50 protein-coding genes and 1 tRNA gene (1 of these 51 cut by a window edge) are annotated in these 56,712 nt (G+C 73.6%); 11 read left to right on the top strand and 40 right to left on the bottom strand.

What is annotated here, in order from left to right; genetic code table 11:
• Positions 1-33: 33 nt before the first annotated feature.
• The gene (locus tag KSE_RS24880; RefSeq protein WP_014138118.1) at positions 34-1,053 is read right to left on the bottom strand and encodes an MBL fold metallo-hydrolase; all 1,020 of its coding nucleotides are present in this window, start codon (positions 1,051-1,053) and stop codon (positions 34-36) included.
• Positions 1,054-1,241: 188 nt separating this feature from the next.
• Between KSE_RS24880 and KSE_RS24875 the strand changes: the two genes are divergently transcribed.
• Positions 1,242-1,760, top strand: coding sequence for a MarR family winged helix-turn-helix transcriptional regulator (locus KSE_RS24875; RefSeq protein WP_014138117.1), 519 nt, complete (start codon positions 1,242-1,244; stop codon positions 1,758-1,760).
• Between the two features lie 16 nt (positions 1,761-1,776).
• Here KSE_RS24875 and meaB read toward each other — a convergent pair whose 3' ends face one another.
• Positions 1,777-2,730, bottom strand: coding sequence for a methylmalonyl Co-A mutase-associated GTPase MeaB (gene meaB / locus KSE_RS24870; protein ID WP_014138116.1), 954 nt, complete (start codon positions 2,728-2,730; stop codon positions 1,777-1,779).
• Between the two features lie 90 nt (positions 2,731-2,820).
• A complete protein-coding gene (locus KSE_RS24865) occupies positions 2,821-4,011 on the bottom strand; it encodes an acetyl-CoA C-acetyltransferase (RefSeq protein WP_014138115.1) in 1,191 nt (396 codons plus the stop codon).
• A gap of 247 nt (positions 4,012-4,258) precedes the next feature.
• Here KSE_RS24865 and mce point away from each other — a divergent pair, with 247 nt between their 5' ends.
• The 3 genes from mce (at position 4,259) to KSE_RS24850 (ending at position 10,542) form a co-directional block, all read left to right on the top strand.
• Positions 4,259-4,693: a methylmalonyl-CoA epimerase gene (gene mce / locus KSE_RS24860; protein ID WP_033259707.1), complete on the top strand. Its 435-nt coding sequence runs from the start codon at positions 4,259-4,261 to the stop codon at positions 4,691-4,693.
• Positions 4,694-5,034: 341 nt separating this feature from the next.
• Positions 5,035-9,504 carry a hypothetical protein gene (locus KSE_RS24855; protein ID WP_014138113.1) on the top strand — a complete coding sequence of 1,490 codons (4,470 nt, stop codon included), beginning with the start codon at positions 5,035-5,037 and terminating at the stop codon, positions 9,502-9,504.
• Positions 9,505-9,612: 108 nt separating this feature from the next.
• Positions 9,613-10,542 carry a coiled-coil domain-containing protein gene (locus KSE_RS24850; RefSeq protein ID WP_014138112.1) on the top strand — a complete coding sequence of 310 codons (930 nt, stop codon included), beginning with the start codon at positions 9,613-9,615 and terminating at the stop codon, positions 10,540-10,542.
• A gap of 97 nt (positions 10,543-10,639) precedes the next feature.
• Here the strand turns inward: KSE_RS24850 and KSE_RS24845 are convergent, their stop codons facing one another.
• On the bottom strand, positions 10,640-11,431 hold the full coding sequence (locus KSE_RS24845) for an alpha/beta fold hydrolase (RefSeq protein WP_014138111.1): 792 nt from the start codon (positions 11,429-11,431) through the stop codon (positions 10,640-10,642).
• A 96-nt stretch (positions 11,432-11,527) separates the two neighbouring features.
• On the opposite strand from KSE_RS24845, the gene KSE_RS24840 reads away from it, so the two are divergent.
• Together KSE_RS24840 and KSE_RS24835 are read left to right on the top strand one after the other, a co-directional pair.
• On the top strand, positions 11,528-12,532 hold the full coding sequence (locus tag KSE_RS24840) for an ATP-binding cassette domain-containing protein (protein WP_033259711.1): 1,005 nt from the start codon (positions 11,528-11,530) through the stop codon (positions 12,530-12,532).
• 1 nt (position 12,533) lies between these two features.
• Positions 12,534-13,301 (top strand): ABC transporter permease subunit, encoded by a 768-nt coding sequence (locus KSE_RS24835; protein WP_014138109.1) that lies wholly within the window; start codon positions 12,534-12,536, stop codon positions 13,299-13,301.
• A gap of 7 nt (positions 13,302-13,308) precedes the next feature.
• Here the strand turns inward: KSE_RS24835 and KSE_RS24830 are convergent, their stop codons facing one another.
• Positions 13,309-13,623 (bottom strand): hypothetical protein, encoded by a 315-nt coding sequence (locus KSE_RS24830; RefSeq protein ID WP_014138108.1) that lies wholly within the window; start codon positions 13,621-13,623, stop codon positions 13,309-13,311.
• A 578-nt stretch (positions 13,624-14,201) separates the two neighbouring features.
• Here KSE_RS24830 and KSE_RS24825 point away from each other — a divergent pair.
• Positions 14,202-15,311, top strand: coding sequence for an LLM class flavin-dependent oxidoreductase (locus KSE_RS24825; RefSeq protein ID WP_033259724.1), 1,110 nt, complete (start codon positions 14,202-14,204; stop codon positions 15,309-15,311).
• A gap of 133 nt (positions 15,312-15,444) precedes the next feature.
• Here KSE_RS24825 and KSE_RS24820 read toward each other — a convergent pair whose 3' ends face one another.
• On the bottom strand, positions 15,445-15,837 hold the full coding sequence (locus KSE_RS24820) for an SCO5389 family protein (RefSeq protein ID WP_014138106.1): 393 nt from the start codon (positions 15,835-15,837) through the stop codon (positions 15,445-15,447).
• A 565-nt stretch (positions 15,838-16,402) separates the two neighbouring features.
• On the opposite strand from KSE_RS24820, the gene nucS reads away from it, so the two are divergent.
• Entirely contained in the window at positions 16,403-17,062 is a 660-nt protein-coding gene (gene nucS, locus KSE_RS24815; RefSeq protein WP_014138105.1) for an endonuclease NucS, read from the top strand.
• A 139-nt stretch (positions 17,063-17,201) separates the two neighbouring features.
• On the opposite strand, the gene KSE_RS24810 is transcribed toward nucS, so the two are convergent.
• The 4 genes from KSE_RS24810 to KSE_RS24795 all read right to left on the bottom strand — a co-directional run bounded on the left by KSE_RS24810 (position 17,202) and on the right by KSE_RS24795 (position 22,602).
• The gene (locus tag KSE_RS24810; RefSeq protein WP_014138104.1) at positions 17,202-19,667 is read right to left on the bottom strand and encodes a hypothetical protein; all 2,466 of its coding nucleotides are present in this window, start codon (positions 19,665-19,667) and stop codon (positions 17,202-17,204) included.
• Positions 19,668-19,946: 279 nt separating this feature from the next.
• Positions 19,947-20,282, bottom strand: coding sequence for an STAS domain-containing protein (locus KSE_RS24805; RefSeq protein ID WP_014138103.1), 336 nt, complete (start codon positions 20,280-20,282; stop codon positions 19,947-19,949).
• Between the two features lie 449 nt (positions 20,283-20,731).
• A complete protein-coding gene (locus KSE_RS24800) occupies positions 20,732-21,400 on the bottom strand; it encodes a response regulator (protein ID WP_014138102.1) in 669 nt (222 codons plus the stop codon).
• Positions 21,397-22,602, bottom strand: coding sequence for a sensor histidine kinase (locus KSE_RS24795; protein ID WP_014138101.1), 1,206 nt, complete (start codon positions 22,600-22,602; stop codon positions 21,397-21,399). The genes KSE_RS24800 and KSE_RS24795 overlap by 4 nt, the downstream gene beginning before the upstream one ends.
• A 132-nt stretch (positions 22,603-22,734) precedes the next feature.
• Here KSE_RS24795 and KSE_RS24790 point away from each other — a divergent pair, with 132 nt between their 5' ends.
• Complete coding sequence (locus KSE_RS24790; protein WP_014138100.1) at positions 22,735-23,265, top strand: hypothetical protein; 531 nt, start codon at positions 22,735-22,737, stop codon at positions 23,263-23,265.
• A 24-nt stretch (positions 23,266-23,289) separates the two neighbouring features.
• Here the strand turns inward: KSE_RS24790 and KSE_RS24785 are convergent, their stop codons facing one another.
• The 26 genes from KSE_RS24785 to KSE_RS24660 all read right to left on the bottom strand — a co-directional run bounded on the left by KSE_RS24785 (position 23,290) and on the right by KSE_RS24660 (position 51,031).
• Entirely contained in the window at positions 23,290-23,862 is a 573-nt protein-coding gene (locus KSE_RS24785) for a cob(I)yrinic acid a,c-diamide adenosyltransferase (protein ID WP_014138099.1), read from the bottom strand.
• Positions 23,863-23,907: 45 nt separating this feature from the next.
• Complete coding sequence (locus KSE_RS24780) at positions 23,908-24,408, bottom strand: DUF2550 domain-containing protein (protein ID WP_033259083.1); 501 nt, start codon at positions 24,406-24,408, stop codon at positions 23,908-23,910.
• A 128-nt stretch (positions 24,409-24,536) separates the two neighbouring features.
• Positions 24,537-24,920 carry a F0F1 ATP synthase subunit epsilon gene (locus KSE_RS24775; protein ID WP_014138097.1) on the bottom strand — a complete coding sequence of 128 codons (384 nt, stop codon included), beginning with the start codon at positions 24,918-24,920 and terminating at the stop codon, positions 24,537-24,539.
• 217 nt (positions 24,921-25,137) lie between these two features.
• On the bottom strand, positions 25,138-26,592 hold the full coding sequence (gene atpD / locus KSE_RS24770) for a F0F1 ATP synthase subunit beta (protein ID WP_014138096.1): 1,455 nt from the start codon (positions 26,590-26,592) through the stop codon (positions 25,138-25,140).
• A gap of 2 nt (positions 26,593-26,594) precedes the next feature.
• A complete protein-coding gene (locus KSE_RS24765; RefSeq protein ID WP_014138095.1) occupies positions 26,595-27,509 on the bottom strand; it encodes a F0F1 ATP synthase subunit gamma in 915 nt (304 codons plus the stop codon).
• A 33-nt stretch (positions 27,510-27,542) separates the two neighbouring features.
• Positions 27,543-29,117 (bottom strand): F0F1 ATP synthase subunit alpha, encoded by a 1,575-nt coding sequence (gene atpA, locus KSE_RS24760; protein ID WP_014138094.1) that lies wholly within the window; start codon positions 29,115-29,117, stop codon positions 27,543-27,545.
• 154 nt (positions 29,118-29,271) lie between these two features.
• On the bottom strand, positions 29,272-30,087 hold the full coding sequence (locus KSE_RS24755; protein ID WP_014138093.1) for a F0F1 ATP synthase subunit delta: 816 nt from the start codon (positions 30,085-30,087) through the stop codon (positions 29,272-29,274).
• Positions 30,084-30,641, bottom strand: coding sequence for a F0F1 ATP synthase subunit B (locus KSE_RS24750; RefSeq protein WP_014138092.1), 558 nt, complete (start codon positions 30,639-30,641; stop codon positions 30,084-30,086). Before KSE_RS24750 ends, KSE_RS24755 begins: the two co-directional genes overlap by 4 nt.
• Before the next feature lie 41 nt (positions 30,642-30,682).
• Positions 30,683-30,910, bottom strand: a complete 228-nt coding sequence (gene atpE / locus KSE_RS24745) for an ATP synthase F0 subunit C (RefSeq protein WP_014138091.1) — start codon at positions 30,908-30,910, stop codon at positions 30,683-30,685.
• Positions 30,911-30,991: 81 nt separating this feature from the next.
• Positions 30,992-31,804, bottom strand: a complete 813-nt coding sequence (atpB, locus tag KSE_RS24740; protein WP_014138090.1) for a F0F1 ATP synthase subunit A — start codon at positions 31,802-31,804, stop codon at positions 30,992-30,994.
• Between the two features lie 279 nt (positions 31,805-32,083).
• Complete coding sequence (locus tag KSE_RS24735) at positions 32,084-32,437, bottom strand: hypothetical protein (protein WP_231873222.1); 354 nt, start codon at positions 32,435-32,437, stop codon at positions 32,084-32,086.
• Positions 32,438-32,795: 358 nt separating this feature from the next.
• On the bottom strand, positions 32,796-34,103 hold the full coding sequence (locus KSE_RS24730; protein ID WP_014138088.1) for an MraY family glycosyltransferase: 1,308 nt from the start codon (positions 34,101-34,103) through the stop codon (positions 32,796-32,798).
• A gap of 162 nt (positions 34,104-34,265) precedes the next feature.
• On the bottom strand, positions 34,266-35,528 hold the full coding sequence (locus tag KSE_RS24725; protein ID WP_014138087.1) for a serine hydroxymethyltransferase: 1,263 nt from the start codon (positions 35,526-35,528) through the stop codon (positions 34,266-34,268).
• A gap of 165 nt (positions 35,529-35,693) precedes the next feature.
• Positions 35,694-36,371: an arsenate reductase/protein-tyrosine-phosphatase family protein gene (locus KSE_RS24720; RefSeq protein WP_014138086.1), complete on the bottom strand. Its 678-nt coding sequence runs from the start codon at positions 36,369-36,371 to the stop codon at positions 35,694-35,696.
• Positions 36,368-37,015 carry an L-threonylcarbamoyladenylate synthase gene (locus tag KSE_RS24715; protein WP_014138085.1) on the bottom strand — a complete coding sequence of 216 codons (648 nt, stop codon included), beginning with the start codon at positions 37,013-37,015 and terminating at the stop codon, positions 36,368-36,370. The genes KSE_RS24720 and KSE_RS24715 overlap by 4 nt, the downstream gene beginning before the upstream one ends.
• Before the next feature lie 146 nt (positions 37,016-37,161).
• Positions 37,162-38,028 (bottom strand): peptide chain release factor N(5)-glutamine methyltransferase, encoded by an 867-nt coding sequence (prmC, locus tag KSE_RS24710; RefSeq protein ID WP_014138084.1) that lies wholly within the window; start codon positions 38,026-38,028, stop codon positions 37,162-37,164.
• A gap of 18 nt (positions 38,029-38,046) precedes the next feature.
• Complete coding sequence (gene prfA / locus KSE_RS24705) at positions 38,047-39,123, bottom strand: peptide chain release factor 1 (protein WP_014138083.1); 1,077 nt, start codon at positions 39,121-39,123, stop codon at positions 38,047-38,049.
• Positions 39,124-39,246: 123 nt separating this feature from the next.
• Positions 39,247-39,471 carry a 50S ribosomal protein L31 gene (gene rpmE, locus KSE_RS24700; RefSeq protein WP_014138082.1) on the bottom strand — a complete coding sequence of 75 codons (225 nt, stop codon included), beginning with the start codon at positions 39,469-39,471 and terminating at the stop codon, positions 39,247-39,249.
• 124 nt (positions 39,472-39,595) lie between these two features.
• Positions 39,596-40,708, bottom strand: a complete 1,113-nt coding sequence (locus tag KSE_RS24695) for an LCP family protein (protein ID WP_014138081.1) — start codon at positions 40,706-40,708, stop codon at positions 39,596-39,598.
• Positions 40,709-40,879: 171 nt separating this feature from the next.
• The gene (gene rho / locus KSE_RS24690; RefSeq protein ID WP_014138080.1) at positions 40,880-42,976 is read right to left on the bottom strand and encodes a transcription termination factor Rho; all 2,097 of its coding nucleotides are present in this window, start codon (positions 42,974-42,976) and stop codon (positions 40,880-40,882) included.
• A gap of 510 nt (positions 42,977-43,486) precedes the next feature.
• Complete coding sequence (gene thrB / locus KSE_RS24685; RefSeq protein WP_014138079.1) at positions 43,487-44,404, bottom strand: homoserine kinase; 918 nt, start codon at positions 44,402-44,404, stop codon at positions 43,487-43,489.
• A gap of 297 nt (positions 44,405-44,701) precedes the next feature.
• Positions 44,702-45,799 carry a threonine synthase gene (thrC, locus tag KSE_RS24680; protein ID WP_014138078.1) on the bottom strand — a complete coding sequence of 366 codons (1,098 nt, stop codon included), beginning with the start codon at positions 45,797-45,799 and terminating at the stop codon, positions 44,702-44,704.
• 10 nt (positions 45,800-45,809) lie between these two features.
• Positions 45,810-47,102, bottom strand: coding sequence for a homoserine dehydrogenase (locus tag KSE_RS24675; protein ID WP_033259081.1), 1,293 nt, complete (start codon positions 47,100-47,102; stop codon positions 45,810-45,812).
• A 132-nt stretch (positions 47,103-47,234) separates the two neighbouring features.
• Positions 47,235-48,626 carry a diaminopimelate decarboxylase gene (gene lysA, locus KSE_RS24670; RefSeq protein WP_014138076.1) on the bottom strand — a complete coding sequence of 464 codons (1,392 nt, stop codon included), beginning with the start codon at positions 48,624-48,626 and terminating at the stop codon, positions 47,235-47,237.
• Between the two features lie 98 nt (positions 48,627-48,724).
• Positions 48,725-50,380, bottom strand: coding sequence for an arginine--tRNA ligase (argS, locus tag KSE_RS24665; RefSeq protein WP_014138075.1), 1,656 nt, complete (start codon positions 50,378-50,380; stop codon positions 48,725-48,727).
• Between the two features lie 117 nt (positions 50,381-50,497).
• Complete coding sequence (locus KSE_RS24660) at positions 50,498-51,031, bottom strand: response regulator (RefSeq protein WP_014138074.1); 534 nt, start codon at positions 51,029-51,031, stop codon at positions 50,498-50,500.
• Between the two features lie 183 nt (positions 51,032-51,214).
• Here KSE_RS24660 and KSE_RS24655 point away from each other — a divergent pair.
• A tRNA-Arg gene (locus KSE_RS24655) sits at positions 51,215-51,286 on the top strand.
• Positions 51,287-51,366: 80 nt separating this feature from the next.
• Here the strand turns inward: KSE_RS24655 and KSE_RS24650 are convergent.
• From KSE_RS24650 to KSE_RS24635, 4 genes are all read right to left on the bottom strand, one after another.
• Complete coding sequence (locus tag KSE_RS24650) at positions 51,367-52,119, bottom strand: hypothetical protein (RefSeq protein WP_014138073.1); 753 nt, start codon at positions 52,117-52,119, stop codon at positions 51,367-51,369.
• A gap of 81 nt (positions 52,120-52,200) precedes the next feature.
• Positions 52,201-53,151: a trypsin-like serine peptidase gene (locus KSE_RS38770; RefSeq protein ID WP_014138072.1), complete on the bottom strand. Its 951-nt coding sequence runs from the start codon at positions 53,149-53,151 to the stop codon at positions 52,201-52,203.
• 298 nt (positions 53,152-53,449) lie between these two features.
• The gene (locus KSE_RS24640; protein ID WP_014138071.1) at positions 53,450-55,162 is read right to left on the bottom strand and encodes a DUF885 domain-containing protein; all 1,713 of its coding nucleotides are present in this window, start codon (positions 55,160-55,162) and stop codon (positions 53,450-53,452) included.
• Between the two features lie 56 nt (positions 55,163-55,218).
• On the bottom strand, positions 55,219-55,881 hold the full coding sequence (locus KSE_RS24635) for a rhomboid-like protein (RefSeq protein ID WP_014138070.1): 663 nt from the start codon (positions 55,879-55,881) through the stop codon (positions 55,219-55,221).
• Positions 55,882-56,020: 139 nt separating this feature from the next.
• Between KSE_RS24635 and KSE_RS24630 the strand changes: the two genes are divergently transcribed.
• Positions 56,021-56,712 carry the 5' portion of a TetR/AcrR family transcriptional regulator gene (locus KSE_RS24630; RefSeq protein ID WP_014138069.1) on the top strand. It continues 67 nt past the right edge of the window, so only the first 692 of its 759 coding nucleotides appear in the window; it begins with the start codon at positions 56,021-56,023; its stop codon lies beyond the right edge, outside the window.

Here is a 56,712-nt window from a genome sequence, read left to right as displayed (position 1 = left end):
GGGCTGGGCCGTGGGCTCGGGCGGTGCCCTGGCTCAGGCGGTGGCGGTGGCGGTCGCGGCGGTGGCGGCCCGGTCGGCCGCGGCGCGGGTGCGCTGCCGGGCGAGGTGGGCCATCCGGCCGACGACCTCCAGCATGGCGGGCGGCTCGGTGCCGTCGAGGTGCCGGTACTCGGTGCCGATGGTGACCAGCAGCCGCTCGGGGAGGCCGAGTTCGGGGTAGCGGTTCTCGTCGATGACGGTGCGGGCGGCCTCGGCGGCGGTGGCGCCGGCGGCGTGCAGGGCGTGCGCCCGGTCGCGGACGTAGCGCAGGTAGCCGGCGTGGCCGCGCAGGTCGGCGCGGGTGAGCAGCGGGCCGTGGCCGGGGACGACGGTCTCGGCGCCGGTGTCGAGCAGCCGCTCGACGGCGTCGATGACGTTGCCGAGCGGGCCGGCCCAGTGCACGGGGTGGTCGCCGGGGCGTTCGGCGGTGGAGCCGAAGACGACGTCGCCGGTGAAGACGGTGGAGCGGGTGGGCAGGTGGACGATCAGGTCGCCGCTGGTGTGGGCCGGCGGGAGGCTGCTGACCTGCACCGGGATGTCGCCGACGCGCAGTTCGAGTTCGCCGGTGAAGACGGTGTCGGGGACGACCGGCGGGGTGCCGGACCAGTCGAAGCAGCCGAAGTGCTCGTGCAGGTAGGCGCCGGTGTCCTCGCCGCGGTCGAGGCCGTCCAGCAGGGCCTGCTGCTGGGCGGGGGTGGGCTCGTAGGCGATGTGGTGCAGCGCCTCGCGGGTGGTGATCAGTTCGGCGTCGGGCAGGACGCCGGCGCCCCACATGTGGTCGCCGTTGGCGTGGGTGACGACGATCCGGCCGACCTCGGTGCCGGGGGCGAGGACGGCCCGGGTGCGGGCCAGGAACTCGCCGGCCAGGGTGCGGTCGTACGGGGTGTCGATCCAGAGCGCGGCGCCGTCGGCGGCGACCAGTCCGCAGTTGGCCAGGCCCCAACCCCGTTGCTGCGGCTGCCACGCGTATACACCGTCGGCTATCGAATGGAAGTTCGCGCTCCGCGTCGTCATGGGCGCGATTATGCCCAACGCTGTGTCACCGCTCGGCTCCGGCCCACGAATTGGACATGCCAGGCCGAAAAGGGCCGTCCGGGAGGGCGGTGGTGCGGGGACGGAGCGCCCGGCCGTTCCGGGCGGCGGTCCCGGGCGGGAGCGGTGAATTCGTACAACATTGAACAACTTCGGCTATACTCGTCGGCATGGACAACTCTGCGACCGAAGCGCCGGCGGTCCCCCCGTCCCGGACCGGGGAGGCGGACACGCCCTGGCTCGACGCCCGCGAGCAGCGGTTCTGGCGCGCCCACCTGGAGGTCGGCAAGCTGCTCGACCACCAGCTGAGCCGGGAGCTCCAGGCCCACGGCCTCGCGCTCAACGACTACGAGATCCTGGTCGTCCTCTCCGAGTCGCCCGAGCGCCGGATGCGGATGACCGACCTGGCCACCGCCACCCTGCAGTCCAAGAGCCGGCTCTCGCACCAGATCACCCGGATGGAGACGGCCGGCCTGGTGCTCCGCCAGGAGTGCCCGGGCGACCGCCGCGGCCTGTACGCGCACCTGACCGAGCACGGCTGGGAGACCCTGCGGAAGGTCGCCCCGGACCACGTCCGCAGCGTCCGCGAGCACTTCGTCGACCGGCTCACCGACGAGCAGCTGGACGCGCTGTACGCGGCCCTGGCCCCGATCGCCGAGCACCTGCGCGGGCTCCGCGGCCGGGGCTAGGTCCTGTCCGGTCGGCTCACGAGGTCAGCTCGGCCACCAGCCGGTCCGCCGCCGCGTACGGGTCGAGTTCGCCCGCGGCGACCCGGCCGGCCAGGGCGTCCAGGTGCCGGTCGCCGCGCAGGTCGCCGATCCGGGCGCGCAGCGCGGCCAGGGTGATCGCCTCGACCTCCTGGGCGGCGCGGCGGCGGCGGCGGGCCGCGAGTTCGCCGGTCTCGGCCAGCCAGGCGCGGTGCTTCTCCAGGGAGTCGACGAGTTCGTCGAGGCCCTCGCCGCGGGCGGCGACGGTCTTGACGATCGGCGGCCGCCAGTCGCCGGCCTGCCGGGACTCGCCCAGGCCGAGCATGTGGTTGAGCTCGCGGGCGGTGGCGTCCGCGCCGTCCCGGTCGGCCTTGTTGACCACGAACACGTCGCCGATCTCCAGGATGCCCGCCTTGGCGGCCTGGATGCCGTCGCCCATGCCGGGGGCCAGCAGCACCACCGAGGTGTCGGCCTGCGCGGCGATCTCCACCTCGGACTGCCCGACGCCGACGGTCTCCACCAGGATCACGTCGCAGCCGGCCCCGTCCAGCACCCGCAGCGCCTGCGGGGCGGCCCAGGCCAGGCCGCCGAGGTGGCCGCGGGTGGCCATCGAGCGGATGAACACCTCCGGGTCGGTGGCGTGCTCCTGCATCCGCACCCGGTCGCCGAGCAGCGCGCCGCCGGAGAACGGCGAGGACGGGTCGACGGCCAGCACCCCGACCCGCCTGCCCTGCCTGCGGTAGGCGCTGACCAGCGCCGAGGTGGAGGTCGACTTGCCGACCCCGGGCGAGCCGGTCAGGCCCACCGTGTAGGCCCGCCCGCTGTACGGGGCGAGCGCCGCCATCACCTCGCGCAGCTCGGGCGCGGCGTTCTCCACCAGGGTGATCAGCCGGGCCACCGCCCGGGGACGGCCCTGCCGGGCCTGCTCGACCAGCGTCGCCACATCGGCCATCGGGTTCTGCTCCTCGCTGCGCAACGGCGGAAAGACGGACGCCCCGCGGGCCGCTCGCGCGGCGCCGCGGGGCCGGGGGGACGGGCCGGCTCAGCCCTGGGCGGGCACCTTGACGATCAGCGCGTCGCCCTGGCCGCCGCCGCCGCACAGCGCGGCCGCGCCGGTGCCGCCGCCGCGGCGCTGGAGCTCCAGCGCCAGGTGCAGCACCACGCGGGCGCCGGACATGCCGATCGGGTGGCCGAGCGCGATCGCGCCGCCGTTGACGTTGACGATGTCGGCGCTGACGCCGAGGTCCTTCGTCGACTGGTGGGCGACGGCGGCGAACGCCTCGTTGATCTCGATCAGGTCGAGGTCGCCGACCTCCAGGCCCTCCTTGCCGAGGGCGTGCCTGATCGCGTTGGACGGCTGCGACTGGAGCGAGTTGTCCGGGCCCGCCACGTTGCCGTGCGCGCCGATCTCGGCGAGCCAGCTCAGGCCCAGCTCCTCGGCCTTGGCCTTGCTCATCACCACGACGGCGGCGGCGCCGTCGGAGATCTGCGAGGAGGTGCCGGCGGTGATCGTGCCGTCCTTGGTGAACGCGGGGCGCAGCTTGGCCAGGCCCTCGGCGGTGGTGTCGGCCCGGATGCCCTCGTCCTGGGAGAACAGGACGGGCTCGCCCCTGCGCTGCGGGATCGGCACCGGGACGATCTCGGCCTCGAACACGCCGTCGGCCTGGGCCTTGGCGGCACGCTGGTGCGAGGCGGCGGCGATGGCGTCCTGCACCTCGCGGGTGATGCCGAGCCGGGCGTTGTGCTTCTCGGTGGACTCGCCCATCGGGATGTTCTCGTAGGCGTCGGTGAGGCCGTCGTGCGCCATCGCGTCGAGCATGCCGATCGCGCCGTACTTGAAGCCCTCGCGGGACTTCGGCAGCAGGTGCGGGGCGTTGGTCATCGACTCCTGGCCGCCGGCCACCACCACGTCGAACTCGCCGGCCCGGATCAGCTGGTCGGCCAGCGCGATCGCGTCCAGCCCGGAGAGGCAGACCTTGTTGATGCTGAGCGCCGGGACGCTCAGCGGGATGCCCGCCTTGACCGCCGCCTGCCGGGCCGGCATCTGGCCCGCGCCGGCCTGCAGCACCTGGCCCATGATCACGTACTGGACCTGCTCGCCGGTGATGCCGGCCCGCTCCAGCGCCGCCTTGATCGCGAAGCCGCCGAGGTCGGCTCCGGAGAAGTCCTTGAGCGAGCCGAGCAGCCGCCCCATCGGGGTGCGGGCACCTGCGACGATCACAGAAGTAGTCATGGACGAGCCCCTTCGCGCGTCGGACCAGAGGGTGGGGAGATGCGGTCAATGTACTGATCGGTCACCTCTGCGTCACCGCCCGGCAGGTGTGATCAGCGCTACTGGCACTGACCAGTGAACACCGTGCCGGGGCGGGGAAGGAAACGTGTGAGCAGGCTCGCAGCGCGGCCCGCTGGCGTCCGGCCGCGGGAATGCGCTGCACTGGGTGCCGCCCCATGTCCGCCCCGCCCACCGGAGGACCGCCACCGTGCTGACCCGCATCGACCACATCGGCATCGCCTGCTTCGACCTGGACAGGACGGTCGAGTTCTACCGGTCCACCTACGGCTTCGAGGTGTTCCACAGCGAGGTGAACGAGGAGCAGGGCGTCCGCGAGGCGATGCTGAAGATCAACGACACCGGGGACGGCGGCGCCTCCTACCTGCAGCTGCTGGAGCCGACCCGGGAGGACTCGACGGTCGCCAAGTGGCTGGCGAAGAACGGCGAGGGGGTGCACCACATCGCCTTCGGCACGGCCGACGTGGACGGGGACGCGGCCGCGATCGCGGGCAAGGGCGTGCGGGTGCTGTACGACGAGCCGCGGCGCGGGTCGATGGGCTCCCGGATCACCTTCCTGCACCCCAAGGACTGCGGCGGCGTGCTGACCGAGCTGGTCACCAGCGCGGAGCCCGGCGAGCACTGATCCGTTCCGGTACGGAGCGGGTACGGGAGGCCGCCGGCCGGTAACGAACCGGCCGGTAACTTCCGAAAAGCACCTCGCCCCCATTCCCCCCGTCGCGGCTCCCACTACAATGCCCAGGTGCGCTGGTACCACCGGTCCGCGCACCGCAGGGGAGTCCACGACGCGGGCACGGCCGGACGGTCGCCGTTCGGATCTGTCACCATTCTCCAGAGGCAACAGTTCGCTCAGGAGTCCACTCGGACGGCGGAGCGATTGCAAGGACCACCCGGTCCGACCGCGCGTCCGCGCGGCCGGAGCGGAACCGGTCGAGGACGCGACCAGGAGATGGATGGGACCGCGGAGTGCGGGGCTACGACCGCTACGAGGTTGAGGATCACCTCTCCAAGTTCGAGGCCGAGCTGGAGAAGGCCCGCAAGGAGCGGGACAAGACCATCGAGCACGCCGACGACCTCGCCTACCAGGTGGAGGTGCTCCGGGCCAAGCTGCACGAAGCCCGTCGGCAGCTCGCCCAGCCGCGTGCCTTCGACTCCGTCTCGGGCCAGGCCGAACAGCTCCTGCGCAACGCCGAGCTGCAGGCCGAGGCGCTGCGCGCGGACGCCGAACGGGCGGTCCGCGAGTCGCAGGCCGCCACCCAGCGGATGATGGCCGAGGCCGCCGAGCGCACCGCCCAGCTGGAGGCCGAGTTCAACGCCCGGCGCCACCGGCTGGAGGAGGAGCTCGCCGAGTTCCGGGCCGCCGCCGAACGCCACGTCAACGAGAACGTCAACTGGGCGGAGCAGACCCGCGCCGGCACCGAGCAGGAGGCCCAGCGCCTGCTCCAGGAGGCCCGGGCCGAGGCCGAGCGGATGATGGCCGCCGTCCGCGCCGAGGCCGTCGCCCTCGCCGACCAGGCCCGCGCCCAGACCGCCGCCGACGTCGACGCCGCCCGCGGCGAGGCCCAGGCCCAGGCCGAGGCCGCCCTGCTGCGCGCCCAGACCGACGCCGAACGACTGCTCCGGGCCGCCTCCGAGCAGGCCCAGCAGACCGGCGCCCAGGCCGAGGAGCAGCGCGCCGCCACCCTCGGCGCCGCCCAGCAGCAGCTCGCCGACGCGCACTCCGCCGCCGAGCACAAGCTGGCCGCCGCCGAAGCCGAGATCACCGCCCTCAAGCGGCAGGCCCTCGCCGACCAGGAGCGCGCCGAAGCCGCCCTGGCCGGCGCCCACGCCGAGATAGAGCGGCTGCGCGCCGAGGCGCTGGCCGAGACCGAACGGGCCCGCGCCGAGGCCGCCCGGATGCGCGAGGAGGCCACCGCCGCCGCCCAGCGCCTCCAGGCCGAGGCCACCAGCGAGGCCGAGCGGAAGGTCGCCGACGGCGCCGCCGCCAGCGAGCAGCGCTCCGCCACCGCCCGCGCCGAGATCGCCAAGATGGTGGCCGCCGCCACCCGCGAGGCCGAGCTGATCCGCTCCGCCGCCGCCACCGTCCAGGCCGAGGCGGACGCCGCCAAGGCCGCCGCCCGCGAGGAGAGCGAGCGCCTGCGCGGCTCCGCCGAGGCGGTCGCGGGCGAACTGCGCGCCGAGGCCGAGGCCGAGATCGCCGCCCTGCGGGCCGCCGCCGAGGGCGAGACCGCCGCGCTGCGCGAAGCCGCCGCCGCCGAGGCCGAGCGGCTGCGCGCCGAGGCCGAGGAGGCCGGCCGGGCCGAGGGCGCGAAGGACGCCGCGCTGCGGCTGGCCCGCGCCGCCAAGCAGGCCGAGGAGGTGCTCGCCCGGGCCGGCGCCGACGCCGAGTCCACCCGGGGCGAGGCCGCCGCCGAGGCCGAACGGCTGGTCGAGCACGCCAGGTCCGAGGCCGGCACGCTGCTGGAGCAGGCCCGCGAGGCCGTCGAGCAGGCGCAGAACGCCGCCATGGAGGACGCCGCCTCGATCCGCGAGCAGCTGGAGCGGATGCAGGCCGAGGCCGCCCAGGCCCGCGAGCAGGCCGAGGAGCAGCGCGCCGCCGCCGAGGCCGAGGCCGAACGGGTCCGGGCCGAGGCCCGCCGACAGGCCGCGGTGCAGATCGAGGAGTCCGCGAAGCAGGCCGAGGAGCTGCTGACCACCGCCAAGTCCGACGCGGACGCGCTGCGCTCCGGCGCCGGCGAGGAGGTCGAGCGGCTGCGTGCCGAGACCCGCGAGCAGGCCGCCGCCGTCCAGGGCCGGGCCGAGCAGACCCTGGCCCGGGCCCGGGCCGAGGGCGAGAAGATCACCGGCGCCGCCGAGCGGGCCCGCGCCGAACTGCTCGCCGCCGCCGAGGCCGACGCCGAGGAGACCCGGGCCGCCGCCGAGCGGCACGGCGCCGAACTGCGCGAGCAGGCCGCCGCCGCGGCCGCCACCGTCCGCGCCGAGGCGGACGCCGCCGCCGAGGCGCTGCGGGCCGACACCGCCCAGTGGGCCGAGCGGCACCGCGCCGAGGCCGAGGAAGCCGGACGGGCCGTCCGGGCCGACGCCGAGGAGGCCGCCCGCGCGGTCGCCCAACGGGCCGAGTCCGCCGCCGAGGCGCTGCGCGAGGAGGCCGCCGCCGCCCGCGAGGCCGCCCGCGCCGACCTGGAGCGCGACCAGGCCCGCACCGCCGAGCAGTTGGCCGAGGCCACCGCGATCCGGGCCGCCGCCGACGGCGAGGCCGAGCAGGTCCGCGAGGCCGCCGCCGCCGACGCCGCGCGGACCCGCGAGAGCGCCGACACCGACGCGGCCGAGCTGCGTGCCGAGGCCGAACGGGCCTTGGCCGCCGCCCGCGCGGACGCCGAGGCGCTGGGCGCCGACTCCGCCGCCGACCGGGCCGAGGCGGCCCGGCTGCGCGAGGAGGCCGACGCGTACGACCGCGAACTGCGGGCCACCGCCGAACGCGAGAGCGCCGAACTGCGCGAGCGCACCGAGCGCGAGAGCGCCGAACTGCGGGAGGCCGCGGAGGCGTACGACCGCGAGCTGCGGTCCGTCGCCGAGCGGGAGACCGCCGAACTGCAGTCCGTCGCCGAACGCGAGAGCGCCGAACTGCGTGCGGCCGCCGAGGCGTACGACAGCGAGCTGCGCGAGCGCGCCGACCGGGAGACCGCTGAACTGCGCGCGACCGCCGAGCGCGAGACCGCTGAACTGCGCGCGAACGCCGACCGGGAGACCGCCGAGCTGCGGGCCACCGCCGAACGCGAGAGCGCCGAGCTGCGGGAGGCCGCCGAGGCGTACGACCGCGAGCTGCGGGCGACCGCCGAGCGCGAGAGCGCCGAGCTGCGCGAGCGGGCCGAGTCGGCCGCCGAGCAGGTGCGGGCGAACGGCGAGGCGCGGGCCGCCGAGCTGGTCGCCGCGGCCGAGCAGGAGGCTGCCGAGGTCCGCCAGTCGGTGGCGGGCATGCACGAGAAGGCCACCGGCCAGATCGCCGAGCTGCGCGCGACCGCCGAGCGGGAGGGTGCGGAGCTGCGCGCGGCGGCCGAGGCGTACGACCGCGAGCTGCGGGAGCGGGTCGACCGGGAGAGTGCCGAACTGCGGGCGTCGGTGGCCGAGTTCGCGCAGCAGCAGCGGGCCGAGGCGGAGGCCGGGGCGCAGCGCGTGCTGGCCGAGGCGGACGAGCTGGCGGCGGCCGCGCTGGCCGAGGCGGAGGAGCGGGCGGCGGCGCTGCGCTCGGACGCCGAGGAGTACGCGCTGGCGACCCGGACGCTGGCGGAGGAGTTCGACGCGGACATCCGCGGCCGGGCCGAGTCCTTCGACCGGGAGACCCGGGAGGCCGCCGAGTCGTACGACCGGGCGACCCGCGAGCAGGCGAAGTCGGTGCTGGAGAAGGCGTTCGCGGACGCCGAGCAGCTCGCCGAGGAGGCCCAGGCGGAGGCGCTGGCGACGGCCGCGGCCGCCGAGGAGCAGTCCGACGCGATGGTGTCGGCGGCCCGCCAGGAGGCGGAGCGGCTGCGCGCCGAGGCCGAGGCGCGGGGCACCGCCGAGGTGGAGAAGGCCCGTTCGGACGCGGACGCGCTGCTCTCCGAGGCCCGGCGGGACTCCACGGCGATCCGCGAGCGGGCCGAGGAGCTGCGCGAGCGGACCGACGCCGAGATCGAGGCGCTGCACGAGCGGGCCCGCAAGGAGAACGCGCAGGCGATGAAGTCGGCCGGCGAGCGGGTGGACGCGCTGGTGACGGCGGCCCAGGAGCAGTTGACCGAGGCCGAGGAGCAGGCCCAGGCCCAGGTCGCGGAGGCCGAGGAGCGGGCGGCGGAGCTGATCGCGGCGGCCGAGTCGCGGGCGTCCGAGCTGACCTCGGAGGCGTCCGCGGAGGCGGGCCGGGTGCGGATCTCCGCGGTGCGCAAGGCGGAGACGCTGCTCAAGGAGGCCGAGAACAAGCTGGCGGACTCCACCACCCGCGCTGAGGCGCTGATCATCAAGGCGGAGGCGAAGTACAAGGCCGCCGAGATGGAGTCGGAGGAGAAGCTGGAGGCAGCGGCCGACGAGGCCGCGTCGCGTCTCAAGCGCGCCGACGAGGAGGCCGAGAAGCGGGTCCGCCGGGCCGGTTCGGACGCCGAGGAGCAGCTGCGGCTGGCCGCCGAGGAGGCGGAGCGGCTGCTGGCCGAGGCGAAGTCCGAGGCCAAGCGCGTGACCGACGAGGGCCAGCGGGAGTTGGACGAACTGGTCCGCCGGCGCAAGGACATCAACACCGAGATCTCTCGGGTCCAGGACGTGTTGTCGGCGTTGGAGGCGTTCGAGGCGCCCGCTCCGCCGGCCCACCACAACGGGGGTAGCAAGAAGGACGGAGGGCCCAAGGCAGGCGCCGGAGTGGGCTCTCCGCGATCGGGAGGCAATCGCTCCGGGGGCGCGCCACCCGATTGAGCGGACATTGTCCGCGAACCGACGGTGTTTCGCCGTTGACACTCCGGTACCGTGTCAGGATTCCCTCAACCATCTCAGCGGTTTGACGACAGGAAGCCCAGAAATCCCATGAGCGACAGTCACTCCCCGCACGGCTTCGACCTGGTACGCCGTGGGTACGAGCGCGCCCAGGTCGACGAGCGGATCGCCAAGCTGGTGGCCGACCGAGACAGCGCGCTCTCCCGGATCAGCGCGCTGGAGAAGCGCATCGAGGAACTCCACCTGGAGACCCAGACGGCCCAGGCCGCGGTCACCGAGGCGGAGCCCTCCTACGCCGGTCTCGGTGCCCGCGTCGAGAAGATCCTCCGCCTCGCCGAGGAGGAGGCCAAGGACCTGCGCGACGAGGCGCACCGCGCCGCCGAGCAGCACCGCGAGCTGGCCGAGGCCGCCGCGCAGCAGGTCCGCACCGAGGCCGAGAACTACGCCAAGGACCGCAAGGCCAAGGCCGAGGACGAGGGCCTGCGGATCGTCGACAAGGCCAAGTCGGACGCGGCCCAGCTGCGCGCCGAGGCCAACAAGGACGCGCAGAACAAGCGCGAGGAGGCGGACGCCCTCTTCGAGGAGACCCGCACCAAGGCCGCGCAGGCCGCGCTGGAGTTCGAGACCAACCTGGCCAAGCGCCGGGAGCAGTCCGAGCGCGACCTGGCGGCCCGTCAGGCCAAGGCCGAGAAGCGGCTGGCCGAGATCGAGCACCGCGCCGAGCAGCTCCGCCTGGAGGCGGAGAAGCTGCGCACCGACGCGGAGCGCCGTTCCCGCCAGACCATCGAGACCGCGCAGCGCCAGGCCGAGGACATCGTGGCCGACGCCAACGCGAAGGCCGACCGGGTCCGCAGCGAGTCGGAGCGCGAGCTGGCGGCGCTCACCAACCGCCGCGACTCGATCAACGCGCAGCTGACCAACGTCCGCGAGATGCTGGCCACGCTGACCGGTGCGGCCGTCGCCGCGGCCTCGCTGCCGACCGACGACTCGCTCGGCGTGCCGGCGCAGCAGTCCCGCTGACGCCCTGACGCCCCGTCCCCTGTCGGGACGACCGCTGGCAGTGCCCGAAGGGGCCCGGAGCTTTTCGCTCCGGGCCCCTTCGGGCTCTGTCCGGAAGCTACTTGACGCGCTTGAGCAGCGCCCGGACGGCGGCGGTGAAGGTCTCGGGGGCCTCCAGCGCGGAGAGGTGGCCGACGGCCGGGATGACGGTCAGTTCGGCGTCGGAGAGCGCCTCGGCCATCATCCGGGCCTCGCTGAGCGGGGTGACGGTGTCGAGTTCGCCGACGATGACGGCGGCGGGCACGTCGAGGGCGGCCAGTTCGTCCAGCGAGTCGGGGCGGGCGGCCATCGCGCGCTGCGCCCAGGCGACCGCGGCCGGGTCCGCCTCGGCGATCATATTCCGTACGGCGTCGGTGAGTTCGGGGTCGGTGCCGGGGGCGAGCAGGTTCTCCGCCATCCGTTCCTCGATGAGCAGGTCGACGCTGCCGCGCTCCAGGACGGCGGCGGCGACGCGTTCCCGGTTGGCGCGGGCGGCGTCGGTGTCGGTGGTGGCCTTGGTGTCGGCGAGGACGAGTCCGGCGAGCCGTTCGGGGTGGCGGCGGGCGAAGGCCATCGCCACGTAGCCGCCCATCGAGAGGCCGCCCAGGACGGCCCGTTCGAGGCCGAGGCGGTCCAGCAGGGCGGCCAGGTCGTCGGCGGCGGTGTCCAGCGACGGGGGCCGGTCGCCGAGCGGGGCGGCGCCGAAGCCGCGCTGGTCCGGCGCGATGACCCGGGCGTCGTCCCCGGCCGGGCCGGGGACCCGCTCCAGTTGGACCTCCCACATCCGCGCGGGGAGCGGGAAGGCGTGCAGCAGGACGAGCGGGGTGCCGGTGCCGTTCTCGCGGACGGTCGGCGCGCTGGGCGAGGTCATGGTTCCACCGTAGGGCCCGGCGGGCACGCCCCGGACGCAGGTTGTCCGATTCATCCGCTTTTTGCCATAACCTGGGCGCAGACCAAGGAGAGGCACATGATCGAGTTGCATCACCTGACGAAGCGTTATGGTGACAAGTTGGCCGTGGACGATCTCAGCTTCCGGATCCCGGAGGGCGTGGTGACCGGCTTCCTCGGCCCGAACGGCGCCGGCAAGTCCACCACGATGCGGATGATCCTCGACCTGGACCACCCGACCGGCGGCGACGTCACCATCGACGACCGGCACTACGCCGAGATCCAGGACCCGCTGCGGAAGATCGGCGCCCTGCTGGAGGCGAAGGCCGTCCACCCCGGCCGCACCGCCTACGACCACCTGCTCTGGCTCGCCCAGTCCAACCGGGTGCCGACCGCCCGGGTCGACGAGGTGCTCGACCTGGTCGGCCTGACCGCGGTGGCGCGGAAGCGGGCCCGCGGCTTCTCGCTCGGCATGGGCCAGCGGCTGGGCATCGCCTCCGCGCTGCTGGCCGACCCGCAGACCCTGATGTTCGACGAGCCGGTGAACGGCCTCGACCCCGAGGGCATCCTGTGGATCCGCAACCTGATGAAGCGGCTGGCCTCCGAGGGCCGCACCGTCTTCGTCTCCTCGCACCTGATGAGCGAGATGGCGCTGACCGCCGACCACCTGGTGGTGATCGGCCGCGGCCGGCTGCTCGCCGACCTGCCGATGGCCGAGTTCATCAAGCGCAACTCGCGCTCCGCCGTCCGCCTGCGCACCCCGCACCAGGAGCAGCTGCTGAACGCCCTGCACGGCGCCGGGCTGCGCGCCGAGGCGGGCCCGGACGGCTCCTGGGAGGTCGTCGACGGCGACCCGGCGGTGCTCGGCGACCTGGCGGCCGCGCACGGCGTCACGCTGCACGAGCTGAGCCCGCAGCAGGCGTCGCTGGAGGAGGCGTTCATGCAGATGACGGCGGGTTCCGTGGAGTACCACATGGGGGCCGGCAGCACGGGCGCCCCGGGCACCGCGGCCGCCCCCGAGCAGCCGCCGCCCGCCTGGGGGGCCGGTTGGAACAACGACCGCACGCCCGGAAAGGAGGGTTGAGATGGCCGCGTTCCCCGCCGTCGCGCAGTCCGAGTGGACCAAGATCCGCAGCGTCCGCTCCACCGTCTGGTCGCTGGCCTCGGTGTTCCTGATCACCGTCGCGCTGGGCCTGGCGATCAGCCTGGTCGCCCGGAACAACGTCTCCGACTTCACCCAGGACGGCGTGCCGTTCGACGCCACCGCGATCTCGTTCATCGGCGTCGGCTTCGGCCGGCTCGCCATCGTGGTGTTCGGCGTGCTGGCCGTCGGCAACGAGTACAGCAGCGGCATGATCCGGGTCTCGCTGGCGGCCGTCCCGCAGCGCGGCACCCTGCTGGCCGCCAAGGCCGCCGTGCTGGGCGGGCTGGCCCTGGCCGCCTCGCTGGTGACGGTGTTCGTCGCGTTCTTCATCGGCCAGGCCGCGCTCGGCGGCTCGCTCTCCACCACGCTGGGCTCGGAGAACGTGCTGCGCGCGGTGTTCGGCACCGCGATCTACCTGACGCTGCTCTGCCTGCTGTCGGCCGGCGTCACGGTGATGGTGCGGCACCAGATCCTGGCGCTGGCCATCCTGGTGCCGTTCATCCTGCTGGTCTCGCCGATCCTGTCGATCGTCCCGGTGGTGAAGAACGCCGTGCACTACTTCCCGGACCAGGCGGGCTCGGCCATCATGCAGGTCTTCCCGACCGACGACCTCCCGTACGGGCCGTGGACCGGCCTGCTGATCTGCGCGGCCTGGACGGCGGCCGCGCTGCTCGGCGGCTACCTCGTCCTGAAGAAGCGCGACGCCTGACCGGCCGTCAGTACTTCGGAGCGCCGCGGCCCCGCAGGATGTTGGAGCCGCGGCGCCCCCGCGCTCCCCAGCAGGCCCGGTGCCAGTGCCGCCGGTCCTCGACGCCGCCGCCGTGGTCGGGCCAGGCCACCACGTGGCCGACGCCCGGCGGGATCTCCTGGTCGCAGCCCGGGCACCGGTAGAACCGCCCGGCGGTGCCGGCCACGGTCTGCACCACCCAGTCCTCGCCCTGGTACTCCTCGGTCCGCCGCAGCGAACTGCCCATCGGCGCACCGCCGCCCCGGTCCTCGGACTTCTCGATCCGGTTGCGACGCGGTGACACGTGACTCCCCTTTTCCCGATGCGGCCTGCCCCCCAGGGTACGGGCCGCGCCGCGCCGGCGGGTCAGGTCCCCGGCATCGGCGGGGCCGGGCGGCCGGTCCGGGGCATCGGGCCGAACGCCGGGACCGGCCGCCCGCGGGTACCGGCGCAGGGCGTCGCGCCCGCCCGGCGCCACGGTTCCCCCCGCGAAGTGGACGGCACTCGAACCAGGCTTGCGCCGCCAGTGACCCGGCCCCTCCCCCGCCCGTTGCACCCCGGGAGTCGCCGAGCGTCCCGTCGGCCCCGCCCGCACCATTAGCACGAGACCCGGAACGACTGCCACCGGTTTGGCGTTAATCCACCCTTTCCCCGGGAAAATCGTGGGTTCCGCGTGCCATTGGCACATGACATGGGTTACTCACGTGGTGACACGGCGGGGCCCGCGGCCCCCGCGCGGCACCGCATGGAGGCAGGCTCCCGATGACGAAGACCACCGACCGGCCCGAAGTCCGTTCCGCCCTGCCGCGGACGGCGGCCGCCGGGGTGGTACCGGCCGAGCGGCCGGCCGCCGAGCAGGTGCCGGGCGCCGGGACGGACGCGATCCGGGTCGGCGCCTTCCTGCTGTCCGCGCAGTTCCCCGGCCAGGACCACGCCGAGGCGCTGGACCGGACGGTCTCGGCCGCGGTGGCCGCCGAGCGGGCCGGCCTGGACGCGGTCTGGCTGGCCGAGCACCACTTCGTGCCGTACGGGGTCTGCCCGGACGCGGCGACGCTGGCCGGGCTGCTGCTGGGCCGCACCCGGCGGATCGGGGTGGGGACGGCGGTGAGCGTGCTGAGCACCCGCCACCCGGTGGCGCTCGGCGAGCAGGCCGCGCTGCTGCACCTGACCTCGGGCGGCCGGTTCACGCTGGGCGTGGGGCGCGGCGGCCCGTGGATCGACCTGGCGGTGTTCGGCGGCGGCCTGGAGGCGTACGAGCGGGGCTTCCCGGAGCGGCTCGACCTGCTGCTGCGCTGGCTGCGCGGCTCCCGGGTGGACGCGGCGGGCCCGCAGTTCGCCTTCCCGGAGGTGGCGGTGGTGCCGCGGGCGGCCGGGTCGAGCCGGCGGACGGAGCTGGCGGGCTGGCTGGGCCTGGAGGGCGCGGTGATCCCCCGGCAGCGCCAGGACGAGGCGTCGCCGGCACGCTCGGGCCCGCCGGTGGTGGTGGCGTGCACCTCGCCCGACGGGGTCCGGACGGCCGCCGAGCGGGGCCTGCCGATGCTGCTGGGCATGCACGCGGGCGACGAGGACAAGCGGGCGATGCTGGCCGCGTACCGGGCCGCCTGGCGGGCGGCGGGGCGCGGCGAGGAGCAGCTGGCCCGGGTCGAGCGGGAGCACGTGGCGGCGGGCGTGGCGCAGGTGGACGACCGGGCCGGGGCGGCCCGGGCCGGCCTGCTCCGCGCGATGCCGGACTTCTTCGCGCACGGCCTGGGCGCGCACCGCACGGTGGACGGCCGGGAGCGGACGATGCGCGACCCCCGGGCCTACACCGAACTGCTCTGCGACCTGCACGCGGTGGGGACGCCCCGGCAGTGCGCGGACCGGCTGCTGGCGACGGCGGAGCGCACCGGCATCCGGCGCTTCGCGCTGCTCGCGGAGGGCACCGGCGACACCCAGGCGACCCTGCACAACCTGGCCCGGCTGGGCGCGGAGGTGCTGCCGCAGCTGTCCTGAGGGCGGGCCGGACGGAGCGGGCGCGGCGGCCGCGGGCCGTCCCGGTGGTGCCGGGACGGCCCGCGTTCGGCGGGCGCACGCGGGGCGCGGGCGGGAGCCCGGGCGGCGTGCGGCACCGGCGGCTGACGCCTGGTCAGCAGTCGCGCAGCTCGGGCGACTGGTTGAGCAGCTGGCCCCGGATCGAGGTGAAGCGGGCGTGCCGCTCCTCGGTCTCCGCGCCGGGCGCGAAGACCGCGACGCGGTGACAGTTCTGGAAGGCCAGCCGGACCCCGAAGTGCCGCTGCAGGGCGCCCCGGATCGCGTCGCTGGCCAGCGCGCGGAGCAGCTGCCCGCGCTCCTTCTCGCTCGGCGGGGGGACGTCGTTGTCGGCGAAGTCGGTTCCGTCGACCTTGAGTTGGGCGACCAGCGAGCTGATCATGTCCCAGGCGTAGGGCAGCGAGGTGCGGACGCAGTCGACGAACTCCCGCTCGTCGACCTCGCCCCGTTCGGCTTTCTCCAACAGGGCCGGTGAGACGTCGAGCGACATGGGTTCTCCTCTCGCGGTCCGTTCCGGCGGAGTCGCCGAAACGGCGGTGCTGGGGGTGGTGCGGTGAGGGTGGTGCGGTGGGTGGTACCGGCCGGTGGGTGCTGGGAACGCGCGGACGGGTGTGCGGTGGACCGCGCGCCGTGTTCGAGTGCGGACGGGAGCGACGGTCGGGTGGACACCGCGCGCCTGGTCTCTGGCCGGAGGGTCAGACCAGCGTGGCAGGCACCCCCGCACCGGGGTTGGCGATTCGGCGGATTGCCGCCCCGAACGCCCCTCCCGGGGGCAGATTGGCCGGAATCCGACGTGTCCCAACCCTGTGCGCCGAACTGGCCCCTTTCACCACACGTGTCCGCGTGGTCACCATGTTTCGCCGCCGCCACCCGGTTCACACCCCTCCCGCGCGCACTCGCTCCAAACGGCTCCCGGCACCGCCCCGACCGGACCGGCCGTCTCGGCTTCGGGCCCCTCCGGCCCCCGTTCGCCCGGCCGCCCGCGGGCCCCTCCCACCGCCCCGCGGAATCGAACACGGACGGGGGCACTCCCGACGGGCCTTAGGCTTGTCCCCATGCGTCTTGTCATCGCCAAGTGCACCGTGGACTACGCGGGCCGCCTCGCTGCACATCTGCCCTCCGCCGTGCGCCTGGTGATCGTGAAGGCCGACGGGAGCGTCAGCATCCACGCCGACGACCGGGCCTACAAGCCGCTCAACTGGATGTCGCCGCCGTGCTCCCTGAAGGAGGCCGACGGCGTGTGGACGGTCACCAACAAGGCCGGCGAGAAGCTGATCATCACGCTGGAGGACGTCCACCACGACTCCTCGCACGAGTTGGGCGTCGACCCGGGCCTGATCAAGGACGGCGTGGAGGCCCACCTCCAGGAACTGCTCGCCGACCGGATGGAGGTGCTCGGCCCCGGCTGGCAGCTGATCCGCCGCGAGTACCCGACCCCGATCGGCCCGGTCGACATCCTCTGCCGGGACTCCGACGGCTCGACCGTCGCCGTGGAGATCAAGCGCCGCGGCGAGATCGACGGCGTCGAGCAGCTCACCCGCTACCTCGAACTCCTCAACCGGGACCCGCTGCTGGCCCCCGTGAAGGGCGTCTTCGCCGCCCAGGAGATCAAGCCGCAGGCCCGGGTGCTGGCCACCGACCGCGGCATCGGCTGCGTCGTGCTGGACTACGACGGGCTGCGCGGCATCGACGACGACAAGCTGAAGCTCTTCTAGACCCCTCCCCCGGGCCGGCCGGAGACCCCCGGCCGGGGCGCGCCGCCGTGCTCCCGGCACGCCCCTCCGCCGCACCCGCCGCCGGCACCGATCCCGGCCCGCCGGGGGGCCGGGCCGGGCCCGCCGCTCCGGGGCGCGGTCAGGTGGGGCTGCTGGTCGGCGTCCCGCCCGTCGTGCCGCCGGTGGTCCCGGCGCTCGTCCCACCGGTCGTGCCGCCGGTCGTCCCGCCGGTGCTCGTCCCGCCCGTGGTTCCCCCGGTCGTGCCCCCGGTGCTCGTCCCGCCGGTCGTGCCCCCGGTGGTCCCGCCCGTGCTGCCGCCGGTCGTCCCGCCCGTGGTACCGCCCGTCGTGCCGCCGGTGGTCCCGCCGGTCGTCCCGCCCGTGCTGCCCCCGGTGGTGCCGCCGGTCGTCCCCCCGGTGGTGCCGCCGGTCGTGCCACCCGTGGTGGTCCCCCCGCCGCCGGTCGTCCCGCCGGTCGTCCCGCCGGTGGTGCCGCCCGGCTTGGTCGTGGTGGCCGTCGCGGAGGGCGTGCTGGTGGGCTTGCGGGTGGCGGAGGGGCTGGCCGAGGCCGATCCGCTGGCGGACGGGGAGGGGGTGGTGTCCGCGGTCGGGCTGTCGCTCGCGGAGGGGCTGTCGCCGGCGGACGGGGTGGGGGTCGGCGAGGGGGTGCGGCGGGGGCTCGCGCTGGGGTCGAGCGGGGGGAGGTCGTCCGCGGAGTTGCCGGGGTGGTCGCCGGGGCGGTCGTCGCCGGTGGCGGCGACGCCGATCGCGGTGCCGAGCACGCCGAGCGCCATCACGGCGGCGCCGGCCAGCAGGACGGTCTTGCGGGCGCCGCGCGGGGCGCGCTTGCGGAGCCGGCCGGGGACGACCTGGGCGATCGCCCGGATGGAGCGGCGGCGGCGGGCGGGCGGGTTGTCCGGTCCCGCGGTGAGCGCGGCGGTCTCCTCCAGCCGGATCAGGTCGAGCATCCGGCGGGCGGCGGCCTGGCCGCGCTGTTCGCCGGCGGCGGCGCGCAGCGCGATCGCGGCCTCCAGTTCGGCGACGGCCCGCCGCCCGTTGCCGACGCAGAGCGCGTGGACGCCCAACTCGTGGTGGAACCAGCCTTGTTCGGCTTGGGCGCCGAGCATGGTGGCGGCTTCCAGGCCGAACTGGAGGGCGCGTTCCCAGGCGCCCCAGCGCAGTGACAGGGCGAGCGCGGGGCCGGCTGCCCGGGCCAGTCGGATCACCTGGGCGGGGCGGTCGGCGTCCCGTTCGGCGAGCAGCACGGCGAGGATCACCTCGGCCTCGGCGGCGACCTGCTTGGTCGAGACGGAGGCGTGGCCGACCCACCAGGCGAGGTGTTCGGCGGCGCCCTGCGCGATCCCGCCGGGGGCGAACGGCGCGGGCAGGCCGCTGGTGTCGTCCTCGACCTCGGGCAGCAGCGCGTCCAGGACGCCTTCGGTGAGGCGGTGGTGTCCGCCGACCGAGACGGCGAGTCCGGCGTCGACGAGTTCCTGGAGGGCGCTCTCGCCGAGCCCGACGTCGATCAGCGCGGGCAGGTGCGGGGCGGTCGGGCACTCGCCGCCGAGGGCGAGTGCGAGGCGCAGCACCAGCCGGGCCTGTTCGCTCAGGCCCTGGACCAGTCGGCGGGCCGGGGCGGCGCTCTCGCCGACCGAGGGGAGCGGCACCTGGCGGCGCAGCTCGCGCTCCAATTCGGCCGGGTCCCTGGGGAGTTCGTACTCCTGGACGGAGCCGAACACGCTCCGCCGGTCCTCCTGCGCGGCGACCAGCGCGTCGACCGTGACGTCGCGCTGGCGCAGTAGCGCGGCGGCCCGGACGAAGCGCAGCGGCAGGCCCTCGGACTCGAACCAGAGGTCGACCGCCCAGGCCCGTTCGACCTCGTCGAGCGGACGGCCGGCCAGTCGGGCCGCGAGGGTCAGGCTGGCGGGGCGGGACAGGCCGGCCACCAGGTGGTCGCGCAGCCGGGAGCCGGGCGGGGCGGGCGGGCTGTCGGGGGCGGCGGCTATCAGGAACGCGCACTCGGGGGCGAGTTCGAGCAGTTCCACCAGTTCGTCGCCGGTCGGCCCGACGTCGTCGATCACCACCACGGCGGCGACGCCGGCCAGCAGTTCGGCCAGCTGCTCCCGGTCGGGCCGGAAGTCGGGGGCCTGGTGGGTGACGGCGAACAGGTCCTGCAGCAGGTCGGTGACGGTGCGCCGGTAGCCGCTCAGCCGCACCACGCCGTCCGGTGCGAGCTCGGCGGCGGCCTCGGCGACGGCGGCGAGCAGCGCGGAGCGGCCGGAGCCGGCCTGGCCGAGCAGTTGGACGGAGCGGCCGGCCCGGAGTTCGTCGAGCAGGGCGGCGACGTCCCCCTCGCGGTCCAGCAGCCGCAGGTCGGTCGGTCCGGTGCCGAGCGCGAGCGGGCCCACGGCGGGGCTGGGGCCGAGTTCCGGCCGGGCCTGCACCAGGCCGCGGATCCGGCGCGGCTGCGGCATCCACTCGTCCGGGCAGTGCCTGGCCTCCGAGCCCTCCGGCCCGCCGACCACCACCAGCCGCTCCCCGCTGACCAGTTCCCCGCTCCGCGGGCGGACCCCGTCCCCCCGGAACTCCCCGCTCGGCTGACCCACGTCGCTGCTCCCCGCCACTCGGACACCTGAGCGGAGACTTTCCCACACGGGCACGGCGGGTCACCACACAGGGGTGGTTCCGACACCTAGCCGCTCCGTGCACGAACACCCGCGCACCGCGCGCGACCAGCGGCGCAGAGGACGTGCTCCCCGGGAGCGCGGCGCACCGCGCGAACCGGAACGCGCCCCTCGGCGAAGGGCCCCGACGGGAGGACCCGCGCGGCAGGACCCGGCGGCAGACCCCGCGCGGCCGACGGGCCGCGGGCAGGCGCGCCCGGGTCAGCCCAGCGCGGGCAGCGTCGTCCCGCAGGGGTCCTGGACGGTGTCCTCGACCGCGAGGATCCGGTGCAGCCGGGTCGCGACCAGCAGCCGCTGCAACTGCCCGGGGACCTCGCGCAGCACCAGTCGGCGGCCGACCCGGCCGGCCCGGCGGTGGGTGCCCATGATGACGCCGAGGCCGGTGGCGTCCCAGAATTCGAGGCGGGCCAGGTCGAGGACGAGGTCGCCCTCGCCGCCGTCGACGGCGGCGTGCAGCAGTGCCCTGGCGTCGGCGGCGCTGCGCACGTCGAGCCGCCCTTCGATGGCCAGTCCGGTGTGGTCGCCGGTGATGCGCATGCTGTCCTCCTCCTCGGCCGTCCGCTGTACGTCCGCCGTACGTCCGCTGCCACGGTGCGCCCGCGCCTCCGGGGAACGTCCGTGCCCCGCGGGGCCGCGTCCGCGCGGCGGCCCCTTCCTGAATCTGACGGCGAACCAGTTCCGCAGGTTGCTGTCACCCGCCGGACTGCCCCTCAACTTCACCCGTCCGAGGGAATATACGCAGGATCACCTCACACCTACGCTCGACTGCCGCCCAAATCACCCGTCTGCGGGCGGACCGTGAGCAAACTCACCCGGCCGCCCAGAACGTCCCGCACCCGGGCAGCACGGACCACCTGCGGGAGCGGCATCGCCCTGTGCCGGACTCTAGTGGGAGCGCGACCGCAGTGGTGCGATCCGGCGGTGTGATCTGCGCCGGAGGGGGTGTGATCTGCACCCCTCCGCTCCGGCGGGCCGCCAGGCGGCCCTCAGCCGCCCGGCCGGCCGCCCGCCGGGACGGGCACGCCGAGCTCCTGGGCGAGGATCGCGGCCTGCACCCGGCTGCGCAGGCCGAGCTTGGCCAGGATCCGGCTGACGTGCGTCTTGGTGGTGGCCTCGGCGGTGCGCAGCCGCAGCGCGATCTCCGCGTTGGACAGGCCCGCCCCGAGGCAGCCGAGCACCTCGCGCTCCTTGGGCGTCAGGCCGTCCAGCGCGCCGGGGCCGACCGGGTCGGGGGCGCCGGGGCGGGCGAAGGAGGAGATCAGCCGGCGGGTGACGGAGGGCGCGAGCATGCCGTCGCCGCGGGCGACCGTCCGGACGCCGTCGACCAGCGCCTCGGCCTCCAGGTCCTTGAGCAGGAACCCGGCGGCGCCGGCCCGCAGCGCGCCCCACACGTACGCGTCGAGGTCGAAGGTGGTGAGCACCAGCACCTGTGCGGCTCCGGCGGCGACCACCTGCCGGGTCGCGGCGACGCCGTCCAGCCGGGGCATCTGGATGTCCATCAGCACCACGTCGGGCCGCAGCTCCAGCGCGAGCCGGACGGCCTGTTCGCCGTCGGCGGCCTCGCCGACCACCTCCAGGTCGTCCTCGGCGCGCAGGATCATCACCAGCGCCGCCCGCACCGCGGCCTGGTCCTCGGCCACCAGGACCCGGATCACGCCCGCCCACCGCCCTCCGCCGTCCGCGGCAGCACCGCCCGCACCGTCCACACGTCCCCGCCGTCCGCTTCGCCCGGCCCGGCGGTGAACTCCCCGCCGAGCAGGTGGGCCCGCTCGCCCATCCCGACCAGGCCGGCCCTCGCCCCGGGCACCGACCGCCCCTCCCCCGGCCGGTACGGGGAGGCCACGGTGATCTCCAACTCGTCCTCCCCGTACCGGATGTCGAGCCGGACGAGGCCCGGCGCGGCGTGCTTGACCGCGTTGGTCAGCGACTCCTGGACGATCCGGTACGCGGCGAGCTCCAGCGGCGCGGGCAGCCCGCCCGGCTCGCCGTGCTCGACGGCCTCGAAGCGCAGCCCGGCCGCCCGCCCGGCCGCACCGGCCTGGTCGAGCAGCACGTCGACGGCGGCCAACCGCGGTGCGGCGTACGGCTCTTCGGCGCCGGAGTCGCGCAGCAGGCCGATCATCCGGCGCATCTCGGCCAGGCCCTGCACGCTGTTCTCCCGGATCACCGCGAGCGCCTCCACCAGCGGCTCGTCCCGGTCCCGGTGCTGGCGGCGGGCCACCGCCTGGGCGCCGGTGGCGTGGATCGCGATCGCCGACAGGTGGTTGGCGATCACGTCGTGCAACTCGCGGGCCATCCGGGCGCGTTCCGCGACCACCGCGCCGCGCCGGTCCAACTCGGCCAGCAGCGCGGTCTGTTCGGCGCGCAGCCGCTCGGCCTCGGCCCGGTCGCGGTGCCGCCGCAGCAGGTCGGCGGTCCAGACCGGGGTGAGGAAGACCAGCCCGCAGAAGACCGCGACCAGCAGCGCCCCGGGCACCGACCCGTACCGCCAGGTCAGCCCGGACAGCACCAGCGTGGAGGCGGCACCGGTCAGCTGCAGGACCTTGCTCATCCGGGCCGGGCCGTACAGGGTGGCCGCGTACAGCAGGTCGGTGTACATCAGCAGGGTCGCCATCAGCGAGCCCAGGTAGACGGCGACGCCGAACAGCACCCCGCCCAGGCAGACCGTCCAGACCGGGTACCGGCGCCGCCCGAACTCCAGGACGGCCATCGCGGCCAGCGGCAGCGCGACCGCCCAGACCGGCAGCCCGGGGCGGGCGTCGTAGGCGCCGAAGGCGAGCAGCAGCAGGCCGCCGAGCAGCCCGGCGGCGGCGATGGCCAGGTCCTCCTGGCGGGCGGTGAGCCTCACACGGTCCATCCCAGCATCCCTTCCGAGCTGCGGGAACGACCGGCCGGACGACCCGCCGTCCGTCGAAAGTCGCACGCCGCGCGCCGCGCGCTCGCCGGACCGGACGATGACCGGGCGCGGGTACGGGCGCAGGATCGAAGCATGGTTTCCCTGATCGTGGCCGGTGAGATCGGCTTCTGGGTGCTGCTGGCCGCGGGCCTGCTGACCCGGTACGCGCTGCGCCGGCGCCGCACCGGGGCGGTGCTGCTGGCGCTGCTCCCGCTGGTCGACCTGGTGGTCCTCGGCGCGACCGCCGCCGACCTACGCGGCGGCGCCACCGCCGACTGGACGCACGGCCTGGCGGCCGCGTACGTGGGCTTCTCGCTCGCCTACGGCCGCCGGCTGGTCCGCTGGGCGGACGGCCACGCCGCGCACCGGCATCCCGGCGGGCCGAAGCCCGCCGGGATGCCGAAGTACGGTGCGGCGCGGGCCCGTTACGAGTGGGGCGTGTGCGGGCTGACACTGCTCGGCGCGGCCGTCACGGTGGCGCTGGTGGCCGCCGTGCAGTGGCTGGCCGGTGACCCGGCCCGCACCGCGGCCCTGGACGGCTGGTACCTGCGGATGGGCCTGGCCGTCGGCGTCAACCTGCTGGTCGCCGGGAGCTACACGCTCTTCCCGAAGCGTCCGCGCTGACGCGGCGCCCGCGCTGACGCCGCGTCAGCGGTTCGCGCCGGGCACCCAGAGCACGTCGCCGCGCTCCTTGTTGGCGGTCCGCGCCAGGATGAACAGCAGGTCGGAGAGCCGGTTCAGGTACTTCGCGGTCAGCGGGTTGATCCCGTCCCCGTGCGTCTCGATCGCGGCCCAGGTGGCCCGCTCGGCCCGCCGGACCACCGTGCACGCCAGGTGCAGGTAGGCGGCGCCGGGCGTCCCGCCGGGCAGGATGAAGCTGCGCAGCTTCTCCAGCTCCTCCAGGAACCGGTCGCAGTCGGCCTCCAGCCGGTCGACGTACGACTGCTCGACCCGCAGCGGCGGGTACTTCGGGTCCTCGGTGATCGGCGTCGCCAGGTCCGCCCCGACGTCGAACAGGTCGTTCTGGATCCGGGTCAGCACGGTGACCAGCTCGTCGTCCAACTGCCCGGCGGCCAGCGCCACGCCGAGCGCCGCGTTCGCCTCGTTGGTGTCCGCGTACGCGACCAGCCGGGGGTCGGTCTTCGTCGTCCGGCTCATGTCGCCGAGCGCGGTCGTGCCGTCGTCGCCGGTCCGGGTGTAGATGCGGGTCAGGTTCACCATGCCCGCAGCCTAGCGGGCGGGTTCACCGACGTTAACGGCACCCGCCTACGCGACGTTCACTCTCTGCCCGGGGGGCGCCGCCTCCAGCCAGGCCAGGAAGCCGGTCAGCGCGTCGTCGCTCATCGCGAGCTCCAGCGGCGCGCCCTTGTGCAGGCAGCGCAGCACGACGGAGCCGGAGAGCAGGGCGAGTTCCTCCTGGCCCTGCGGGTAGCGGCGGCCGAGCACCTCGATCTCGGTGCGGGGCAGCACCCGGCGGGGCCGGGGGGCGTACGAGAAGACCCGGAACCACTCGATCGAGTCGCCGCTGTAGCGGCCGATACCAAAAACCCACCCCTTGCCGTCGGTCTGCGGGACCGGGGCGGAGGTGGGTTGGCCGTTCTCGTCGAGATCCGGCTGCGTGGAGGCGTCGGCCGGCATTTTCAGGCGGTAGGAGCAGTCGAAGGTGCCGCCCACCCGCTGGATGAGGCGGCGGCGTACCGCGAAGCCGATCAGGCCGGCAATGGCGAGGACCACGACGGCCGCGCACACCACAAGGGCGAGGACCATGCTCACCTACCTCCTCGCTGCGTCCCCGTGGCGGTCGACCCACGACCGCTCGTTCCTACCAACTGATACGACAGTCCCGGGGTCACGCTGTCGGCGTCCCCGGGACCGTCGCTGAGGTCAAATCAGGCTCAGTGCTGCGCCTTGAGCCCGCCGGCGGCGAGCAGGCGGACCTCGGCGCGGCGCTCGGCGTGCGAGTCGGCTTCGGTCTTGGCGTTCTCCAGCGCGCGCTCGGCGCGGGCGACGTCGATCTCGTCGGCCAGCTCGGCGATCTCGGCGAGGATCGACAGCTTGTTCTCGGCGAACGAGATGAAGCCGCCGTGCACCGCGGCGACGACCGTGCCCTGGTCGGCGGTGCGGATGGTGACCGGACCGCTCTCCAGCACGCTCAGCACCGGGGTGTGGCCGGGCATGATGCCGGTGTCACCGGAGGCCGTACGGGCGACAACGATGGTGGCCGCACCGGACCACACCTTGCGGTCGGCTGCGACCAGCTCGACGTGCAGCTCAGCCAACGTGGGCTCCTTGGCTCTTGCCGGTCCTCGGGCACCCGGGCGAACGGGCGGCGATCTCGGCAGTTTCGGTAAGAATAACGGTCACGCGCCCCCGGAACGAAACCAAGGGCCCGTAAATGACCGGGATCACAGCAGATCCAGCGGTGAGGGGTGGCCCCCGACTGAGAGCCGGGGACCACCCCTCAACGGTTCGGTCTGCCGCGCAACCGGCCTGCGGTTACTTCTTCAGCAGCTCGGCGGCGTTGCGCTCGAGGTCGTCGATGCCACCGCACATGAAGAAGGCCTGCTCCGGGACGTGGTCGTACTTGCCGTCCGCGATCGCGTTGAACGCCTCGATGGTCTCCGACAGCGGAACGGTCGAGCCGTCCACGCCGGTGAACTGCTTCGCCACGTAGGTGTTCTGCGAGAGGAAGCGCTCGATGCGGCGGGCCCGCTGCACCGTGACCTTGTCCTCCTCGGACAGCTCGTCGATGCCGAGGATCGCGATGATGTCCTGGAGGTCCTTGTACTTCTGCAGGATCCCCTTGATACGGATGGCCGTGTCGTAGTGGAGCTGCGTGATGTACCGCGGGTCGAGGATGCGGGACGTGGAGTCCAGCGGGTCGACGGCCGGGTAGATGCCCTTCTCCGAGATCGGGCGCGACAGCACGGTGGTCGCGTCCAGGTGGGCGAAGGTGGTGGCCGGCGCCGGGTCGGTCAGGTCGTCCGCGGGGACGTAGATCGCCTGCATCGAGGTGATCGAGTGACCGCGGGTCGAGGTGATGCGCTCCTGGAGGAGGCCCATCTCGTCGGCCAGGTTCGGCTGGTAGCCCACCGCGGAGGGCATGCGGCCGAGCAGGGTCGACACCTCGGAACCGGCCTGGGTGAACCGGAAGATGTTGTCGATGAAGAGGAGCACGTCCTGCTTCTCGACGTCGCGGAAGTACTCCGCCATGGTCAGCGCGGAGAGCGCGACGCGCAGACGGGTGCCCGGGGGCTCGTCCATCTGGCCGAAGACCAGCGCGGTCTTGTCCAGGACGCCCGAGTCGACCATCTCGTCGATGAGGTCGTTGCCCTCACGGGTGCGCTCGCCGACACCGGCGAACACCGACACACCACCGAAGTTCTCGGCGACGCGGTAGATCATCTCCTGGATCAGCACGGTCTTGCCGACACCGGCACCACCGAACAGGCCGATCTTGCCACCGGTGACGTACGGGGTCAGCAGGTCGATGACCTTGATGCCGGTCTCGAACATCTCGGTCTTCGACTCGAGCTCGGAGAAGTTCGGGGCCTTGCGGTGGATCGGCCACTTGACCTGCACCTGGGACTCGAACTCGGCCTTGTCGACGTTCAGCACCTCACCGAGGGCGTTGAACACCTTGCCCTTGGTGATCTGGCCGACCGGGACGGAGATCGCCGAACCGGTGTCGGAGACCTGCGCGCCGCGGACCAGGCCGTCGGTCGGCTGCATCGAGATGCCGCGGACCAGGCCGTCGCCGAGGTGCTGGGCGACCTCGAGGGTCAGGGTCTTCTTGCCCGAGCCGTCGGGGTTGTCCACCTCGACGTGCAGGGCGTTGAACATGTCCGGAATGGCGTCGACGGGGAACTCCACGTCGACGACCGGGCCGATGACCCGGGCGACGCGGCCCGTGGCCAGTCCGGCGCCCGTCGGCTCAACAGTGGTGGTCATACTCATTCGCTCCCCGCGCTAGCGTCGGCCAGCGCGTTCGCGCCGCCCACGATCTCGCTGATTTCCTGGGTGATCTCGGCCTGACGGGCCGAGTTGGCAAGCCGCGTCAGCGACTTGATGAGCTCGCCGGCGTTGTCCGTCGCGCTCTTCATCGCGCGGCGGCGGGCGGCGTGCTCGGAAGCGGCCGACTGCAGCAGCGCGTTGTAGATCCGGCTCTCGACGTACCGCGGCAGCAGCGCGTCGAGGACGCCCTCCGCCGACGGCTCGAAGTCGTACAGCGGGAAGATCTGGTTCTTGGCCGGCGCCCCGTCGCTCAGCTCGACCTCGTCGAGCTTGAGCGGCAGCAGGCGGTGGTCGACGGCGGTCTGCGTCAGCATCGACTGGAACTCGGTCGACACCAGGTGCAGCTCGTCCACGCCACCGGTCTCCGCGGTGAAGGCCGCGATGAGATCAGCCGACACCGTCTTGGCGTCCCCGTAGGTCGGCTTGTCGGAGAAGCCGGTCCAGGAGTTCGCCACCGCGAGGTTGCGGAAGCCGTAGTAGCCCACGCCCTTGCGGCCGACGATGTACGTGACCACGTCCTTGCCCTCTTCGCGGAGGCGGGCGGCGAGCGCCAGCGACTGCTTGATGGCGTTGGTCGAGTAGCCGCCCGCCAGGCCGCGGTCCGCCGTGATCAGCAGGACGGCGGCGCGCTTCGCGTTCGGGTTCTCGGTGGTCAGCGGGTGCTTCGCGGTGGACCGGGTGGCCACCGCGGTCACCGCGCGGGTGAGCTCGTCGGCGTACGGAGTGGAGGCGGCCACCGCGCGCTGCGCCTTGACGATGCGCGACGCGGAGATCATCTCCATCGCCTTGGTGATCTTCTTCGTCGCGGTGACGGAGCGGATGCGGCGCTTGTAGACCCGAAGCTGTGCTCCCATTGGGTCGTTACGTCCTTTCCCTCGCTACCGGACTCAGGCCTGCTCGGAGAGCAGCTTGCCGTCAGCCGTGGTGAAGCCCTGCTTGAAGGACGTGATCGCGGCGGTCAGCGCGTCGATGGTGCCCTGCTCCAGCAGGCCGGTCTCGACGATGCCGGCCAGGATGCCCTTGTGCTCCAGGCGGACGTTGTCCAGGAACTCGCGCTCGAAGCGGCGGATGTCCGCGACCGGGACCTCGTCCAGCTGACCGGTGGTGCCGGCCCAGATCGAGACGACCTGCTCCTCGACCGGGAACGGCTGGTACTGGCCCTGCTTCAGCAGCTCGACCATGCGGGCGCCGCGCTCCAGCTGGGCCTTCGAGGCCGCGTCCAGGTCGGAACCGAAGGCGGCGAACGCCTCCAGCTCGCGGTACTGGGCGAGGTCGAGGCGCAGGCGGCCGGCGACCGAGCGCATGGCCTTGATCTGGGCCGAGCCACCGACGCGGGAGACCGAGATGCCGACGTTCACGGCCGGGCGGATGCCGGCGTTGAACAGGTCGGACTCCAGGAAGCACTGGCCGTCGGTGATCGAGATGACGTTGGTCGGGATGTACGCCGAGACGTCGTTGGCCTTGGTCTCGATGATCGGCAGACCGGTCATCGAGCCGCCGCCGAGGGCGTCGTTCAGCTTCGCGCAGCGCTCCAGCAGGCGGGAGTGCAGGTAGAAGACGTCGCCCGGGTACGCCTCGCGGCCCGGCGGGCGGCGCAGCAGCAGGGAGACGGAGCGGTAGGCCTCGGCCTGCTTCGACAGGTCGTCGAAGACGATGAGGACGTGCTTGCCGTCGTACATCCACTCCTGGCCGATGGCCGAACCGGTGTACGGGGCGAGGTACTTGAAGCCGGCCGGGTCGGAGGCGGGAGCGGCCACGATGGTGGTGTACTCCAGCGCGCCGGCCTCCTCCAGGGCGCCGCGGACGGACGCGATGGTGGAGCCCTTCTGGCCCACGGCGACGTAGATGCAGCGGACCTGCTTCTCCGGGTCGCCCGAGCGCCAGTTGTCGCGCTGGTTGATGATCGTGTCGACGGCGACGGCGGTCTTGCCGGTCTGGCGGTCACCGATGATCAGCTGGCGCTGGCCGCGGCCGATCGGGGTCATCGCGTCGATCGCCTTGATGCCGGTCTGCAGCGGCTGCTTGACCGACTTGCGGGCCATGACGCCGGGGGCCTGCAGCTCCAGGGCGCGGCGGCCGGTGGAGGCGATGTCGCCCAGGCCGTCGATCGGGTTGCCCAGCGGGTCCACGACGCGGCCCAGGTAGCCGTCGCCGACCGGAACCGAGAGGACCTCGCCGGTGCGGCGCACGGTCTGGCCCTCTTCGATGCCGCCGAACTCGCCGAGGATGACGACACCGATCTCGCGGGTGTCGAGGTTCAGCGCGAGGCCGAGGGTGCCGTCCTCGAACTTCAGCAGCTCGTTCGCCATGACCGAGGGCAGGCCCTCGACATGCGCGATGCCGTCCGCCGCGTCAGTGACCGTGCCGACCTCTTCCACAGAAGCGGCGTCCGGCTGGTACGACTGGACAAAGTCGGCCAGCGCGTCCCGGATCTCCTCCGGACGGATCGTAAGCTCCGCCATCAGGCTTCCCTGCTCTCCTAGTTTGCGATCCTCGGCCCGCCATTGAGGGCCGCAAGTGCTCGACTCTCGGCCGGGTCGGGTGAACCGGCCGTACGTTTTGCCGGCCCACCTGGTGTGGACCGACGCCCGACCGAGGGTCGGATAGTGCTGGTGCTCAGCCTTCGAGGCCCTGGCGAGCGCCTTCGAGGCGGCTCGCGACGGTGCCGTCGATGATCTCGTCGCCGATCTCGACCCGGACACCGCCCTGGACCTCGGGGTCCACGTCGATGTTCAGGTGCACCTGGCGGCCGTGCAGACCGGCCAGGGCGGCGGCGAGGCGCTGCTTCTGGACGTCCGACAGCGGAATCGCGCTGGTGACCTTGGCCACCACGCGGCCCCGCCGGGAGGCGGCGAGCTTGGAGTAGGACTCCAGGCCACCCTCCAGGCTACGACCACGCGGGTTGGTGACCAGGTTGGCGACCAGCCGGACGGTGCCGGCGTTGGCGCGGCCGCCGAGGAGCTTGCGGACCAGCGCGGCCTTGGCGGCGGCGTCGGCCTTCGGCTCGGTCAGCGCGGCGCGCAGCTCGTGCGAGCCCGCCACCACCCGGCCGAACCGGAACAGCTCGTCCTCGACGTCGTCCAGCGAGCCCGCCTTGTCGGCGGCGATGACCTCGGCGTACGCGGCCAGCTGCTCGACCGCGTCGGCCAGGTCGCGCGACCCGGACCAGCGCGAGCGGACCAGGCCGGAGACCAGGTCCACGGCCTCGCCGGAGACCTGGCCGTTCAGCAGCGAGGAGACCAGCCGGGCCTTGTCCTGACCGGACCGCGCGGGGTCGGTCAGGACGCGGCGCAGCGAGACCTCGCGGTCCAGCAGCGCGGTGACGGCAGCGAGCTCCTCGGCGAGCTTGGCCGAGTCCACCGAGGTGTTGTCGGTCAGGCTCTCGAGGTTCTCGCGGCCGGCGGCGAGTGCCTCACGGCTCGCGCCGATCACTTGGACGCACCCTGGGCAGCGGCGGCCTTGGACTCCAGCTCGTCCAGGAAGCGGTCGATGACACCGCTCTGGCGGGCGTGGTCCTCCAGCGACTCACCGACGATGCGGGAGGCCAGCTGGGAGGCCAGCGAGCCGACGTCCTGGCGCAGGACGGCGGTCGCCTGCTTCTTGTCGGCCTCGATCTGGGCGTGGCCGGCCGCGACGATGGCCTCGCGCTGGCGCTGGCCCTCCTCGCGCATCTCGTTGATCAGGGCAGCGCCCTGCTCACGGGCGTGCTCGGTGATCCGAGCGGCCTCGTGACGCGCCTCGGCGAGCTCGGCGCGGTACTGCTCCAGCAGGGCCTGGGCCTCGGCCTGAGCGGTTTCCGCGCGCTTCATGCCGCCCTCGATGGCGTCACGGCGCTCCCCCAGCACCTTCTCGATGCTGGGGAGGAGCTTCTTGCCGAGGAGGCCGAAGACGATGAAGAAGCAGAGCAGGCCGATGATGACCTCGGGCCACGCGGGGAGGAGAGGGTTCATCTTCTCCTCCGACGCGAGGAAGACCTCGGGGGTCATATCAGAACCTTTCGTCGGAAGTGACTACTGGTGAGACAGACTCACTGGCCGTAGACGAACGGCATGACGATGCCGATCAGGGCGAGGGCCTCGGTCAGGGCGAAGCCGATGAACATGTTCGAGCGGATCAGGCCGGCAGCCTCGGGCTGACGGGCCATCGCCTGCACGCCGTTACCGAAGATCAGACCGACGCCGATGCCGGGGCCGATGGCGGCGAGGCCGTAGCCGATGGAAGCGACGGAACCGGAAACCTCAGCGAGAGCGGACATCTCAGCTAATCCTTTGCGGGGATGGGATACCGGTGGGTGTTGGCCACCGGGAGTTCATGGGCGCGGCCGGGGCCGCGGGGATCAGTGCGCCTCTTCCAGGGCGCCGGCGATGTAGCTGCTGGCGAGCATCACGAAGATGTACGCCTGCAGGAACTGCACCAGCAGCTCGAAGCCGGTCAGGCCGACCGCCACCACGAAGGACACCGAGCCGTACAGGGCGCCGATGCTGGGGCTGAGCAGGTACCAGGAGGCGACCGAGAAGACGACGATCAGCAGGTGGCCGGCGAACATGTTGGCGAAGGCTCGCACCGCGAGGGTGAAGGGACGCACGAAGATGTTCGAGAAGAACTCGATGGGCACCAGGATGAACATGACCCAGCCGGGAATGCCCGACGGCCAGCAGAGGTTCTTCAGACCGCCGACGAAGCCGTGCTTCTTGAAGGTGAGGGTCATGTAGGTGATCCACACGATCGCCGCGAGCCCGACCGGGAACGCGATGCGCGACATCACCGGGAACTGGGCGAACGGGATGATGGACATGATGTTCATGATCCACACGAAGAAGAACATCGAGACCAGCATCGGGACGTACTTCTCGCCCTTTTTGCCGATGGTCTCCAGCACGATGCTCCGCTTGACGAAGTCGTACCCGATCTCGCCGACCAGCTGGAGCTTGCCCGGGAGCAGCTTCGGCTTGGCGAACGCGGCCCAGAAGAAAGCGACCACCAGCAGCGCACAGATGATCGACAGCAGCATCGGCTTGGTGAAGTCGACCCCGCCGACCGTGAAGATCGGCTTGAAGTCGAACTCGTTCAGGCCGGGGGCCGGGAAGCCGCAGCCGGAGTTCAGGTGGCAACCGGCCTCGGAGGCGAGCTGGACGTCAGCACCCACCACAGACTCCTTCGTTCTGACGCATGGTTACGGCAACCTCGGTGTGTCGGCGTGGCCGGCGGCCACGGTGCGGCACTGGAACTAGTTGGATTTCTCGCTGACCCGGCGCGGCGCATATCCCCACCGCGGGATCTTCGAAAGCTTCGTGGAGCCGGGGGGCGATCCGTCCGATTCTCGGAGGGACCTGGCCGCTTCCCGTACTCCGCCGTTGGGACGGACGATAGCAGTCCGTCAGGAGGGCATAAACACCGCCCCCCTCGCGAGGGGGACGGTATGCCCCGCTCACGGTTGACGCCCTGATTTCGGCTTGCCGTCGGGTTCCACGTAGAAGGTCTTGGCCTTGAGCCAGCCCCGGACCTGGAAGCCCATCCAGACGATCACCAGGCCGAGCAGGGTGAAGCCGAAGACCTTGTGGTCGAAGAAGTCGAGGTGTTTGGCGACCGCGAGCAGGACGCCCACCAGCAGGATCTGCGTGGTGTAGACCAGCATCGCGATCGGCATCAGCATCTGCGGGTTGTTCCGGCTGAACCGGTCGAGCGCGATCTGGCCGGCGCCGAAGAAGGCGATCACGACGACGGTCGCGATCAGGGCGCCGAGCAGCCCCTTCCCGCCGGCGGCGACGAGTGAGATCGCCATGGCGACCACTCCGGCGACCGCGGTGGGGATTGCGGCGCCACGGAGGATCCGGGCGTCGTGGGACGGCATGTCGGCAACTCCGGCGGCATGTCGGAAACGGGGGGGCAGAGACACACGGGGGTGCGAGGACCTCGCCGCGGGCGGTCAGCCTGAACGACTGGACCCGTCGAGGGAGACCGACCAGGGACGGAAGTCCTCCACCTGTCAGGTCTTTCGGCGCGTTCTCGGTACTCGTGAACGGTATCACAAACTATTTGATGAGAGCTTTACCATGAACGTGTGGTACCTGTCACACGCCGGGCTGAAGAGTGCCGCCGAACGGGTGCCGCCGAACGGCCCAGCGCGAGTTGACCCTCCGTCAGGAACGCTGCTCGCCGCGCGGCCCGACCGCCGTCGCGCCCGTCCCCATCCGCCCCAGCAGGGCCTGGTCCTCGGCCGAGAGCTCGGCCATCGCGGGCTCCTCCCCGACCTCCCCGGCGAGCGGCTCGGCCCCGGCCTCGCCGTCCCGGTAGCGCGGCGGGACGAAGGACTGGACGGCCTTGGGCGCGCGCGGCCGGAACTGCGGCATCAGCAGCACCGCCAGGCCGAGCAGGCACAGGCCCGCCATCGCCAGCACCACGGTGCGGCCGGTGTGGGTGACCGACACCGCGACGGTGCCGAAGGCGATCAGCGCGGCCCAGAAGTACATGATCAGCACGGCCCGGCTGTGCGAGTGCCCGACCTCCAGCAGCCGGTGGTGCAGGTGCTGCTTGTCCGCCGCGAACGGCGACTTGCCCGCCCAGGTGCGGCGCACCACGGCCAGCAGCAGGTCGGCCAGCGGCAGCGCGATCACGGTCAGCGGCAGGATCAGCGGGATGTAGATCGGCACCAGGGCGTGCACGGCGGTGGTCTTCGAGCCGACCTGCTCGACGATCAGGTCGGGGTCCACCCGGCCGGTGATGGAGATCGCGGCGACGGCCAGCATCAGGCCGAGCATCATCGAGCCGGAGTCGCCCATGAAGATCCGCGCCGGGTGCAGGTTGTGCGGCAGGAAGCCCAGGCACATGCCGATCAGCACGGCGGTGAACAGCGCGGCGGGCGCGGCGTCGTTGATCCCGTAGCCGAGCCAGAGCCGGTACGAGTAGAGGAAGAAGGCCATCGCGGCGATGCAGACCATGCCGGCGGCCAGGCCGTCCAGGCCGTCGATGAAGTTGACCGCGTTGACCATGACGACGACCAGCACGACCGAGATCAGCATGCCCTGGGTCGGCGTGACCGGGACGGAGCCGTAGCCGGGCACCGGGATCGCGATCACCGTGATGCCCTGCCAGACCATCACGCCGGCGGCGATCATCTGGCCGCCGAGCTTCACCAGCGCGTCCACGCCCCACTTGTCGTCCAGGACGCCCAGCACGAACATGATCCCGGCCCCGGAGAGCAGCGCCTTGATGTCCGCGCTCTGCACGAACATCCGCCCCAGGCCGGAGAGTTGGGAGGCCGCGAGCAGACCGGCCAGCAGGCCGCCGAACATCGCGATGCCGCCGAGCCGCGGGGTGGGCTCGCGGTGCACGTCGCGGGCCCGGACGGCGGGCATCGCCCCGGCCGCGATCGCGAACTTCCGCACCGGGCTGACCAGCAGGTAGGTCACCGCCGCCGAGACGAACATGACCAGCAGATACTCACGCACCACCGGCCTCCAGGGTCGCGCTCGGACGGACGAGTACGCAGGGTACTCCCGCGCTGGTTCGGGGTTCGAGGTGCGTCGCCACGGAGCACACCTTATTGACTCCGACGCCGAGCCCCCGCATCGCGGTTCTCCCGGACGACCGCCGGGCGCCCCGGCGACGGCTCAGGGGCGCCCGGCGAACGCCCGGGCCAGCTCGCGCGTCCGGGCCCGGACCGGCTCGGCCGCGCCGCCGGCGAGCGCCCGTCCGAGCAGCTCGCCGACCTCGCCGAGCTCGGCCTCGCCCATTCCCTGGGCGGCGCAGGTGCCGGTGCCCAGCCGGATCCCGGAGGTCTCGGTGGGCGGCGCCGGGTCGTACGGCACGGCGCACCGGCCGAGCATCAGCCCGGCGGCGGCGCAGCGGCGCTCGGCCTCCACGCCGGTCAGACCGAGCGGGGCGACCGAGGCCGTCACCAGGTGGGTGTCGGTGCCGCCGGTGAGCGGCGGCGCCCCGGCCGCGGCCAGCGCGGCGGCCAAGGCCCGGGCGCCGGCCACCGCCCGGCGGACGTAGCCGGTGTGCGCGGGGGTGGCGGCCTGGGCCAGCGCGACGGCCTTGGCGGCCACCTCGTGCATGGCGGCGCCGCCCTGGCTGAACGGGAACACCGCCCGGTCGATCCGGTCGGCGAGCTCGGCGGTGCACAGCAGCAGGCCGCCGCGCGGGCCGCGCAGCAGTTTGTGGGTGGTGGCGACGGTGACGTCGGCGTACGGCACCGGGGAGGGCGCGGCGCCGGCCGCGACCAGTCCGGCGGTCTGGCCGGCGGCGGCGATCAGGTAGGCGTCCACCTCGTCGGCGATCTCCCGGAAGGCCGCCCAGTCGACGTGCCGCGGGTAGGAGGTGCCGCCCGCGACGATCGCCTTCGGGCGGTGCTCGCGGGCCAGCGCGCGGACTTCGTCGAGGTCGATCCGGCCGTCGTCGGCGCGCACCCCGTAGCCGTGGAAGCGGAACCAGCGGCCGGAGAAGTTGGCCCGCGAGCCGGCGCTCAGGTGGCCGCCGTGCTCCAGCGACATCGCGAGCACCGCGTCGCCCGGCCGCAGCAGCGCCGCGTAGGCCGCCAGCATCGCCGAAGTCCCGGACCGGGGCTGGACGTTGGCGTGCGGGGCGGCGAAGAGTTCGCGGGCCCGGTCGATCGCCAGCAGCTCCACGGTGTCGGCCGGGGCGCAGCCGGTGTGGTGCCGGTGGCCCGGGTAGCCGTCGGCGTACTTGTCGGCCAGCGGTCCGGCCAGCGCGGCCAGCACGGCGGGGGTGGCCAGGCTCTCCCCGGCGAGCAGTTGCAGGCTGTCGGCCCGGCGTTCGGCCTCGGCGGCGAGCAGGTCGGCGATCAGCGGGTCCGCCGCGCGCAGGGCCTCGGCGGCCTCCCAGGAGACGGATGGGGCGTCGGCGACCGTCATGGTGCGCTCCAGGCTGCGGTGCGGGCGGATTCCCTCCAGCGTAGGTCGGCCCCCTCCGCCCGGCCCGCCCGCGCGCGCGGGCTTGGGCCTTTCCGGTTGCCGCCACGGCCTGCGCACGCAGCCTTCACAAATTCCCCACGGAAACTTTAGTGGAGGGCGCTCAACTCAGCGGGCCACACCCGTCAGTGCGGTCACCACCGGGTCCAGCGCGTCGAATATCTCCTCGCCGCAGTTGCGGAACATCCCGATCGGCGCCCCGTACGGGTCCCTCAGCTCGTCGAACTCGGGCGCCGAGGCCAGCAGCCAGCCCCGCAGGGCGGCGGCCGAGCGGACCAGCGCGCGGGCGCGCTCGGTCAGCCGAGCGCCCTCCCTGGGGTCCGGCAGGGTGCGCGGGTCGACCCTTTGCACCAGACGGGTGAACTCCTTGATGGTGAACGTGCGCAGGCCCGCCGAGTGGCCCATCGAGATGACCTGCGCCCGGTGGTCCAGGGTCGCGGTCAGCACCAGGTCGGCGTCGATCACGTGCTCGTCCAGCAGCTCCCGGCCCGCGAAGCCGGCGCTGTCCGCGCCGTACTCGCCGAGCACGGTCGCCGCGTGCGCCTCCATCGGGGCGCCCTCGTGGCCCCAGGTGCCGGCGCTCTCCACCACGATCCGGCGGCCGGTCCGCACGCCCAGCCGGGCGTCCAGCTCCAGCCGGGCCAGCCGCTCGGCGATCGGGGAGCGGCAGATGTTGCCGGTGCAGACGAACAGGATGCGGAAGGTGTCCAGCGGGAGCGGCCCCGGCTCCGCGAAGGGTGCCAGGCCGCTCCCCGCTCCGTACGACGGGGCGGCAGCGGCGGTCAACTGCCGGCCTCCACGTCCGGAACGACCTCCCTCAGCTGCTCGACGCTGATCGCGCCCGCCCGCAGCACCACCGGCACCTTGCCGGTGACGTCGACGATGGTCGAGGGCGTGCCGTAGTCGGCCGTCCCGCCGTCCAGGTAGATCGACACCGCGTCGCCGAGCTGGGCCTCGGCCTCGTCGCAGGTCGACGGCGACGGCCCGCCGGTCTTGTTGCCGGAGGAGACGGCCAGCGGGCCGGTGGCGTTCAGCAGCTCCAGCACGACCGGGTGCAGCGGCATCCGGACCGCGACGGTGCCCCGGGTCTCGCCCAGGTCCCAGCGCAGCGACGGCTGGTGGCGGGCCACCAGGGTCAGGCCGCCCGGCCAGAACGCGTCCACCAGCTCCCAGGCCTGCTCGGAGAAGTCGGTGACCAGCCCGTGCAGCGTGGTCGGCGAGCCGACCAGCACCGGCGAGGGCATGTTCCGGCCCCGGCCCTTGGCCGCCAGCAGCCCGGCGACCGCCTCCGCCGAGAAGGCGTCCGCCGCGAGGCCGTAGACGGTGTCGGTCGGGACGACCACCAGCTCCCCGCGGCGGATCGCCGAGGCGGCCTCACGCAGCCCGCTCGCGCGGTCCTGGGCGTCGGAGCAGTCGTATCGGCGGCTCATCGGAGCAATCCCCTTCCGGTGGTGTCAGTGGTACTGCAGGTGCCGACGGTGCGGCAGGTGTTCGGTGCTACGACGGGCGCCCGGCGCCTCAGCGCGACGCCCTGTTCACAACGACGCCCTCCGGGCCGTCGTGCTGTGCCCGATGTTCACAACGACGCCCTCCGGGCTGTTGTGAAGCGGGGCCGGTTGTTCAGGTCCCGGTGGTCGGCCGCATCCGTCCAGCCGCCCTCCTCGCGGAAGATCCACGGGACCTGCCCGCCCTGGGTGTCCGCGTGCTCGATCACCACCGCGCCGCCGGGCCGCAGCAGCCGGGCGGCGACCCGTTCGATGCCGCGGATGGTGTCCAGGCCGTCCTCGCCGGAGAACAGCGACATCTGCGGGTCGTGGTCGCGGGCCTCGGGCGCGACGTACTCCCACTCGGTGAGCGGGATGTACGGCGGGTTGCTGATCACCAGGTCGAACCGGCCGTCCCAGCCGCGGTCGTCGGCGAAGGCCTGGGTGGCGTCGCCCTGGTGCAGGTGGACCCGGGCCCGGTCGGGGCTGGCCTCGACGTTGCGGCGGGTGTAGGCGAGGGCGCCCTCGTCGAGTTCGAAGGCGTGCACGGTGGAGCGGGGCAGTTCCTGGGCGAGGGCCAGCGCGATCGCCCCGGAGCCGGTGCACAGGTCGACGACCAGCGGTTCGGCCACGTCCATCGCGCGGACCGCGTCTATCGCCCACTCGACCACCGACTCGGTCTCCGGCCGGGGGACGAACACCCCGGGGCCGACCTCCAGTTCGAGGTAGCGGAAGAACGCGCGCCCGGTGATGTGCTGGAGCGGCTCGCGCTGCTCGCGGCGGGAGACCGCCTCCCAGTACCGGGCGTCGAAGTCGCCGTCCGGCACGGTGTGCAGCTGGCTGCGCTTCACGCCGTGGACGTGCGCCGCCAGCTCCTCCGCGTCGAAGCGCGGCGAGGGCACGCCGGCCGCGGCCAGGCGCTGGGTGGCCTGGGCCACCTCGGCGAGCAGCAGGTTCATCCCTCGGGCCCCTTAGGCTCAGTTCTCCTGGGCGGCGGCCAGCTTGGCCGCGGCGTCGGCGTCCACGCAGGACTGGATCACGGCGTTGAGGTCGCCGTCCAGCACCTGGTCCAGGTTGTACGACTTGAACCCGGTGCGGTGGTCGGAGATCCGGTTCTCCGGGAAGTTGTACGTCCGGATCCGCTCGGAGCGGTCCACGGTGCGCACCTGGCTGCGGCGGGCGTCGGACGCCTCCCGCTCGGCCTCCTCCTGCGCGGCGGCCAGCAGCCGCGAACGCAGGATGCGCATCGCCTGCTCCTTGTTCTGCAGCTGGCTCTTCTCGTTCTGGCAGGACGCCACGATACCGGTCGGCAGGTGGGTGATCCGGACCGCGGAGTCGGTGGTGTTCACCGACTGGCCGCCGGGGCCGGACGAGCGGTAGACGTCGATCCGCAGGTCGTTGGCGTGGATCTCGACCTCGACCTCCTCGGCCTCGGGGGTGACCAGCACGCCCGCGGCGGAGGTGTGGATCCGGCCCTGCGACTCGGTCGCGGGCACCCGCTGCACCCGGTGCACGCCGCCCTCGTACTTCAGCCGCGCCCAGACGCCCTGGCCGGGCTCCGCGCTGCCGCGGGTCTTCACCGCCACCGAGACGTCCTTGTAGCCGCCGAGGTCGGACTCGTTGGCGTCGATCAGCTCGGTCTTCCAGCCGACCCGCTCCGCGTAGCGCAGGTACATCCGCAGCAGGTCGCCGGCGAACAGCGCGGACTCCTCGCCGCCCTCGCCCGCCTTGACCTCCAGGATGACGTCCTTGTCGTCGTTGGGGTCGCGCGGCACCAGCAGCAGCCGCAGCTCCTCGGTCAGCTCGTCCTGGCGGGCCTCGGACGCCTTCGCCTCGGCGATGAAGTCCGGGTCCTCGGTGGCGAGTTCGCGCGCGGCGACGATGTCCTCGCCGGCCTGCCGCCAGGCCAGGTACGTCCGGGTGATCGGGGTCAGCTCGGCGTAGCGCTTGGCCAGCTTGCGGGCGTTCGCCTGGTCGGCGTGCACCGACGGGTCGGCCAGCCTCTTTTCGAGGTCGGCGTGCTCGACGAGGAGCTCTTCGACTGCCTCGAACATCGGTCGGTCCTACTTCCGTGAGTGTGCCGGGGGGAACGTGCGAAAAGCGGGGGACGCGAACGGCGCCGGCCCGGACGCCCCGTGCAGAGCACGGGAGCGTCCGAGACCGGCGCCGTGGAAGCGCTAGGCCTTGCCGCCGGAGAGCTTCTTGCCGAAGCGCGCCTCGAAGCGGGCCACGCGGCCACCGGTGTCGAGGATCTTCTGCTTGCCGGTGTAGAACGGGTGGCAGTTCGAGCAGACCTCGGCGCGGATCTCGCCGCTGGTCTCGGTCGAGCGAGTGGTGAACTCGTTGCCACAGGTGCAGGTGACCTTGGTGAGCACGTAGTCCGGGTGAACGTTGGACTTCAAGGGATTCTCCTAGCTGTTCGGGAGGGCACCGGGTCGGCGGGCTGGACAGCCGCTCGTGAACCGGGACCGACGGACCAGTGTGCCAGCACTGCCCGCTTCTTCCCAAACCGGGAGGCGGATCCGACTATTCCGCTCCCCCACGCACCGAGGTCGCCCGGGCCGACGGGGACGCCTGCGCGGACGGGGACGCCTGGGCCGGATTGGCCGGCTGCTCCCGCAGCACCGAGGCCGGCACCGCCCCGTCGGTGCGCAGCGCGGCCCACAGCTGCGGGGCGTCCGGGGTCTTCGGGACGACCCGGTTGGGGTCGCTGGCCGCGTACGCCACCGGCAGGGTGACCATGGTGAGCTGCTCGGGCCCGATCTTCTTCAGGGTCTGCGCCATGCCGACCAGCGAGCCGACCGAGGCCAGGTCGGAGTCGGTGGTGAGCGCGCTGGTGAGCCGGTCGCCGAGCTGCCACATCGCGACCGGGTTGGAGGAGAGGCCGAGCGAGCCGACCTGCCCGAGCATGGCCTTGACCATCTCCTTCTGCAGCTCGATCCGGCCCAGGTCGCTGCCGTCGCCGACGCCGTGCCTGGTCCGGACGAAGGCCAGCGCCTGCTCGCCGCCCAGGTGGTGGGTGCCGGCGTCGAGGCGCAGCCCGCTGTCCTGGTCGTCGATCGGCACCGTGGTGGTGACGTCCACCCCGCCGATCGCGTCGACCAGCGCGGCGAACCCGGCGAAGTCCACCTCGACGAAGTGGTCCATCCGCATCCCGGTGAGCTGCTCGGCGGTCTTCACCGCGCAGACCGGGCCGCCGACCTCGTACGCGGAGTTGAACATCGCGCTGCGGGCGGCGGCGACCGGCTTGCCGTCGGGGGCGGTGCAGGCCGGCCGGGACACCAGGGTGTCGCGCGGTATCGAGACCACCGAGGCGGCGGTGTGGGCCTGGTTGACGTGCACCACCATCGCGGTGTCGGAGCGGGCGGTGTCGCCGGTGTCGCCGCCCGCCAGGCTCCCGTTGGCGCCGGAGCGCGAGTCGGAGCCCAGCACCAGCACGTTGAACGCGCCGCCGGTGGAGGCGGGTGGCCGGGCGGTGCCGAGCTGCCCGGAGATGTCGACGCTGTGGATGTTCCCGTTCAGCTTCCAGTAGGCGACGCCGCCCAGTCCGGCGCCGACCAGGACGAGGCCGGCCAGCGTGAACAGCGCGATCCGCAGCCCGCGGCGGCGGGGGGTGCGGCGCCCGGTCTTCTCGCCCATATCGCCTCTTCTCGCCCTGAACCCGACCTTTCGAGCATAAGTGACCTGCCCGGACCGTGATCGGTTTCCGGCCCGGGGCCGGGAAAGCGGGGCCGGGAGCCCGGGCCGGGAAAGCGGAGGACCCCGCACCGCCTCGCGGCGGTACGGGGTCCTCGGGTGGCGCTACCGGTCTCAGTCGCCCGAGCCGGGGGTGTTCTTGGCGATCTGCATCAGGAACTCGGCGTTCGACTTGGTCTGCTTCATCTTGTCCAGCAGCAGCTCGATCGCCTGCTGCGAGTCCAGGGCGTGCAGGACCCGGCGGAGCTTCCAGGTGATGGCGAGCTCCTCGTGGCCGAGCAGGATCTCCTCCTTGCGGGTGCCGGAGGCGTCCACGTCGACGGAGGGGAAGATGCGCTTGTCCGAGAGCTTCCGGTCGAGCTTGAGCTCCATGTTGCCGGTGCCCTTGAACTCCTCGAAGATCACCTCGTCCATCCGGGAGCCGGTGTCGACCAGCGCGGTGGCGAGGATGGTCAGCGAGCCGCCGTTCTCGATGTTGCGCGCGGCGCCGAAGAACTTCTTCGGCGGGTACAGCGCGGTCGAGTCGACACCGCCGGACAGGATGCGGCCGGAGGCGGGCGCGGCCAGGTTGTAGGCGCGGCCCAGGCGGGTGATCGAGTCGAGCAGGATCACCACGTCGTGGCCCAGCTCCACCAGGCGCTTGGCGCGCTCGATGGCGAGCTCGGCGACGGTGGTGTGGTCCTCGGCCGGGCGGTCGAAGGTCGAGGAGATGACCTCGCCCTTCACCGACCGCTGCATGTCGGTGACCTCTTCCGGACGCTCGTCGACCAGGACGACCATCAGGTGGCACTCGGGGTTGTTGTGGGTGATCGCGTTGGCGATCGCCTGCATGATCATGGTCTTGCCGGTCTTCGGCGGGGCCACGATCAGACCGCGCTGGCCCTTGCCGATCGGCGACACCAGGTCGATGATCCGGGTGGTCAGCACGCCCGGGTCGGTCTCCAGGCGCAGGCGCTCCTGCGGGTACAGCGGGGTCAGCTTGCCGAACTCGGGGCGGCCGCGGCCGCTGTCCGGGTCCATGCCGTTGACGGAGTCCAGCCGCACCATGGCGTTGAACTTCTCGCGGCGCTCGCCGTCCTTCGGCTGGCGGACCGCGCCGGTGATGGCGTCGCCCTTGCGCAGGCCGTGCTTGCGGACCTGGGCCAGCGAGACGTAGACGTCGTTCTGGCCGGGCAGGTAGCCCGAGGTCCGGACGAAGGCGTAGTTGTCGAGGATGTCCAGGATGCCCGCGACGGGGATCAGGACGTCGTCGTCGCTCAGCGGGACCTCGGGGCCGCCCTGGCCCTCGAAGCCGCCCTCGCGGCGACGGCCGCGGCGGTCGCGGTAGCGGCCGCGACGGCCACCGCGGCCGCCGAACTCGTCGTCCTCGTAACCGCCCTGCTGCTGGTGGGCGTTGCCGCCGCCCTGCTGCTGGCCGCCGCCCTGCTGCTGGTTCTGCTGCTGGCGGCCCTGGCCGCCGTCCTGCTGCTGGCGCTCGCCGCCCTGCTGGCGGTCGGTGCGGTCGCGCTCGCGGCGGTTGCGGCGGTCCCGGCGGGACTCGCGGATCTCGCCGTCGGCCTCGGCCGCGGGGGCCTCGGGGCGCTCGCCGCGCTCGCGGCGGTCCCGGCGCTCGCGGCGCTCGGGGCGGGCCTCGCCCTCGGCGGCGGCCGGGCGCTGGGCCTCGGCCTTGGCCTCGGCGGGGGCCTGCTCGGTGGCGGTGGCGGTGGCCGCGACCTCGGCGGTCGGGGCGCCGGCCGCGGCGGTGGCCCGGCGGCGCGGGCGCTCGGCCCGGGCGGTGGCGGCCGCGGTCTCGGCGGCGGCCTGCACCGGGATCTCGATCTGCGCCTGCGGCTCGCCGGTGACGGCGGTGGCGCGGGTGCGGCGGGCCGGCTGCTTCTCCGCGGCCGGAGCGGCCGGAGCGGTCTCGGCGGCCTCGGCGGCGGGGGCGGCGGCCTTGGTGGCCTTCTTGGCGGCCGGAGCGGCGGCCGGGGCCCCCGCGAGCAGCGGGTCGCCGCCGCTCTTCTCCTTGATGGCCTCGATCAGCTGGCTCTTGCGCAGCCGCCCGGTACCGCTGATCCCGAGGGACGAGGCGAGCTTCTGGAGCTCGGTCAGCACCAGGCCGTCCAGGCCGGCGGCGGCGGTACGACGGCGTCGCGCCGGAGCCGCAGGGGCTGCCGCGTCCGACGCCTCGGCGTCCGGGCGCGCGCCCATCAGATCGGTGGTGTCGCTCACTAAGGGTCCTTCCCTGGAGCGGACGTCGGCCTGTCTGGCACGGCGACCGGTTGTGCTGTCCTGTCCAGCGTCTCTTCGCGCTGGTCAGGGGCTGGATTCCCGCGGAAGGCTGGTCCTTCCGGGGAGCTGCGAAGTGCGGTGCACTGTGGTGCGAAGCGGCGCGGACGGCCGGTTCTGGTGCCGACCTCGCTGCGCCTGTCGATGCCCGGGCCCCCGTCGCACGGCGGCTGCGGGCCCCACCCGGGCCTGGCCTCAGTGCGGAGGCTGGGGGTGGGAGTCCGGTACCGTCACGGCTTCGGGATGGGCCCCACTTGCGCAGGCAGGCTGCGTACGCGGTGTGGCGAGCTCCCGGAGAATCGTGCTCCCGAGCTTCCGGCCCCCGTGCGGACGGGGGAACGGGATCGGGATGCGTCGCACCGGCGCCCGGAGGGCATCTGGTGCAGCAATGAGGTTAACACTACCTACCCCCTGACACATTCCCCAGCCCTTTGGTTGTCAATCGTGTCCGTCTCACATGTCGAGCGGCAGGACGGTGGCGCCGGTGCGGTCCAGCTCCAGCCGGTGCGCCGCGAACTGCGCCCCGGCGAAGTTGAGGACCTTCACCGCACTGGCCTCGTCGGTGAGCGCGAGCACGGTCGGTCCGGCACCCGAGATGACGGCGGGCACGCCCTCCGAGCGCAGGGCGGCGACCAGCGCGGCGCTGTCCGGCATCGCGGAGGCCCGGTAGTCCTGGTGCAGGCGGTCCTCGGTGGCGGCGAGCAGCAGCTCGGGGCGGCGGGTCAGCGCCTCGACCAGCAGGGCGGCGCGGCCCGCGTTGAGCGCGGCGTCGGCCAGCGGCACGGTCTTGGGCAGCAGGCCGCGGGCGGCCTCGGTGAGCACCTCGGTGGAGGGGATGAACACGACCGGCACGACCCGGTCGGAGGGGTCGAGCGTGACGGTGCGGGCCCCGCCGTCCTCGGTCCAGGCCACCGTGAAGTTGCCGCGCAGACAGGCCGCGACGTTGTCCGGGTGGCCCTCCAGCTCGGAGGCGAGGGCGAGCAGCGCGTCGTCGCCGAGCGCGGAGGCGCCGCCGATGGTGACGGCGCGGGCGGCGACGATGCCGGCGCAGATCGCGGCGGACGAGGAGCCCAGGCCGCGGCCGTGCGGTATCCGGTTGGCGCAGACCACTTCGAGGCCGCGCGGCTGGCCGCCGAGCCGGTCGAAGGCGGCGCGCATCGAGCGGACCACCAGGTGGCGCTCGTCGCGGGCGAGGTTCTCGGCGCCCTCGCCGGCGATGTCCACGGTCAGGCCGGAGTCGGCGACCCGGACCACCACGTCGTCGTAGAGCCCCAGGGCGAGGCCGAAGGCGTCGAAGCCGGGTCCGAGGTTGGCGCTGGTCGCGGGGACGCGGACCCGGACGGCGGCGGCGCGGAACGCGGGACCGGCCATGCGGTGGACACACTCCTGAAGGGTGGGGGGAGTTCAGGCCCGGGCGATCCGGACGACGGGGCCTGGTGGCGGTACTGCCGGCGGGGTGCTCGGAGAGGGGGGCGCGCGGCACGGCGCGACCCGCCGGGGTCCAGCCTATCGAAGAGAGGTTCCGGAGTGGTACACCCCGCCCGGCTCGGATCTTCCGTGTTGCCCCGGGCAGCGGAAAAGCGACGCCCGGCTGACCGGAAAACGGCGGCGAGCGGCCGGCCCGGAGTGGGCCGGCCGCTCGCCGGGGTGACGCCGGGTCCGGCGCCGTCAGTCGAGCAGCCCGAGGCGGCGGGCGGCCGCCTCCGGGTCGATCGGGACGACCTGCGGCTGCGGCGCGCCGGCCACCGCCCAGTCCGGGTCCTTGAGGCCGTTGCCGGTGACGGTGCAGACGATCCGCTGGCCGGGGTCGACCAGGCCGGCCTCGGCCTTGGCCAGCAGGCCGGCCACCGAGGCGGCGGAGGCGGGCTCCACGAAGACGCCCTCCTGCGCGGCCAACAGGCGGTAGGCGGCCAGGATCTGACGGTCCGTCACCTTGTCGATCAGGCCGCCGGACTCGTCCCGGGCGGCCAGCGCGTAGTCCCAGGAGGCCGGGTTGCCGATCCGGATCGCGGTGGCGATGGTCTGCGGCTTGAGCACCGGCGCGCCGTCCACGATCGGGGCCGAGCCGGACGCCTGGAAGCCCCACATCCGGGGGGTGCGGGTGGCCAGGCCGTCCGCCGCGTACTCGCGGTAGCCCTTCCAGTAGGCGGTGATGTTGCCCGCGTTGCCGACCGGCAGGACGTGCAGGTCGGGGGCGTCGCCGAGCATGTCGACGATCTCGAAGGCGGCGGTCTTCTGGCCCTCGATGCGGACCGGGTTGACCGAGTTGACCAGCGCCACCGGGTACTTCTCGGAGAGCTCGCGGGCCAGCGTCAGGCAGTCGTCGAAGTTGCCGTCGACCTGCAGGATCTTGGCGCCGTGCACCAGCGCCTGGCCCATCTTGCCGAGGGCGATCTTGCCCTGCGGGACGAGCACGGCGGAGACCATCCCGGCCCGCACCGCGTAGGCGGCGGCGGAGGCCGAGGTGTTGCCGGTGGACGCGCAGATGACGGCCTGCGCGCCGTCCTCCTTGGCCTTGGAGATGGCCATCGTCATCCCGCGGTCCTTGAAGGAGCCGGTCGGGTTGGCGCCCTCGACCTTGAGGTAGACGTCGCAGCCGGTGCGCTCGGAGAGCACCTGGGCGGGGACGAGCGGCGTGCCGCCCTCCAGCAGGGTCACCACGGGGGTGGAGTCGGAGACCGGGAGGCGGTCGCGGTACTCCTCGATGAGGCCGCGCCACTGGTGGGTGTGGCTGCCTCGGGCGGTGCTTTCGGCAATGGCGTTCATACCGGTTTTCCTATTCCCCTTCGACCCGCATGATGCTGGCCACGTCGCGCACGCTGTCCAGTGCGCGGAGCTTGTCGACCGTCGCCGACAGGGCGGCGTCGGTGGCGCGGTGGGTGACCACGACGAGCGCGGCGTCGCCGTCGCGGCCCTGCTGGCGCACGGTGTCGATGGAGACGCCGTGCTCGGCGAAGACCGAGGCGACCTGGGCGAGCACGCCCGCGCGGTCGTCCACGTCGAGGCTGACGTGGTAGCGGGTGACCACCTGGTCCATCGCCTTGGCGGGCAGCTGGGCGTAGACCGAGTCGCCGGGGCCGGTGGCGCCGTTCAGCTTGTTGCGGCAGACCGCGACCAGGTCGCCGAGGACCGCGGAGGCGGTCGGGGCGCCGCCCGCGCCGGGGCCGTAGAACATCAGCCGGCCGGCCGCCTCGGCCTCGACGAAGACCGCGTTGTACGCCTCCCGGACGGACGCCAGCGGGTGGCTGAGCGGGATCATCGCCGGGTGCACCCGGGCGGTGACCGAGGCGCCGTCGGCGGCCCGCTCGCAGATCGCCAGCAGCTTGACCACGCAGCCCATCTGGCGGGCGGAGGCGATGTCGGCGGCGGTGACCTCGGTGATGCCCTCGCGGTAGACGTCCGCGGCGGTGACCTTGGTGTGGAAGGCGATCCCGGCCAGGATGGCGGCCTTGGCGGCGGCGTCGAAGCCCTCCACGTCGGCGGTCGGGTCGGCCTCGGCGTAGCCCAGCGCGGTGGCCTCCTCCAGCGCCTCGGAGTACCCGGCGCCGGTGGAGTCCATCTTGTCGAGGATGAAGTTGGTGGTGCCGTTGACGATGCCCAGCACCCGGTTCACCTTGTCGCCGGCCAGCGACTCGCGCAGCGGGCGCAGCAGCGGGATCGCCCCGGCGACGGCGGCCTCGTAGTACAGGTCGACGCCGGCCGCGGCGGCCGCGGCGTGCAGTTCGGCGCCGTCCTTGGCGAGCAGCGCCTTGTTGGCCGAGACGACCGAGGCGCCGCCCTCGAAGGCTTTCAGGATCAGCGACTTGGACGGCTCGATGCCGCCCACCACCTCGATCACCACGTCGATGTCGCCGCGGCCGACCAGCGCCTCGGCGTCGGTGGTGAGCAGGTGCTCGGGGGCCCCGGGGCGCGGGCGCCCGGGCCGGCGGACCGCGATGCCGGCGAGCTCGACCGGGGCGCCGATGCGCGCGGCGAGGTCGTCGGCCGTCGTCGTCATGATGCGCGCCACCTCGGAGCCCACCACACCACAGCCCAGCAACGCCACCTTCAGCGGGCGCGTACGCATCATCCGACTCCGCTCTGCATTCTTCGGTCCCCGTCGGGCTGCTCCGTCGCACCCGGGGGCTTGTCTGTCCCCACCAGTCTCCGGGACTTTCCGCACAGATCTACGGCTGGTCCACGTGCTGAGACGAAAATTTCGTCAGCCGATATCGAGCCGCAGGAGATCCTCCTCCGTCTCCCGGCGGACGATCACCCGGGCGGCGCCGTCGGCGACGGCCAGCACGGGGGGCTTCAGGGCGTGGTTGTAGTTGCTCGCCATCGAGCGGCAGTAGGCGCCGGTCGCGGGCACCGCGATCAGGTCGCCGGGGGCCAGGTCGGCGGGCAGGAAGGCGTCCTTGACCACGATGTCGCCGGACTCGCAGTGCTTGCCGACCACCCGGGCCAGCATCGGCTCGGCCGCGCTGGTGCGGGAGACCAGCGCCACCGAGTACTCGGCGTCGTACAGCGCGGTGCGGATGTTGTCGGACATGCCGCCGTCCACGCTGACGTAGGTGCGCAGGCCCTCCAGCGCCTTGACGGTGCCGACCTCGTACAACGTGAACGCGGTCGGGCCGACGATCGCCCGGCCGGGCTCGACCGAGATCCGCGGGGGCGTCAACTCGGCGGCGGCGCACTCGCGTCGGACGATGTCGGTGAGCGAGGCGGCGATCTCGGCGGGCTCGCGCGGGTCGTCCTCGGCGGTGTAGGCGATGCCCAGGCCGCCGCCCAGGTCGATCTCCGGCAGCTCGACGCCGTGCTCGTCGCGGACCTCGGCGAGCAGGCCGACCACCCGGCGGGCGGCGACCTCGAAGCCGGCGAAGTCGAAGATCTGCGAGCCGATGTGCGAGTGGATGCCGCGCAGCTCCAGCGACGGCCGGGCCAGCACCCGGCGGACCGCCTCGGCGGCCAGGCCGCCGGAGAGCGAGAGGCCGAACTTCTGGTCCTCGTGCGCGGTGGCGATGAACTCGTGGGTGTGCGCCTCGACGCCGACGGTGATCCGGATCAGCACCGGCTGCCGGACGCCCTGCGCGTCGGCGATGGCGGCCAGCCGCTCGATCTCCTGGAAGGAGTCCACCACGATGTGGCCGACGCCGGCCTTCACGGCCTGCTCCAGCTCGCCGACCGACTTGTTGTTGCCGTGCAGCGCGATCCGCTCGCCCGGCATGCCGGCCGCCAGCGCCACGTGCAGCTCGCCGGAGGAGCAGACGTCGACGTTCAGGCCCTCCTCGTGCAGCCAGCGCACCACGGCCTTGGAGAGGAACGCCTTGCCCGCGTAGTAGACGTCGGCGCCGGCGCCGAAGGCGTCCCGCCAGGCCCGGGCGCGGGCCCGGAAGTCGGCCTCGTCCATCACGTACGCGGGGGTGCCGAACTCGGCCGCCAGGGTGCGCACGTCGACGCCGCCGACGGTGACGACGCCGTCGGCGCCGCGCTCGACGGTGCGCGACCAGACCTTGGGGTCGAGGGCGTTCAGGTCGGCCGGCGGGGCCTGGTAGTGGCCCTCGGGCAGCACGTCGCCGTGACGGGGGCCGGCGGGGTGGGCGGAACGACTCATTGTGTGCCTGGAACTTTCACCTATGGCGAGGGGCGGCCACCGGTCTCCGTCGACCGGTCGCCGCCCCCCGCTGTGCCGCGCTTCGGGGGTGGTGCTGCTTACATCCGCTCGGGCGCCGAGACGCCCAGCAGGCCGAGGCCGTTGGCCAGCGTCGTCCGCGTGGCGTCGGCCAGCCAGAGGCGGGCGTGCGTGAGGTCGGTGACCTCCTCGTCGCCCTTCGGCAGGATCTGGCAGTTGTCGTAGAAGCGGTGGTAGGACCGGGCCAGCTTCTCCAGGTAGGTGGCGACGTGGTGCGGCTCGCGCAGCTCGCCGGCCTTGGCCAGCACCCGCGGGAACTCGCCGAGCTGGCCGAGCAGGTCGTTCTCCCACTCGGAGCTCAGCAGCTCCGGCTTGAAGTCCGCGCTGCGGGTGATGCCCTTCTCCACCGCGTTGCGCTGGACGGCGCTCATCCGGGCGTGCGCGTACTGCACGTAGAAGACCGGGTTCTCGGCGGTCTGGCTGGTGACCACGTCGATGTCGATGGTGATGGTGGAGTCGGTGGACTGCCGGACCAGCATGTAGCGGGCGGCGTCCACGCCGATCCAGTCGACCACGTCGTCGATCGTGATGATGTTGCCCGCGCGCTTGGAGAGCCGGACCTCCTTGCCGTCGCGCAGCATCTTCACGAACTGGCCGATCATCACCTCGATGTTGCGGTCCATGTCGTCGCCGGCGCAGGCCGCGATGGCCTTGAGGCGGTTGACGTAGCCGTGGTGGTCGGCGCCGAGCATGTAGACCGAGACCTCCGCGCCGCGGTCCCGCTTGCTCAGGTAGTAGGCGGCGTCGGCGGCGAAGTAGGTGGTCTCGCCGTCGGCCTTGATCAGGACGCGGTCCTTGTCGTCGCCGAAGTCGGTGGTGCGCAGCCAGATCGCGCCCTCCCGGTCGAAGACGTGGCCCTGCTCGCGCAGCCGCTCGATGGCCTTCTCGACGGCGCCGGAGTCGTGCAGCGTCCGCTCGGAGAACCAGGTGTCGAAGTGCACGCCGAACTCGGCCATCGACCGCTGGATCTCGGCGACCATCAGCTTCAGGCCCTCGGTGCGGAACACCTGGAGCTGCTCGTCCTCGGGCAGGTCGAGCACGCCGGGGACGCCCTCGGTGACGGCCTTCGCGATGTCCGCGATGTACTCGCCGACGTAGCCGTCCTCGGGGACGGGCTGCCCGTTGGCGGACGCCTTGAGCGACTTGGCGAACTTGGTGATCTGCACGCCGGCGTCGTTCAGGTAGTACTCGGTCGACACCTCGGCGCCGGTCGCCTTCAGCACCCGGGCCAGCGAGTCGCCGACGGCGGCCCAGCGGACGCCGCCGATGTGGATCGGGCCGGTCGGGTTCGCCGAGACGAACTCCAGGTTGATCCGCAGGCCCTTGAGCGCCTCGTTGCGGCCGTACGCCTCGCCCGCCTCGACGATGGTGCGCGCCAGCTCGCCCTGGGTGGCGGCGTCCAGCGTGATGTTCAGGAAGCCCGGACCGGCGATGTCGACCTTCGCGACGCCGGTGATCCCTCGCAGGCGCCCGGCCAGGATCTCCGCGACGGCTCGCGGCGGCCTGCCGGCCGGCTTCGCGAGCTGGAGGGCCACGTTGGTGGCGTAGTCGCCGTGGTCCCTGTTCTTGGGCCGCTCGACCGTGACGTGCTCGGGCACGTCGACGGTCAGCTCGCCGGCCTGGGCGGCGGCGAGGACGGCGGCCTGGACTGCCTGGGAGAGTTCTGCGGGTGTCACGGTCCCCAGCCTAGGCGAGAGGGGGCACCGGGCCGCCACTCGGTTTGCCCGCCGCGACCCGTACGGCGGCGCCGGGCGTGCTTCGTGTCGTCGGACGTCGCCGCTGACGGGCACTTCTCACGGGCGCGGGTCGTCCGGCCGGACGAGTTCCTGTGCCTGTTCGCCCAGGGCTGAATCGCGGGGCGTTTGGGTGGCGGCCCGCGCGGGCCCGGCGAGCGCGGGCCCGGCGGACGGCGGGCTGCCGAAGTCGTAGGCGAAGCGCCGACCGCCCGGGCCCGCCGACGCCCGCAGCCGGCGCACCAGCGCGACCAGCTCCGCCGGGTCGAAGGGCTTGGCCAGGTAGCCGTCCACCCCCACCGACTCCCCGCGCTCCAGGTCGGCCGGGGTGCAGGCGCTCACGATCGCGATCGGCAGGTGCGCGGTGTCCCGCGAGGCGCGCAGCCGGGCCGCCGTCCGCAGGCCGTCCAGCCGGGGCATCACCACGTCCAGGGTGACCACGTCCGGCGCGACCCCGCGGACCACCTCCAGGCACTCGGCGCCGTCGGCGGCGGTCACCACCTCGAAGCCCTCCAGCTCCAGGTTGACCTTGATCAGCTGGCGGATCACCTCGCTGTCGTCCACCACGAGGACCCGCCCCGACGCCGCCGCCACACTGACCGAGGGTAGTGGCGCCCCGCCCCCCGCGTCCGGCCTTTCGGCGAGTTGTCCGGACACCCCCTGACGGCCCGTCGGCACCGCCGCCGACCGGCCCGTCGGAAACCCGTGCACGGAGCACGGAGTTTCCCTGGTAGTGTTTTCCCCGTCAGGCCGGGCAGCACCGCGAGGTCAGCCCAGGCCCCCGTAGCTCAGGGGATAGAGCACCGCCCTCCGGAGGCGGGTGCGTAGGTTCGAATCCTACCGGGGGCACTTCGCAGGAAGTGTGTGACGAAGGCTCAGATCCAAGGGGATCTGGGCCTTTTCGCTTGCCCCGGCGCGGAGGCGCCCGCTCAGCGCGGCCCGGGCCGGCGGTGCTCGCCGCGCAGCACGAGCGCCGGGGTGTCCGGGTCGTACGCGCCGCAGGCCGTGGTCGACCAGGGCGACCACTGGCGGGGGACGGCGAAGTACGGCACCAGCAGCGGGCCCTTCCGGCCGGGCGCGGCCTTCGCGGGGAGCAGCGCGGGCAGGACGTCGGGCTGCTGCCCGGCGAGGATCGCGGCCCGGCAGGAGCGGCAGGTGGGGCGGCGGTCGGCGGCGGCCTCCCGGGCGGTGACGTGCGCGCGCTTCCGGTTGCGGCGGTTCCCGGCCGGTCCCGGGGCCGGCTCGGCGGGGCCGTGCAGCGGGTTCCAGTAGCAGCGGACGGCCGGCGGGTCCGGGCGCCGCCCGGCGTGCAGCAGGTGCGCGGCGGCGAGGCGTTCGACGGACTGCTCGGCCAGCACGACGGCGGCCGCCAGGTCCGGCAGGTCGGTGTCCTCGTCCCCGGCGTGGTCCAGCAGCCGCCCGGCCGCCTCGTACGCCTCCAGCGCCCACTGGTAGGCCCGGCGGGCGGCGGGCTCCCCGGCGGGCAGGTCCAGTTCGGCGGCCCGGAAGACCGCCCCGGCGGCGGTGACCCGCTCGGCGGCCACCTTGCGCAGGTGCTCGCGGAGCGCCTCCCACTCCCCCAGCGCGAGCGCCCGGCGGGCCCGCGCCTCCCGCCGGCTCGGCCCGCCGGCCGCCGGTGCGGCCGGGCGCATGCCCTTCGAGAACCACCAGCGCCGGAACAACCGCGCCTCCCCGTGCCTGTGCGTCGACGGGCTCATTGTGAACCTCCCGCCGGGGGGACGGGAGCGTTCCGGGGGGCTTGCTCAGCCCGCCCGGGCGAGGAGGTCGGCGACGGTGTGGTCGAAGGCGGCGCTGTAGGAGGTGTCGTCGGTGTCGCCGCCCTGCTGGTAGCCGCCGATGACGCCGATCACCGCGCCGGTGGCGGTGTCGACGAAGGGGCCGCCGCTGGTGCCGCCGGGGAAGGCCGGGCAGTCGATGCGGCGCTGGTAGGTGTCCTGGCGGCTGGTGGTGTTGGTGCAGCGGATCGGGAGTTCCGCCCCGGCGGGGTAGCCGTAGAGGCGGGCGGTGGCGGTCCAGGAGGCGTCGGTGCCGAGCGGGTTGCCGCCGACGGCGTCCTCGATCTGGCGGCCCCCGCTGGGGGCGACGGCGAGGATCGCGAAGTCCTCGTCGGGGTCGCCGTCGGCCCGCCAGCCGTCCGCCGTGTAGATCCTGGTGACCTGCCAACTGCCGTACGGGGCACGGCCGTCGCGGTAGCCGGGGACGAAGGTGGTGCCGGCCGCGGCGGAGAGGCAGTGCGCGGCGGTGAGGATCAGGTTGCGGCCGGGGCTGTCGATGACGCTGGCGGTGCAGAAGTGGTTGCCGGGGGCGACGGCGCCGGAGAAGAGGGCGCCGACCCGGCGGGACTCGGTGTCGTCGGGGGCGGTGGCGGTGACGCCGAGCGGGGTGTCGGGCGGTGCGGTGGGCGGGTCCTGCGGGGTCGGGCCGGGGTCGGGGGCGCTCTGCCGGACCACCTCGGGGGCGCCGGGCGTCGGCGAGGGGGACGGGGAGGGATCCGCGGCGGGGACGGTCGGGGCGGCGGGGGCGGCGGGGACGGCCAGCGCGACGCTGTCGGAGCTGGGCCGCTTCGTGCCCTCCAGGTGGACGGTGAACAGGCCGGCGGCCGCGGTCAGGCCGACGATGCCGGCGGCGAGGACCGAGGTGAGTGCGGTCGGCCGCAGCGGGCGGCGCCCGTCCGGCCTGCTGTGTCGTCCCATCGCGCTGCTCCGCTCCCGCCGTTGTTGTCATGGCGGTGCCCGTGTTCCCCGCCCGGCTCCCAATATCCGCCGCCGAGCTGGGAAAGCCGTCATCACTGCCTGGGAGGCTGGTGAGATTTCCGGCGGCGTCCAGCAGCGTCCCACGGCCGGGGGCGGGCGGCCGGGTGCGGCACGCGGTGCGGTGCGGCGGGGTGCGGTGGGGTGCGCGGTGCGGTGGGGTGCGGCGCGGTGCGGTGCGCGGTGCGGTGTGGTCGGCCCCCCGGGTGCCCGGCCGCATCGGCCACCCGGGGGAGGTCCGTCAGAGCGCGCCGAGCTCGGTGACCAGGTCGTCCAGGCCGAGCGAGCCCTGGGAGAGCGCGGCCATGTGCCAGCTCTTGGCGTCGAACTCGGCGCCGCGCGCCTCGGCCGCCGCCCGGGCCGCGGCCCGTCCGCGCAGCCAGGCCCGCTCGCCGAGCTTGTAGCCGATCGCCTGGCCGGGCAGGCCGAGGTAGCGGACCAGCTCGCTGTCCAGGAAGTCGCTGGACAGGCCGCAGTACGAGCCGAAGAACTCGCGGGCCAGCTCGGGCGTCATCGGCTCGCCGGGGGCGAGCGGCGAGTCGGCCGGGAAGTCCAGCTCGGCGTGCATGCCGATGTCGACGATCACCCGCAGCGCCCGCATCATCTGGGCGTTCAGGTAGCCGAGGCGGTGGCCCGGGTCGGTGAGGTAGCCGAGCTCGTCCATCAGGCGCTCGGCGTACAGCGCCCAGCCCTCCATGTTGGCGCTGACCCCGCCCAGGGTGACCTGGTAGGTGGAGAGCCGGTCGGCGACGTACGTCCACTGCGCGAGCTGCAGGTGGTGGCCTGGGACGCCCTCGTGGTACCAGGTGGAGACCAGGTCCCACTCGGGGAACTTCTCGCGGCCCAGGGTGGGCAGCCAGGTCCGGCCGGGGCGGGAGAAGTCCAGCGAGGGCTGGGTGTAGTAGGGGGCGGCGGCGCTGCCGGGCGGGGCGATCCGCGACTCGACCTTGAGCAGCGGCTCGGCCAGGTCGAAGTGGGTGCCCTGGAGGTCCTCGATCGCCCGGTCCATCAGGCCCTGGAGGTACTCCTGCACGGCCTGCTCGCCGTGGACGGCCGGCCCGTCGGCCTCCAGCCACTTCATCGCCTGCATCGGGGTGTGGCCGGGACGGACCTTCTCCGCCTCGACGCGCATCTGCGCGTCCAGGTCGTGGAACTGCTCCCAGGCCCAGCGGTACGCCTCGTCCAGGTCGAGCTCGGCGCCGGTCCAGTAGCGCACCCAGCGGGTGTAGCGTTCGCGGCCGACCGCGTCGGGGGTGCCCTTCGCGGCCGGGCCGTAGACGTCGCGCAGCCAGTCGCGCAGTTCGGCGAGGGCGGCGGTGGCCTCGACCGCGGTGGCGGTCAGCGGCTCGCGCAGGTGGGCGGGGGCGGGGGCGACCAGTTCGCCGAACCAGCCGCCGGGGGTGTCGCCGTCGATCCACTCGCCGAACTGGCCGACCACGGTGTCGACCTGGCGCGGCGCCGAGAACAGCTCGCGCCGGACGCCCTCCTCCAGGCTCTGCCGGTACTGGGCCAGCGCCTGCGGGAAGCGGGCCAGTCGGCGGCCGAGCCGCTGCCAGTCCTCGTCGGTGGCGGTGGGCAGCAGGGTGAACATCTCGCGGGTGTTGTGCACCGGGGAGCCCAGGTTCCGGACGCCGCGGAAGCCCTCGCCGGCGTCGTGCACGGCGAGTTCGGCGGTCAGCCGTTCGCGCAGCAGCCGGGCGCAGCGGCGCTCGGCCTGGTCCTCGACCGGGCCGGCCGCCTCCAGCGCGTCGAGCGCGGCGAGGGTGTGGCGGGCGAGGTCGGCGGTGGCCTCGATGCCGGCCGCGGAGAGGTCCGGGAGCCGGTCGTCCTCGGGGTTGAGGCCGAGGTATACCGCGGTCAGCGGGTCGGTGTCGGCGAGTGCCTGGACGTAGGAGTCGGCGAGGCGGCGCGGGGTGGGGCCGCTCGGGTGAGGGACGTTCAGTTCATGAGCCATCCGGCCATCCTGTCGTAGCCGCAGACGAATTCAACCCCTGCCGGGTATCGGCGTCGTCACCCCCGGACAGGGGTCGCCCGGCGGAGGCTGCGCCACGGGTCCCAGCTCGGCCGGCCGCGGGTGATCGGGTAGAACGCCAGGCCGATCAGCACCGAGCAGAAGTGCCCCAGATCGGTGAAGGTGTGCGAGGCCAGCAGCGGCACCAGGTAGAACCCGACCAGCCCGATCCCGTACACCCAGCGCCACGCCCCGGCCAGCGCGTAGGTCAGCACGCCCTCCACCCCGGCCAGCGCGTACGACACGCCGACGTCCACCGTGGTCGACATGTTGGCCGGCAGCACGTGGTGGTGGACGCCCCAGGCGACCACGCCCTCGCTGACGAAGGTCGCCAGCACGTGCGAGGTGAGCGCGACGGTCAGCCAGCGGCGGGTGCCGAGCCAGCGCTCGGCCGGCACGTGGAAGACGTGGAAGACCACGAAGTAGAAGAGGAAGTTCGACTGCTCGGTCCAGATCAGGCTGGCCAGCAGGGCGTGCACCGGACGCGAGGAGAGCTGGTCGATGTTGGTGGAACGCTTCTGCAGGAAGTAGTCGAGCGCCGCCGGGTCCATCCGCGCCACCACGAAGCTGGTGAACGCCAGCAGCAGCAGCCACACGTACGTCCCCGGGGACTTCGCCACCCACTGCCGCACCCACCGCCACACCGCCCGCACCCACCGCACCGGCCGCTCCTCGCCACGACGTGACCCGAGACCTGCCCACAGTCTGCCGCCGCCGGGGCGGCCCCGCCCGGCGGGAACCCGCCGGTGGCGGCCGTGCGGAGGGGGTGCGGCGGGCCGCCCGAGGTCTACCCTGGCACGCATGGCAGCGACCCCCTCCCCCGTCGAGGAGCCCGTCGACGACCCCACCGCCGCGCAGCGCCCCCGCCGCGCCGCCTACCGGCGCCTGCCCGTCCAGCAACGGCGCGAGCAGCTGATCGCCGTCGCCCTGGAGCTGTTCGCCTCCCGCCCGCCCGAGGAGGTCTCGCTCGACGACGTCGCCGAGGCCGCCGGGGCCTCCCGGCCGCTGGTCTACCGCTACTTCGCCGGCGGCAAGCAGCAGCTGTACGAGGCGGCGCTGCGCAGCGCCGCCTCCGAGCTCACCACCCGCTTCACCGTCGAACCCACCGACGGCACCCCCACCCAGCAGCTCGGCGCCGTGCTGCACCGCTACTTCGACTTCGTCGGCGAGCACGCCGCCGGCTACGGCGCGCTGCTGCGCGGCGGCTCGGTGGTCGAGACCGCCCGCACCTCGGCGATCGTCGACGACGTCCGCCGCGCGGCGCTCCGGCGCACCCTGCGCTACCTGGGCGTGCGGGAGGCCGGGCCGCGGCTGACCCTGCTGGTCCGCTCCTGGATCTCGGTGGTCGAAGCCTCCGCGATCAGCTGGCTCGACGAGGGGCGGCAGATCCCGGCCGACTCGCTCTGCGCCTGGCTGGTCGACCAGTTCGTCGTGATGGCGGCGGCCACCGCCGTCCGCGACGCCCAGACCGCGGAGGTGCTGCACGGCTGGCT

The organism is Kitasatospora setae KM-6054 (assembly GCF_000269985.1).
Classification (GTDB): Bacteria; Actinomycetota; Actinomycetes; order Streptomycetales; family Streptomycetaceae; genus Kitasatospora; species Kitasatospora setae.
This window is presented reverse-complemented; position numbering and strand designations above follow the sequence as displayed.

What these genes read in the sequence shown, in the direction of transcription:
- KSE_RS24715 (WP_014138085.1), bottom strand. Translation starts at nt 37,015, where the DNA reads ATGAGCCGCCGATACGACTGCTCCGACGCCCAGGACCGCGCGAGCGGG.
- KSE_RS24820 (WP_014138106.1), bottom strand. Translation starts at nt 15,837, where the DNA reads ATGTCGCTCGACGTCTCACCGGCCCTGTTGGAGAAAGCCGAACGGGGC.
- meaB (WP_014138116.1), bottom strand. Translation starts at nt 2,730, where the DNA reads ATGGCCGATGTGGCGACGCTGGTCGAGCAGGCCCGGCAGGGCCGTCCC.
- KSE_RS24790 (WP_014138100.1), top strand. Translation starts at nt 22,735, where the DNA reads ATGGTTTCCCTGATCGTGGCCGGTGAGATCGGCTTCTGGGTGCTGCTG.
- KSE_RS24875 (WP_014138117.1), top strand. Translation starts at nt 1,242, where the DNA reads ATGGACAACTCTGCGACCGAAGCGCCGGCGGTCCCCCCGTCCCGGACC.
- KSE_RS24840 (WP_033259711.1), top strand. Translation starts at nt 11,528, where the DNA reads ATGATCGAGTTGCATCACCTGACGAAGCGTTATGGTGACAAGTTGGCC.
- prmC (WP_014138084.1), bottom strand. Translation starts at nt 38,028, where the DNA reads ATGAACCTGCTGCTCGCCGAGGTGGCCCAGGCCACCCAGCGCCTGGCC.
- atpE (WP_014138091.1), bottom strand. Translation starts at nt 30,910, where the DNA reads ATGTCCGCTCTCGCTGAGGTTTCCGGTTCCGTCGCTTCCATCGGCTAC.
- nucS (WP_014138105.1), top strand. Translation starts at nt 16,403, where the DNA reads ATGCGTCTTGTCATCGCCAAGTGCACCGTGGACTACGCGGGCCGCCTC.
- KSE_RS24795 (WP_014138101.1), bottom strand. Translation starts at nt 22,602, where the DNA reads ATGGACCGTGTGAGGCTCACCGCCCGCCAGGAGGACCTGGCCATCGCC.
- KSE_RS24750 (WP_014138092.1), bottom strand. Translation starts at nt 30,641, where the DNA reads ATGACCCCCGAGGTCTTCCTCGCGTCGGAGGAGAAGATGAACCCTCTC.
- KSE_RS24780 (WP_033259083.1), bottom strand. Translation starts at nt 24,408, where the DNA reads ATGGTCCTCGCCCTTGTGGTGTGCGCGGCCGTCGTGGTCCTCGCCATT.
- KSE_RS24695 (WP_014138081.1), bottom strand. Translation starts at nt 40,708, where the DNA reads ATGGGCGAGAAGACCGGGCGCCGCACCCCCCGCCGCCGCGGGCTGCGG.
- lysA (WP_014138076.1), bottom strand. Translation starts at nt 48,626, where the DNA reads ATGAGTCGTTCCGCCCACCCCGCCGGCCCCCGTCACGGCGACGTGCTG.
- thrB (WP_014138079.1), bottom strand. Translation starts at nt 44,404, where the DNA reads ATGGCCGGTCCCGCGTTCCGCGCCGCCGCCGTCCGGGTCCGCGTCCCC.
- KSE_RS24725 (WP_014138087.1), bottom strand. Translation starts at nt 35,528, where the DNA reads ATGACGGTCGCCGACGCCCCATCCGTCTCCTGGGAGGCCGCCGAGGCC.
- KSE_RS24850 (WP_014138112.1), top strand. Translation starts at nt 9,613, where the DNA reads ATGAGCGACAGTCACTCCCCGCACGGCTTCGACCTGGTACGCCGTGGG.
- thrC (WP_014138078.1), bottom strand. Translation starts at nt 45,799, where the DNA reads ATGAACGCCATTGCCGAAAGCACCGCCCGAGGCAGCCACACCCACCAG.
- KSE_RS24735 (WP_231873222.1), bottom strand. Translation starts at nt 32,437, where the DNA reads ATGGCGATCTCACTCGTCGCCGCCGGCGGGAAGGGGCTGCTCGGCGCC.
- KSE_RS24640 (WP_014138071.1), bottom strand. Translation starts at nt 55,162, where the DNA reads ATGGCTCATGAACTGAACGTCCCTCACCCGAGCGGCCCCACCCCGCGC.
- KSE_RS24880 (WP_014138118.1), bottom strand. Translation starts at nt 1,053, where the DNA reads ATGACGACGCGGAGCGCGAACTTCCATTCGATAGCCGACGGTGTATAC.
- KSE_RS24765 (WP_014138095.1), bottom strand. Translation starts at nt 27,509, where the DNA reads ATGGGAGCACAGCTTCGGGTCTACAAGCGCCGCATCCGCTCCGTCACC.
- KSE_RS38770 (WP_014138072.1), bottom strand. Translation starts at nt 53,151, where the DNA reads ATGGGACGACACAGCAGGCCGGACGGGCGCCGCCCGCTGCGGCCGACC.
- KSE_RS24865 (WP_014138115.1), bottom strand. Translation starts at nt 4,011, where the DNA reads ATGACTACTTCTGTGATCGTCGCAGGTGCCCGCACCCCGATGGGGCGG.
- atpA (WP_014138094.1), bottom strand. Translation starts at nt 29,117, where the DNA reads ATGGCGGAGCTTACGATCCGTCCGGAGGAGATCCGGGACGCGCTGGCC.
- KSE_RS24845 (WP_014138111.1), bottom strand. Translation starts at nt 11,431, where the DNA reads ATGACCTCGCCCAGCGCGCCGACCGTCCGCGAGAACGGCACCGGCACC.
- KSE_RS24675 (WP_033259081.1), bottom strand. Translation starts at nt 47,102, where the DNA reads ATGATGCGTACGCGCCCGCTGAAGGTGGCGTTGCTGGGCTGTGGTGTG.
- prfA (WP_014138083.1), bottom strand. Translation starts at nt 39,123, where the DNA reads ATGTTCGAGGCAGTCGAAGAGCTCCTCGTCGAGCACGCCGACCTCGAA.
- atpD (WP_014138096.1), bottom strand. Translation starts at nt 26,592, where the DNA reads ATGACCACCACTGTTGAGCCGACGGGCGCCGGACTGGCCACGGGCCGC.
- KSE_RS24805 (WP_014138103.1), bottom strand. Translation starts at nt 20,282, where the DNA reads ATGCGCATCACCGGCGACCACACCGGACTGGCCATCGAAGGGCGGCTC.
- KSE_RS24785 (WP_014138099.1), bottom strand. Translation starts at nt 23,862, where the DNA reads ATGGTGAACCTGACCCGCATCTACACCCGGACCGGCGACGACGGCACG.
- KSE_RS24835 (WP_014138109.1), top strand. Translation starts at nt 12,534, where the DNA reads ATGGCCGCGTTCCCCGCCGTCGCGCAGTCCGAGTGGACCAAGATCCGC.